Origin of the sequence: Pseudoalteromonas lipolytica (assembly GCF_003515105.1) — a bacterium.
GTDB lineage: Bacteria > Pseudomonadota > Gammaproteobacteria > Enterobacterales > Alteromonadaceae > Pseudoalteromonas > Pseudoalteromonas lipolytica.
In genome coordinates, this window is record NZ_CP032090.1 from 3253015 (window position 1) to 3310685 (window position 57671).

The following is a 57671-nucleotide window of genomic DNA, read 5'->3' on the forward strand; positions in this document are numbered from 1 at the left end:
AGGCGCAATCGGTGATGACCGCACTTGCCAGCCACATCGGTGAGGCATCTAAAGTTGTTGCTGGGCTTGAGCAAGAAAGCGGCAATATTGGCGCTGTTGTCGATGTAATCAACTCAATTGCAGAACAAACCAATTTACTGGCACTCAATGCAGCCATTGAAGCGGCGCGTGCAGGTGAGCAAGGGCGAGGCTTTGCGGTGGTTGCTGATGAGGTACGCTCACTGGCAAGTCGTACACAAGAGTCGACCGATGATATTCGTAATATGATCACGCGTTTACAGCAAATAGCTCAAAAAGCATCCACCATGATGCAGCAGGGTCAAGAGCGTGCAGAAGGCTCTGTAGAGCAAACTCAAATTGTACTGCAAGCTCTGCAAGATATTGCAGGCTCAGTGACGAATGTACAAGACCAGAGTCATCAAATTGCGACCTCAACTGAGCAACAAACGGTGGTTGCTGAGGACATTAACAATAGCCTCGCGGCAATTAACCATTTAGTAAATAGTACAGCAGATCATGCACATGAGTTAGCAGACGAAGCACGCGATCTCAATGAGCTAGCTATTTCACTTAATAAAACGGTTAATCAATTTAAGTTGTGATTAGTCATTGAATTGTTCTAGGTGTGTGTTCTTGCTACTTATTATAAGTAACAAATCAGGCACCATGCAGTCGTCAATAAGAAATTTTTAACGCTGCAAACGACAGGTCTAAATCATTCACACTGATTTGAATTGGTATTGAGATAGATTGCAGATGTAATTAAAAACCCGATGTCACCTGAAGATGACATCGGGTTTTTATCGTCAGCCTTCCTTGTTACCTGTGGCGTAACCGCTTTAGTAAGTTCCATAAATAGTTGCCACTGTTGCTCATTCCATGTAGCAACTCCCTTGTTGTTCAGTCCGTGTAATAATTGCGCTTGTACTTGTTCCATTTTGTCACCTCCTTACGCTAGCTTCATCCATATTTGGCTCCTAGCCTAAACCAAAATCCTTGGTGTTTATCCTTTCACTTTATCCATAAAGCGTTGCCATTGTGCGCTTGTCCATAACGCCTTGTTACTTCCTTGCTGTCCTTTGTGCTGTGTTACATTTTCCATACTGTAAATCTCCTTGCAGTGTTGTCATCCATTATTACGTGTGCATTTCCTTGCCGTACACCCATTCCTTTGAACCGTGATTATTATCGCTTACCGATAATATACACAGCATGAATCAAACCTGGAATGTACCCTAATAAGGTTAAAATAATATTAATCCAGAATTGTGCCCCCAAACCTACCTGTAAAAATACGCCAAGAGGCGGAATTAAAACCGAGAAAATAATGCGTATTAAATCCATAACTCACTCCTTGAAAAAGATAAGCCCAGCCAAAGCTGGGCTATAGGGCGTGCTATTATTCAGCAACAATCTTAAGTTCATCGATGACTTTACGCACATCTTCAGCATTTTCAGCAATGCTCACTGCTAATTGCTTTTCTGCATCTGACTTAACCGTACCTTTTAGTGTAACAACGCCTTTATCTGTATCGACATCAATATCAGTGCCGCCTACTTCAGAGTTAAATAAATAACGTGTGGTGATCACTGTACTGATCTTCGCATCAGTTAAGTCACTTTCTACTGAGTCACCTTTATCTGCACTCGCTGCCTTAGACTTCATGTTTTTCACAACCGTTAATTTGTTATCAACAGCAGTTACACCGTCTAGACTAAGTACAAGCTCTTCGGCTAACTCTTTGTCTAATTCACTATCAACTTTACCGGTTAATACAACTTTGCCGTTTTTTACGTCTGTGTTGATATCAAAATTATTTAGGTTAGTGTTCATAAGAAGCACTGTTTCTGCCTTACCATCAATCCAAGCATCTTTACTTTCATTTTCCCAGTTGCTTGCCTGAGCACTCATACTTGTTGCACCAATTACTAACGCAGCAATCATAGTCTTGTTGAATGTATTCATAATCTTTCTCCTTTTGATTAAAGACGAGATAACTAATGCGACTACGATGCCAACTTTTTATTTTTATATTATTCAATAAGTTAAATTGATATTCAGCCATGATTTATATTCGTTTCGGTAATTATTTACAGACAATTCGGTAAGAAGTTCACTCTGTTATAAAAATGACTAATTAATTGTCAATCTTATTAATCTATGGTTAATTTAACGAATGAAAGCCCACATCAAAAAACATAAACCAATGAATATTAATAAAATAATTTTTGGCCTACACTTTGCTTTGTGATTAACATAACTTTAAAACTCAACAGGGAATTATCATGGCCGTCAAACTCGAAGATCGCCCCATCGAGCAAGTAAGAGAAGAAGTAATCGATCAACTTATCTATAACTACAGTCATGCAGTTATTTCAGCAGAAGCATTTGAACGAAGACTAGACCAAGCAATGGAAGCCACCAGCAATGAAGTGTTAATTGAGCTGGTTTCTGACTTAGAGTTAACAGCAGATATTGACTACAAGTCACATAAACACGCGCAGTTTAAACCTCACTATGCACATGGTAGCGATGCAGAAAGCCTGCAACTACGCAGTATTTTAGGTTCCAACGAGCGCAGCGGCCAATGGCTAGTCCCGAAAGAAATTCACCTAACGAACTGTTTAGGCTCAATTGAATTAGACTTTAGTGAAGCCGTTTTTCAGCACCAGCATGTCACCATCTACGTAAACTGTATTTTAGGCAGCGACGAAATCTACGTGCCAGAGCATGTAAATGTAGTGTCAAAATTGTTTAGTGTGGTAGGTAGCGTTGAAAATAAATCGGTTGCACTCAATAAAGGGCAAGGCCCCACAATTACGATTGAAGGTAATGTTTGGCTAGGCTCAGTAGAGATTAAAGTCAAACGCACCATGAAAGAAAAGTTCATCAGCTTTGCCAACAGCCTAAAAGCCAGTTGGAAAGAAATGAATAGAGTGCAATGACGAAATACGAGTTGCGAAACCCCCTCGCGCACAATCAATTTCACGCCTACATTAAACCGTAGGCGTTATGCTTGCATGGCGCGTTTGCGCAGCAACGTCTTTTATAAGATTCGCGGCTAAAGCCACTCCTACAAGTGATATACACTACATGTGGGAGGCGTTTTAACTATACAAGCTCGCATCTCGCTTTTCGTAACTCGTTGCCTATAACCTTTCACGGCTAAAGCCCTTCCTACAAGTGATGCACACTTCACTCGTGGGAGGCGTTTTAACGCCGAAAAAGCAGACCTGTTCAGCGACATTAAACAACCAACTCGGTATAGCCGTACTAGCTCGCATCTCGCTTTTCGTAACTCGTTGCTTATAACCTTTTCACGGCTAAAGCCCCTCCTACAAGTGACACACATCACACACGAGGGAGGTGTTTTAACGCCGAAAAAGCAGACCTGTTCAGCGACATTTAACAACCTTTACGGTTTAGCTCGTATCTCGTAATTCGTCACTCGTTGCTTACACCCTTTCACGGCTAAAGCCCCTCCTACAAGTGATATACACCTCACACGTGGGAGGCGTTTTAACGCCGAAAAGCAAACATTTTCAACGACATTAAACACCCTTCACCGTATAGCTCGTATCTCGTAATTCGTCACTCGTTGCTTACACCCTTTCACGGCTAAAGCCCCTCCTACAAGTGACACACATCACACTCGTGGGAGGCGTTTTAACGCCGAAAAAGCAAACCTTTTAAGCGGTATTAACAACCATCTCGATTTAGCTCGCATCTCGCTTTTCGCAGCTCGTTACCTATAACCCTTTCACGGCTAAAGCCTCCTACAAAAGATACACACTACACTCGTGGGAGGCGTTTTAACGCCGAAAAAGCGAACCTTTTCAGCGACATTAAACACCCTTCACGGTTTAGCTCGCATCTCGCTTTTCGTAACTCGTTACTTATTTCGCTCGTACTTCGCTGCTCGTTTTTTTCATCACTAAAGATCGTTATTTCTTTCACTTGGGATGTCACTGAAATATTCGACAAACTCGACTTCAAAGCCTGCGGGGTCAATAAAATACACGTTTTTTCGGTAAGGGTTTTCAGGGCCTAATTTATCCACTTCGTAGCCTGCATCTACAAGGCGTTCAATCACGGCATTAATATCGTGTGTCACATAAGCAAAGTGAGCAAGGCCCACTTGATGGCCCGATAAATCGCGATTTTCATCTTCACCATTATCGCTGAATGCGATGTACTGGTAATCATCACCAAAGTGCAGCCATTTACGCGGCTTTCCAGACCAGGTGCTGTCGCCTTGGCTTCTTACTCGCCAATGAGGGAACGCGGCTTTATAAAAATGCAGCATGGCGTCAACATTACTTACGACTAGGTTTATGTGTTCTAAATGCATAGCGAATTTCCTTTTAAATTATGAAACTGCCAGTACGATAAAACCTAAAGTTTAGTTGAGGTAAAGCATTTTTTAATAAAAAAGCCCCACTTTATTAAGTGAGGCTTTATGCTGCTTCGTTGCGTGTTAGCTTCCTGCTATCTGCATTTGTTCAATTAGCACTGAGCCCGTTTGAATCCCGCCACGACGCTCAATATCGCCACCCAGCCCGACAACCGCTTTAAACATATCTTTAAGGTTGCCTGCGATTGTTATCTCGCTGACAGGGTATTGAATCTCGCCGTTTTCTACCCAAAAGCCCGCTGCGCCACGCGAGTAATCACCTGTTACCGTGTTGACCCCCTGTCCCATGAGTTCTGTGACTAATAAGCCGGTGCCCATGGTGTTTAACAGCGCTTTTAAATCAGCGTGCGTTTGCTCAACTAACCAGTTGTGGATCCCGCCCGCATGACCGGTTGGTGCCATTGATAATTTACGAGCCGCATAGCTTGCTAATAGGTAAGTTTGCAGCTCACCGCCTTGAATAATTTCATGGTCGACTGTTTTTAAGCCTTCCGCATCAAACGGTGATGAAGCAAGGCCTTTTAATAAATGCGGACGCTCAGAAATATTCACACAATCGCTGAACACTTTGGTGCCTAAACTATCGAGTAAAAAGCTCGATTTACGATAAAGTGCACCACCGCCAATCGCCGACACTAAATGGCCAAATAACGAGTTGGCAATATCTGCTCTAAAAATAACAGGCACTTTCATGGTACCGAGTTTTTGACTATTGAGTTTAGCGAGTGTTTCTGTAGCCGCTTCAAGACCCACTTTTGCAGCATCGTTTAAATCGTCTTTATGGCGAGCAACAGTGTATGCAGAATCACGCTGCATTTGCTCACCTTCTTTGCCAATCACCATGGTGCTTATACTGTGGCGAGTACGCGGGTAACCAGCAATCATGCCATGGCTGTTACCATATACGCGAAGCCCTTGGTGAGACGAAAAGCTCGCACCATCAGAATTTACAATGCGCTCATCAGCATTTAATGCGGCCTGCTCTGCTTGATGACACAACTCAATACCTTGCTCTGGGCTGACATCCCACGGGTGATATAAATCTAAATCTTGTGGTGCAAATTCAAGTAGTTCTTTATCGGCAATACCGTTGAATGGATCGTCAGATGTAAACTTAGCAATATCAATTGCTTTTTCGACCACAGTACGTAACGTTTTTGGGTTTAAGTCGGCGGTTGATGCCGAGCCTTTATTATTACCCACATACACACTGATACCTAAGCCACCATCTTGGTTAAACTCTATTGTTTCAACTTCTCCCATTCGCGTGCTAACAGACAAACCTGACGTGCTCGACATTGCAGCTTCTGCAGCGGTTGCTCCGAGCTTTTTAGCATGCTCAAGAACTTCGCTTACGGCATCTTTCACTTGTGAAATATGTTGATAAATAGGATCTTTCATCTTCGGTGTCCTAGGCTATGATATTTTTTATAGTGTAGCGAATGCTAACACACTGCGAGACGTGCATCAGCTAATATTAATCATTAACTAAATGGCGTATAATAGTGAATAGTTAAGTTTACCGGATGAGCATCCTTATGGCGAAGAAGAAAAAGCCTGCAATTGAAGAAGAAATTATTTACGTATCAAAAAGCGAATTAAAGCGTGAGGCAATGCAATATCACGATCTTGGCGCTGAAATCGCAGGGATGGCTAAAAAGCAACGCGACCGCTTACCATTAAACGACGAGCTTAAAGAAGCCCTCGTCGTTGCAGATAAAGTTAGCGATAAAAGCGATGCTTACCGTCGTAACTTAAACTATATTGCAAAAGTACTACGTACCACTGAAAACGTTGATGAAATTCAAGCCATGATTGACATCATGCTGAACAAGAATAACCAAGCTGACGTATTAATGAATAAAATAGAAAAGCTTCGTGATGACTTGATCAAGCAAGGTGATGACTTAATCAACCCGACTATTGAGCAGTATCCATCGCTTGAGCGTCAAAAAATGCGTCAACTAGTGCGTAATGCAACCAAGGAAGTTAAAGCCGAAAAACCGGCAAAGAGTTACAAAGAGTTATTCCAGTATCTAAAAGATGCGATTATGGTTTAAGTCTCTTTTAATATAAAAAGCCGCTTAATGTAAATTATGCGGCTTTTTTTATAGCCATTTCGGCGTTAAAACGCCTCCTACAATTCCTGTAGGAACGGCTTTAGCCGTGTATGGTAAAATTTAACTATAAATAGATACAATCCCAATAAGGATAATCACGCACATTTTTAACAATTCCAGCCCTCAACGGGTTTGCAATAATGTACCGCGATACGTCTCGTAAATGCTCTTCACTCCGGATCAAAGAATCATAATATCCTGGCTGCCAAATTTTTCTTTTTGGGCTTGCTGACTTGTTTATCAAATATGAACTTTTCCCTTTAACTTCTCTCATTAATGTCGCTAAAGGTACTTTATCTTGTAACTGAAATAACCAATGTAGATGATCAGGCATTACAACGAAGCAAATTGTTCTGGTTTTAATATCTTCTATAGCCTTTAAGGTATTAATTAAGACTCGAGCATTATTAAAGTCAGAAAAATAACAGTTTCTATCAAGAGTTGAAGTTGTAACACTGTAGTAATGAAAGGGAATTGATACCCTATGTTTTCTTAGATTTTGATAATGTGCGGTCATCCATAACCCTCCATTCACTGTATTAAACCTAGCCAAAGATATAACAGAATCAAGATAAATATACATAGAAACGGCTTTAACCGTGAACATTAAATACAATAACCATAAATACTTCGGCGTTAAAACACCTCCTACAATGATATACATACAAAAAAGGCTCTGAGCAAACACTCAGAGCCTTCTTTTCAAACCGTGGTTTATTACCAGATCTTCACACGATCTTCTGGTTTGATATACATTTTGTCGCCTTCTTTCACGTCAAATGCCTCATAGAACTCAGGCATGTTTGAAAGAATACCGATTACACGGTAGTGGCTTGGTGAATGAGGGTCTGTCATTAGACGGTTACGTAACTCTTCATCACGATATTTACGACGCCAGATTTGTGACCAGCCCATAAAGAAACGTTGATCGCCGGTATAGCCGTCAATCACTGGCGCTTTTTCATCTCCAAGTGATAATTGATAGGCCGTATAAGCAACTGTTAAGCCACCTAAGTCACCAATGTTTTCACCAAGTGTCAGCTCACCATTTACGTTTGCATCTTCAAACGGCTTGTACTCATTGTACTGAGCAACAAGTTGACCTGTGCGCTCTTCAAACTGTTTAAGATCTGATTCGCTCCACCAGTTACGTAAGTTACCGTCACCATCATATTTTGCGCCTTGGTCGTCGAAACCATGGCCCAGTTCGTGGCCAATTACCGCACCAATAGCACCATAGTTTACTGCGTCATCGGCTTCTAGGTTAAAGAATGGCGGTTGTAAAATAGCTGCAGGGAATACAATTTCGTTATTCACTGGATTGTAGTAAGCGTTAACCGTTTGTGGTGTCATGTGCCACTCAGAGCGGTCTACCGGCTTACCTATTTTTGCAGTCATGTCTGCAAATTCCCACTCGCTGTAGCGAATGTAGTTACCAACGAGGTCATCACCTTTAATTTCAAGCGATGAGTAGTCTTTCCACTTGTCTGGATAACCAATTTTAGGCGTGAACTTATCAAGCTTCTCTTTCGCAGCAAGTTTCGTTTCAGGGCTCATCCATTCAAGACCTTCAATCGCAACTGCGTAGCCCTTAATTACGTTATCAACCAGCTCTTCCATACGTGCTTTTGCTTCAGGCGGGAAGTTATCTTTAACGTATACTTTACCTAGAATTTCGCCTAACACACCGTTAGACGCATCAACTGCTTTTTTCCACAGAGGTGATTGCTCTGTCACACCACGAAGTGTTGTGCTGTAAAAATCAAAGTTAAGGTCTACTAGCTCTTTATTTAAAAGACCTGCGTAATTGCTCACAAAATGGAATTTAAGGTAGTTCTGCCATGTTGCTAAATCAGTATCGTTATAAATACCTGCAAATTTTTCTAGGTAGCTAGGCTGGCGAACGATTACGTCGTCGGTTTTAACGCCCGATGCATCAAAATACGCAGCTAAATCGAACTCACCCGTCAATTTATTCGCATCAGCAATGCTCATCTTGTTATAAGATTTGGTTGCATCACGGCTTTCAACGCGGCTCCACTGTGCATCTGCAATACTTGTTTCAAGTGCGATGATATTTTTTGCAGCAGCTTCTGCATCAGCAACACCCGCTTTGCTCAAGATAGCAGTAATGTATGCTTCATAGGCTGCGCGAATATTGGTGAATTTTTCATCATCTTTTAAGTAGTAATCACGGTCAGGTAAACCTAGGCCTGATTGGTAAACATACATCGCGTTTTCGCTTGAGTTTTTCGCGTCGTTATTTACGTACCAACCAAATGGTAAGCTTCCGCCTTTAATACGTAACTCAGCCATTAATGTAACGAGGTCTGATTTATTCTTAACTGCGTCAACACTTTCAAGAATTGGCGTTAATGGTTTGATACCCGCAGCTTCGCGGCCCGCTTCGTCCATATAGCTGTTATAGAAAGCAGCTAATTTAGCTTCGTCAGAGCCTGGCTTAACATTTTTATTTGCTGCGGCTTTTTCGAGTACTTCTTTCATCGCTTTTTGCGAATCATCATAAAGCTGAGTGAATGAACCGTAGTTTGATTTATCACCTGGAATTTCTGTTTTTTCTAGCCATTCACCGTTAACGTGATAGTAAAAGTCGTCTTGTGCACGAACAGACTTGTCCATGTTCGCCAGTTCAATACCTGAATCTAAAGGTGCTTTTGCTTCAGTGACGGTTGCCGTTGCAGGTGTTTTAATTTCTTGTTCTTTTTCACCACAACCAACAAGACCAAGTGCAAGCGCAATACTTGCAGCGGTAAGTGTTACTTTTTTCATGGGAGTCCTGTACTTAATTGTTTTTGAAGTATCTATTGAAAAACCATAATAGCAGGTAGTTTTTCGCTACCCCCATAATAAACCTCATATGCAAAACAATAAAATCGAATATGTAACAATTTTTATCAAAAAGGGATGAGCTGCATATTTGAACGATGAAACAAAAAATTAGAGGTTAAAAGATAGAAAATAGAGGTTAGAGGTTAGAGGTTAGAGGTTAGCCACCTTCGCGCGAAATAAATTTCACGCCTACATTAGCTCGCATCTCGCTTTTCGCAGCTCGTTGCTTATAACCCTTTCACGGCTAAAGCCCTTCCTACAAGTGACACACATCTCACACGTGGGAGGCGTTTTAACGCCGAGAAAGCAAACCTTTTCAGCGGTATTAAACAACCTTCACGGCTTAGCTCACATCCAACATCTCGCTTCTCGCAGCTCGTTGCTTACAACCCTTTCACGGCTAAAGCCCTTCCTACAAGTGATACGCATTGCACTCGTGGGAGGTGTTTTAACGCCGAAAAAGCAAACCTGTTCAGCAATATCAAACAACCTTCACGGCTTAGCTCGCATCTCGCTTTTCGCAGCTCGTTGCTTACAACCTCTTCGCGCGAAATAAATTTCACGCCTACATTAAACCGTAGGCGTTATGCTTGCATGGCGCGTTTGCGCAGCAACACCTTTTATAAGATTCACGGCTAAAGCCCTTCCTACAAGTGATACACACTTCAAACGTGGGAGGCGTTTTAACGCCGAGAAAGTAAACCTTTTCAGCAGTATTAAATAACCTTCTCGGTTTAGCTCACATCCAACATCTCGCTTCTCGAAACTCGTTGCTTATAACCCTTTCACGGCTAAAGCCCTTCCTACAAGTGACACACATCACACTAGTGGGAGGTGTTTTAACGCCGAAAAAGCAAACCTGTTCAGCAATATCAAACAACCTTCACGGCTTAGCTCACATCTCGCTTTTCGCAGCTCGTTGCTTATAACCCCTTCGCGCGAAATAAATTTCACGCCTACATTAGCTCGCATCTCGTACTTCGTAACTCGTTGCTTACAACCCTTTCACGGCTAAAGCCCTTCCTACAAGTGACACACACTACACACGTGGGAGGCGTTTTAACTATACAAGCTCGCATCTCGCTTCTCGTAACTCGTAACTCGTTACTTATAACCCTTTCACGGCTAAAGCCCTTCCTACAAGTGATACGCATTGCACTCGTGGGAGGTGTTTTAACGCCGAAAAAGCAAACCTGTTCAGCAATATCAAACAACCTTCACGGCTTAGCTCGCATCTCGCTTTTCGCAGCTCGTTGCTTACAACCTCTTCGCGCGAAATAAATTTCACGCCTACATTAAACCGTAGGCGTTATGCTTGCATGGCGCGTTTGCGCAGCAACATCTTTTATAAAATTCACGGCTAAAGCCCTTCCTACAAGTGATACACATCACACTCGTGGGAGGTGTTTTAACGCCGAAAAAGCAAACCTGTTCAGCAATATCAAACAACCTTCACGGCTTAGCTCGCATCTCGCTTTTCGCAGCTCGTTGCTTATAACCCTTTCACGGCTAAAGCCCTTCCTACAAGTGATACACATCTCTCACGTGGGAGGCGTTTTAACGCCGAAAAAGCAAACCTGTTCAGCAATATCAAACAACCTTCACGGTTTAGCTCGTATCTCGTAATTCGCAGCTCGTTGCTTATAACCCCTTCGCGCGAAATAAATTTCACGCCTACATTAGCTCGTATCTCGCTTTTCGCAGCTCGTTGCTTATTTATCTCGTTGCTTATTTAAAACGTTGCTTTATCTTTTCAACTATTTCGACGTTGGCGGCTGGGAACACGTAGTAATCAAGCTCATTAATGGGTACCCACTTACCTTGCTGACCTTCTGCGCCATGGGCTTCGCCTGTAAAGTTATCAACTATATGAACATCTAAACGCACACATTTATCGCCGTAATCGTGTTCGATAACCATTAATTCATCACTGCCATTAACCGTCAGGTTTACTTCTTCTAATAGCTCACGTTGTAACGCTGCAAACACGCTTTCGCCCTGCTCGACCTTGCCACCAGGGAACTCCCATAAGCCACCTTGGTGTTTATCGTCTGGGCGCTTACAAATAAATAATTGTTGGTCTTTATAAATTACACCGACTGCGACATGCACTATTTTCTTAGTCATTTTATATTTCCTCAATCATAAAAAAAGCGACGCAAGCGTCGCTTTTTATCCCAGTGTTTTGGTTACTTTAATTTACCACAACACTGTTTAAACTTTTGACCTGAACCACATGGGCACGGCTCATTACGGCCTACCTTAGGCTCTGCACGGTGGCTAACTACAGCACCTTGTGGCGTTTCGCCGCCAATGTGCTCAGCTTCTTCGTGTTGGTATTCACGTGGTGCATTTTCGCTACGACGATGTTGCTCTTCTACCTTTTCAACATCTTCTTCTGCACGTACTTGAACTTTACTTAAAATACTCACTACGTCGATTTTTAAGTTTTCAAGCATTTCAGAGAATAGCTCGAATGATTCACGCTTGTACTCTTGCTTCGGATTCTTCTGTGCATAACCACGTAAGTGGATACCTTGACGAAGATGATCCATTGCAGCCAAGTGATCTTTCCAGTGTTGGTCTAGGCTTTGTAGCATAATCGCTTTTTCGAATTGACGTAGTACTGAATCGCCCACCATCTCTTCTTTTTGCTTGTATGCTTGCTCAACGGCTTCTTCGATACGCTCACGCAGTTTTTCTTCGTAAAGTTTACTGTCTTCAGCTAGCCATTGTGAAATTGGCAGTTCAATTAAGAAATCTTGCTTTAAGCGTTCTTCTAGGCCTGGAATATCCCACATTTCCGCTAAGCTTTGCGGTGCAATGTATTGGTCAATCATGCCATTAAGAACATCGCTGCGGATTGCAGTGATAGTTTCTGAAATATCGCCTTCTTCAAGTAGTTCGTTACGCTGCGAGTAAACTACGCGACGTTGGTCGTTTGCAACATCATCGTACTCAAGAAGTTGTTTACGTACGTCGAAGTTACGCGCTTCAACTTTACGTTGTGCGTTTTCGATTGCACGGTTAACCCAAGGGTGCTCAATTGCTTCGCCACGTTGCATGCCCAGTTTACGCATCATGTTAGTCATGCGCTCACCCGCAAAGATACGCATTAACGCATCATCCATTGATAAGTAGAAACGGCTCGAACCTGCGTCACCTTGACGACCAGAACGACCACGTAACTGGTTATCGATACGGCGCGACTCGTGACGCTCAGTACCAATGATGTGTAAACCACCAGCTTCGATTACTGCATCATGGCGCTTTTGCCACTCTTCTTTAATCGTTTTGATTTGCTCATCAGTTGGGTTTTCTAGCTTTTCAATTTCGCTGTGCCAGTTACCACCTAACACGATATCGGTACCACGACCGGCCATGTTAGTGGCAATCGTTACTGTGCCAGGTAAGCCCGCGTCAGCAACAATGTCGGCTTCTTGCGCGTGGAATTTAGCATTAAGTACATTGTGCTTAATTTTTTCTTTACGTAAGAATTGCGATAAGTACTCAGAACTTTCGATAGAAATAGTACCCACAAGTACTGGCTGACCACGTTCTTGACAGTCTTTAATATCGGCAAGGATGGCTTCGTACTTTTCTTCTTGTGTTAAATACACAAGATCGGCACGGTCATCACGGATCATCGGTTTATTAGTTGGCATTACAACCGTGTCTAAACCATAAATAGACTGGAACTCAAACGCTTCTGTGTCTGCTGTACCCGTCATACCCGCTAACGTGTCGTATAAACGGAAGTAGTTTTGGAATGTGATTGATGCCAATGTTTGGTTTTCGTTTTGAATGCGTACACCTTCTTTTGCTTCAACAGCTTGGTGTAAGCCTTCTGACCAACGACGGCCTTCCATTGTACGGCCTGTGTGCTCATCAACGATAATTACTTCGTTTTCTTTAACAACGTAATCAACATCTTTTTGATAAAGCTTATGCGCACGCAGTGCTGCGTAAACATGGCTTAATAATGTGATACTTGAAGCTGAATAAAGTGAATCACCTTCTTCGATTAAGCCACGCTCAATCAGTAGTTCTTCAACCTTAATTTGGCCACGCTCAGTTAAATGAACCTGCTTAGACTTTTCATCGATAGTAAAGTCGCCGTCGCCTTCAACGCCTTCTTCGTCTTCTTTTTCTTGCAGCTCAAGTTCTGGCACAATCTTGTTGATTTCGATGTAAAGCTCAGAGCTGTCTTCAGCTGGGCCTGAGATAATAAGCGGCGTACGCGCTTCATCGATTAGGATTGAATCCACCTCATCCACTACAGCGTAGTAAAGTGGGCGTTGAACACGCTCGTCAATGCTAAATGCCATGTTATCGCGAAGATAATCAAAGCCAAATTCGTTATTTGTACCGTAAGTAATGTCGGCACTGTAAGCCACTTTCTTTTGCTGTGGCATCATACCTGGCACATTACAGCCTACGGTTAGGCCAAGGAATTCAAATAATGGACGGTTGGTTTCTGCGTCACGCTTTGCAAGGTAGTCGTTCACGGTAATAACATGAACACCTTTACCCGTTAAACCACGCAGGTATGCAGGCAATGTTGCCGTTAGTGTTTTACCTTCACCGGTACGCATTTCTGCGATACGGCCTTGGTGTAATACCATACCACCTAGTAGCTGTACGTCGAAATGACGCATGCCATTTACACGCTTAGATGCTTCACGTACCACAGCAAATGCTTCTGGTAGAATATCATCTAGGCTTTGTCCGTTATCGTAACGCTCTCTAAATTCTGCTGTTTTTGCTTTTAGATCTTCATCAGAAAGCGCTTCTAATTGCGTTTCAAGCGCATTGATCAGTGCGACCGTCTTTCTTAGGTTTTTAATAGTGCGGTCATTGCGACTACCAAAAATCTTGGTAAATAAATTAGATATCATGATAAAACCGTTACAATATATTCTTTGTTAGCTACTCGTTAGCTAACCCACTTTCTACAATTGATAATTAATATGCGCTTATGCTTATGATGTAGAGCATATTAATTAACAATTTATCTGTACGCTGTTCAAAACACCGCTTATTTCGTGCGCTATCATACCAGAGTCTGCGCAACATCAAACCATCTCAGCGTGAAGATATGGAATTTCAGCAAGAAAATTTAAAAATCAGCCGTAAACTTTAGTTTAACCCCGCAAAAAAACACGAAAATTAAACCACCCGATAGATATGGCGACATTCGAAATAAAATCAAGATGTGGGGTGAAAAAAGGCGATTTGGTTAGTGGTTAGTGGTTAGTGGTTAGTGGTTAGTGGTTAGTGGTTAGTGGTTAGTGGTTAGTGGTTAGTGGTTAGTGGTTAGAACAAAATAAATCCACTTTAATCTCAAGCAAGCTGCGTGATCTAACTTCTAATATCTAACTTCTAATATCTAACTTCTAATATCTAACTTCTAATATCTAATATCTAACTTCTAATTTCTAACTTCTAATATCTAACTTCTAATTTCTAACTTCTATTATAAACCTTCGCGCGAAATAAATTTCACGCCTACAAGTTACTTCTTTCGCCCGTGCAATGCCAAGCGCTCAAGTTTTTCTTTCAGCGATGGCGGTGCATCAGCGGCGATAGCCGTTAAGTAATCAGCTGTTTGCTCGCTCATTTTGCGCTTAGAAACGGGTTTATTGTCGTGTTTTGGTGAGGCTGATAAACGTTGGGTTGCTTGCGGATTCGCTGTTATTTTAATTTGCCCGAGCTCTGCCATACCCGCAGCACGAAAGTGCGAAAGCATATCCATTTTTAAATAATTTAAACGCAGCGCAATAGGCGCAGAAACAGCTTCGATCATTAACGTACCATCACGATAGTTACTTACGCGGCATTTTTTAGACAGTATTTCCCCTAAAAACTCATCAAGAATAGCTTGTTGGCTCGAAAGACCTTGCGTTTTTCCAGCATACGACGCAAGACGGCCACTCAAGCCAGCCATAATATCGCCAAGCGCTTTTGGCGCGTATCTATCTTTTGCCATAATTATCTACCTAAACGGTTTTATTACCTACCAAAGAGAATATACCACCGACCGCCAAGGTAAAGCGAGAATAACAAGATGTAGAACCGAGATACGAGCTAAGAGTACCTTCGCGCGAAATAAATTTCACGCCTACATTAAACCGTAGGCGTTATGCTTGCATGGCGCGTTTGCGCAGCAACATCTTTTATAAGATTCACGGCTAAAGCCCTTCCTACAAGTGATACATATTACACACGTAGGAGGCGTTTTAACGCCGAAAAAGCAAACCTGTTCAGCGACATTAAACAACCAGCTCAATTTAGCTCGCATCTCGCTTTTCGATGCTCGTTACTTATAAACCCTTCGCGCGAAATAAATTTCACGCCTACATTAAACCGTAGGCGTTATGCTTGCATGGCGCGTTTGCGCAGCAACGTCTCTTTTAAAATTCACGGCTAAAGCCCTTCCTACAAGTGACACTCATCTCACACGTGGGAGGCGTTTTAACGCAGAAAAAGCGAACCTTTTCAGGGACATAAAAAACCTTCACGGTTTAGCTGTACTAGCTCGCATCTCGTACTTCGTAACTCGTTGCTTATAACCCTTTCACGGCTAAAGCCCTTCCTACAAGTGATACACACTACACACGTAGGAGGCGTTTTAACGCCGAAAAAGCAAACCTGTTCAGTGACATTAAACAACCGGCTCAATTTAGCTCGCATCTCGCTTTTCGTAACTCGCTGCTTATTTATCTCGTTACTTATAATTTCAAGGTTCAAGCCCCTCCTACGCCGTAAATATTTCTGGTAAACTTTTCCTTTGTTTTTTCACTCTGAATGCGCAATGACACAACACTCTCTAACTTTAATCGTATTGGCGGGCGGACTTGGTAGCCGTTTTGGTGGAAATAAGCAAATTGCTGAGATCCCTGGCCTTAGTTGTACCATTATGGAACTCAGTATTGCCGATGCAGTAAACGCGGGGGTAAGCCAAGTTGTCATCGTGATTAATAAAAAAATACGTGCAGAGTTCGAGGCTACCATTTTACCTCGCTTACCTAAATCACTCGATATTGTGCTCGTAGAACAAGAAATCACAGCGATACCCGCTAAATTTAGCTCTCTAGCCACAACGCGCACTAAACCTTGGGGTACAGGTCACGCACTTTTATGTGCAAAACCGTTTGTTCATAACCCTGCCATTGTGATCACCGCCGATGATTATTACGGTGCTTCATCATTCGAGATTATCGCAGAACATTTTAAACACAACTCGCAGTGGGCAATGGTTGGCTACCCAATTAAAGACACGCTTTCAAAGCAAGGTGGCGTTAACCGAGGGGTATGTAAAGTAGATCAGCAAGGTTATCTTATCGATGTGGTCGAGTATTTAGATATAAAACGTGAGAACAACACGCTTTATGGTAATAACCCACACGGTGAACAGTGCGAAATAGCGAATGATGCACTAGGCTCAATGAGCTTTTGGGGAATTACACCGCGTATTTTTGAGTATTTAGAGAGTGGTTTTTCTGAGTTTCTAGAAGATAATGACAACGGTGTCACAAAAGAGTATTATTTGCCTGACCAAATCCAAAAAGCAATCAAAAACACATTTCAATCAGTGGCTGTCTACCAGGCTCAATCTGCTTGGTATGGTGTTACTTACAGATCAGAGCTAGAAAAGGTTTCAAAAAAGCTTTATGAATTACATCACGGACGAACTAACAACAAGCACACCTGTTCAAATGCAAATTAAAAGTGAATTTCCTATGAAGTCTAACCCAGTTGCAGCGCATTTATCTGAATGTTTTGGCCTAAACAAAGTGGATGTAAGTCTAAAACCAATTGGCAACGGCCACATCAACACCACAATGCTTTTAAAAACAGATGAACATGCGCTAGTTGTGCAAAAGCTCAATACCGATGTGTTTCCACACCCAGAGCAACTGGTCGAAAACGCACGTTTGATTGAACAGCATTTAACAGAAAAACACCAAAAAGGTGAGTATGATTTAGACATTATTCGCCATGTACCCACAATAAAAAATGACTTTTTGGTTGAGTACGATCACGGTGTGTGGCGTGCACTCGAATTTATTGGCGGCAGTTACAGCGAAGATGTTGTTGCAACTATTTCGCAGGCACAAACTGCAGCCAATGCATTTGGACAATTCGCTCTAGCATTGCAAGACTTTGAAGCTGACCAGCTGCATCATGTCATTCCTAATTTTCATAATTTAGCGATGCGTTTTGATGCTTTCAAAAAGGTCATCGAACATGACCCTGCAAGCAGAGTTGCGCTTTGCCAAAGCGATATTGATTTTTGCTTAAACCAATATACGCTAGTCGATGAGCTAAAAGAGCTTGAAGGTAAAATTCCACTTAGACCTTGCCATAACGACACGAAAATAAACAACATGCTTTTTTGTAAGCAGTCAGATGATGCCAAAGCCGTTATCGACCTAGATACCTGCATGCCAGGCTACTGGTTGTTTGATTTTGGTGACATGGTGCGTACATTCTGTTCACCAGAACAAGAAGACTCTACGAATTTAAGCAACGTGCGCGTTCGCGAAGAGATCTTCGCCGCTATCGTAAAAGGTTATGTAGAACCGTTAAAAGAGGTTATTACCGACGCCGAAAAAGAAAGCTTTTGGCTTGGTACAAAAGTCATGACCTTTATGATAGGCCTGCGCTTTTTAACCGACTTTATCGATGGTGATAACTACTTTGCCACCAAGCACGCACACCATAACCTTGAACGTGCCCGCAACCAGTTTGCCCTATACCGCGATATTCTCGCCAAAGAACATACCCTTAAAGCGATTTTAGAGATAAATAAGGGATGAACTGAAGTAGAGGTTAGAGGTTAGAGGTTAGAGGTTAGAGGTTAGAGGTTAGAGGTTAGAGGTTAGCCATCTTCGCGCGAAATAAATTTCACGCCTACATTAGCTCGCATCTCGCTTTTCGTAACTCGCTGCTTATAACCCTTTCACGCGAAATAAATTTCACGCCTACAAAAGATACACATCTCTCACGTAGGAGGCGTTTTAACGCCGAAAAAGCAAACCTTTTCAGCGGTATTAAACATCCTTCACGGTTTAGCTCGCATCTCGCTTCTCGTAACTCGTTGCTTACACCCCTTTCACGGCTAAAGCCCCTCCTACAAGTGATACACATTACACATGTGGGAGGTGTTTTAATGCCGAAAAAGCAAACCTGTTCAGCGGTATTAAACAACCTTCACGGTTTAGCTGTATTAGCTCGCATCTCGCTTCTCGTAACTCGTTGCTTACAACCCTTTCACGGCTAAAGCCCCTCCTACAAGTGACACACATCTCACACGTGGGAGGCGTTTTAACGCCGAAAAAGCAAACCCATTCAGCAATATCAAACAACCTTCTCGATTTAGCTGTACTAGCTCGCATCTCGTACTTCGTAACTCGTAACTCGTTACTATAACCCTTTCACGGCTAAAGCCCCTCCTACAAGTGATACACATCACACATGTGGGAGGCGTTTTAACGCCGAAAAAGCAAACCTGTTCAGTGGTATAAAACATCCTTCACGGTTTAGCTCGCATCTCGTTACTCGTTGCTCGTTATGGTTACCTATGCCTTATCATCCGTTGCTCTAACAACCAATAACCTCTATGCTGAAAACTACCCCATTAATACCGAAGGTATATTATGCATATAAAACACCATGGAGCGGTGAACGGCGTAACTGGCTCATGCCACCAGCTATTCATAAACGACTCGGCTTCTTTACTTGTTGATTGTGGTTTGTTTCAGGGAGAAGAAAGCAAACACGATCTTAATATCGAATTTGATATTTCAACATTAAAAGGGCTTCTTGTTACCCATTGCCACATTGATCATGTTGGTCGTATTCCATATCTACTCGCAGCAGGTTTCAGAGGGCCTATTTATACCTCTTTAGCAAGTGCTAAACTCCTGCCCATGGTGATTGAAGATGCTTTAAAAGTAGGCGTCACCCGCGATGAAAGCATGATCCGCACTTGCCTTAAATTACTTAAACGACAAATTATTGCGATTGATTTTAATCAGTGGCATGTTCTCGATGACTTACAACTAAAAACAAAGTTTCGTTTGCAGCGTGCTGGGCATATTTTAGGCTCAGCTTATATTGAAATTGAACTTGGCAGTAAACCAAATACACATCGCGTCGTTTTTTCTGGTGATTTAGGCGCTCCCTATACACCACTGTTACCTACTCCTAAGCCACCTTATAAAGCTGATACTCTCGTTATTGAGTCAACCTACGGCGATAAAAACCATCAAGGCAGAAAAGAACGAGTAACAATGCTTAAAAAGGTTATTGAGCGAGCTGTAAGCGACAACGGAGTGGTGCTTATACCTGCCTTTAGTATTGGCCGAACGCAAGAGCTGCTATACGAGCTTGAACAAATTATTCATGCCGCGAGTAAACGCTCCATGTGGCATACACTAAAAATTATTGTAGACTCACCCATGGCGGCAAATTTCACTACTGAGTACCTGCACTTTAAAGAACTGTGGGACGACGAAGCTAAAAAAAGAATAAACCAAGGCCGCCATCCGCTCGATTTTAGCCAGTTACATACCATCGACACTCACCAAGAGCATCAAGCACTTATTAACTTTTTAGATTCTAAACAACAGCCTGCCATTATTATTGCAGCAAGTGGCATGTGCAGCGGTGGCAGAATTGTGAATTATCTAGCTCGCTTTTTACCAGACAAAACAACCGACGTCATTTTTGTAGGCTATCAAGGAGAAGGAACACTTGGGCGCGATATTCAAACCTATGGCCCACGCGGTGGTTATGTATTTATAAATAACGAAAAAGTAACCATAAACGCACAAATACACACAATTAGCGGCTACAGCGCCCACGCAGATCAAACCGGATTAATTAAGTTTGTAACCGGTATGCGTAAAAAACCCCGTTTAATTAAAATCGTTCATGGCGATGAACAAGCAAAACAGACATTAGCAAAAAAACTCGAACAGGTTTTAGGAAAAGAAATAGGAATAGGAATAGAAATAGTGGTTAGAGGTTAGAAGTTAGAGGTTAGAGGTTAGAGGTTAGAGGTTAGAGGTTAGAGGTTAGAGGTTAGAAACTAGATTAAAATAGCACAAGGAATTTGTTATGAATTTTGAAAACTTAGATGTATGGAAACGTTCGGCACGGTTAAGTGCAGATATTTATAAATCAACAACTAAGATTAAAGATTTTAGCTTTCGAGACCAGTTAACGCGTTCAGGTTTGTCTGTACCTAGCAACATTGCAGAGGGGGTTAGTCGCGAAAGTTTTAAAGAAAAAAGTCGATTTATCGATATTGCGAGAGCTTCTCTTGCTGAAGCAAGAACACAAATTTATATTGGTATAGAAATAGGCTATATAAACCGAGATGAAGCACAACTTTGGATCAAAGAAACAAAAGAGTTAGGTGCAATGCTAACGGGCCTAAAACAACGCTTTGATAAAAGACTAGAAGCTAGTGGCTCTAACCACTAACTTCTAATATCTAACTTCTAAAGGTCGTTATTTATAACTCTCATACGCTTCTTTCATGCGCGCTAGGTTGTTGTAAATGTAGCTTGCATTTAAGCGGCCTTTATTAAACACCGTATTATCGAGTGTGATTGATGATGTAGGCGCATAAGCTTCATTAAATACCAGGGTATTTACATCATTACCGATACGTGTGCCAACAGAAGTACGCCACGCAGCTTGGCCTTTTAACTGACCATAGCGCGTAACATTCATGTCTTTACGTGGAGTAAGCGGAATGCTAATTGCGACACCTATTTTTTGCGATTCAGTATCTTGATAATATACACCTACGTAGCTGTCACCAAACCAAAAGCGGCTTTCTAGCTTATAGCCACTGTCTTCGTAAAAATAATTACCGCCGGTGGCGTGTAAAGTAATATCGTGTTCTACCCAGTTGTATTGATAAGAAAGCGTTTGATACTCGCGAGTCGCTCTGTAATCAGCAAAATCAAAATAGCCTAATTTTGCACTTACTTTATGGCGACCTTCAGGGCTGAGCCATGCTGTTTCATTAATAATCGCTTTGTAATCAAAGTAATCTTTATAAAAACCTATTTGCGTTTGGTTATAAAAACCAAACGGTAACGCAAAGGTTTGATACAAACTTGCATTTACAATGCCTTCGTCAAGGCTGTAATTATCAAATACTTTACGATCTTCAAAGTCGTCACTTTCTTCAATGATAGTTTGCGCAGCCACATTAATACCCGCTCCTTTCCAAAGCGGTATATCAAGTGTTGCACGTGCACCTACCGAGTAATCAAAAACACCAAACTCAGTAGCGTATGTTGATGAAAGCACTGGGCTTACTGTTAAACGAGGCTTAAAGTATGGGCTTGCTTGTGCTTTACCTGCCCACACAACACCCTCGGGGATACTCGCTCGACCATGTTGAATATTTAAGTCAGGGCTTATACCACGCTCTATAAAGGCACGGTAGTTATCAATATTTCCCTCAATGGCGATTAGTGGTAAATCCGACTTAGATAATTGAACACTAAAGTGCTTGTTTGCAATGCTAACATTTTCTGTAATGCGACCAAGTACAACACCTATCGCGTCTACATTGTTACGGTTAAATACCGAGTTCTCAAAATTAATAAAAATTGTACTGGTGTTAAAACCAACTACCACATTTTCAAAGCCGTCATTTAATAAAGCATCTTTTAATTGCTGAACTTGGTCACCTAAATTTGCATTAGACAGCTCTTTAGGTGCTTTATTAATTTTAGCAAGCGTTAATGCCTTAGGTTGCTCTGCAAGTTCTGGAGCCATGGCAGTATGAATAAACCCTACACCATGGTCATTCACTTTAGCCATTGGCTTAGTGCTAACCGGTGCAACATATGGCGCTGGTTCAACAGGTTTATAATTACTTTTAGCTTCATCAGACAATGGTAGGCTAAAGTTAACACCCCAATAGGTGTCTTTTTCTTCAGAAAAATCGGTACTGCTGTAAAAGCGGCTGGTAAAAGTAAGCTCACCAATATCGTAAAGCCACTTTTTAGGTACTGTAATACGTGCAGCTGCATTTACTGCCTCAGCATCGTACTCGGTTAATACACTAAACCACTCGAGTGGTTGCCACTCAACACCCGCAAAGGCACCGTCCATTTCACCTGTGCGGCGGTCACTGCGGCCAACACCTGCACTGAATCTAAAATCCCATAACTCTTTTGATGCCACTACATAATAGGTTTCGTAGTTATTGGCTGCACCACCAATATCTTTAGCACCGACAGCAACACTAAACCAGTTTTTTGGAATATAAGGTAATTGATACTTAGCGTTAAATGATAAATCACGAATTTGCCCACGCCCCTCGCTAGCAAATAAATTATCGTGCATCGTACTTGATGCTATTTGACCACTGACTTCTAAGCCATCAAATAGCCCTGCTGAAAATATAAAGTTATGGCCATCTACATATTCCCGCCCACGTAAATCTAACTGATTGTTAAAACCAATATCGGCGGTACCTTTTAATTGTGCCTCTGCATTAGGAGTATTTATTAAACCTGTGTAACCAGAGAATGATTGATACGCTTTAATGTCTTCTGCAGCAGCCGGCAAGCTTAATGCAGCAGCACAGCTTAAAAACAAGGTATTAAATTTAGGCATAGGTGAGTCCGAGTTAAAATTATAAAATCCTTAATTAAAGTAAATATAACATTAGAATCAAAAAACAAGAAGATAGTACGAATTAAATAGTGGCGAGTTGCGAGTTGCGAGTTGCGAGTTGCGAGTTGCGAGTTGCGAGTGGCGAGTTGCGAGTGGCGAGTGGCGAGTGGCGAGTGGCGAGTGGCGAGTGGCGAGTTGCGAGTGGCGAGTGGCGAGTGGCGAGTTGCGAGTTGCGAGTTGCGAGTTGCGAGTTGCGAGTTGAACAAGATTTTATTTGGGGAGAGGATAAAACAAGTGGTTAAAAGCTATTAACTAACTTCTAACCACTAAATGTATGTGTGATCTGACTTGTGAAATCTAATATCTAACTTCTTATATTTGAAATCTTTTTGTTAAACCGCTTTAAGGTGTCTTTCTGTAGGGTTAACCATTTGCGTCACAAAATCAGTGAATTCAGCGCCTAGTTTTTCATCGCGCATGCTGTATTCAACAATGGCTTTTAAATAACCCAGCTTATCGCCACAATCATGTGAACGACCACTCATGTGAAAAGCTTCAACTATTTCATGCTTCATTAGCTCGTCGATTGCATCGGTTAATTGAACTTCGCCGCCAGCGCCTGCTGGTGTTTTAGCAAGTATTGGCCAAATAGCTTTCGACAATACATAACGACCAACAACAGCAAGGTTAGATGGTGCATCTTCTGCGCTTGGTTTTTCAACCATGGTTTTAATAGGGGCGCTTTCGCCCGCTTTAATTTTTACACCATTTATGTCGGCAATACCGTATTTGCTCACATCATCAAAGGCGACAGGTTCAAGCATAATTTGGCTTGCTTTAACCGCTTTAAAGCGCGTGATCATAGCTGCAATATTCTCAGTTTTTTGATCTGCCGTATACGCATCTAAAATAACATCGGGCAATACAACCACAAAGTCGTTATCGCCAACAATCGGTTTAGCACACATTACTGCATGGCCCAATCCTTTAGCTTCGCCTTGGCGTACATGCATAATGGTTACATCTTCAGGGCAAATAGAGCGTACTTCATCAAGTAATGTACGCTTAACACGTTTTTCGAGTGTTGCTTCAAGCTCAAAGCTCGTGTCAAAGTGGTTTTCAATAGCATTTTTAGAACTATGCGTTACGAGTACAATGTCTTTAATACCCGCAGCCACACATTCATTCACAATGTACTGAATAAGTGGTTTATCTACTAATGGCAGCATTTCCTTTGGAATAGCCTTAGTCATTGGCAGCATGCGAGTGCCCAGCCCTGCAACAGGAATAACGGCTTTCATAGTAAGTCCTTGTTTGAATTTAATTCTATTTAAATTGAAATTAACAGTTTTAAGCTTGATATAAAATGAATGATTGTTAGGGTACGAGATGCGAACAATATTATTTTGGAATAATAATATTCAAAGAGCAAACCACAAAAACCTTGGGTATTATGTTTGCATGGCACGTTTGCACCAGAAGTTATTTTTTTAATTCGCGGCTAAAGCCCCTCCTACAAGTGATACTTATCACACATTGTAGGAGGCGTTTTAACGCCGAAAAAGCAAACCTTTACAGCGGCATAAAACAACCTTATCTACTTAGTTGTACTAGCTCGTATCTTGCTTTTCGTAAATCGTTGCCTACACCCCCTTCGCGCGAAATAAATTTCACGCCTACATTAAGCCGTAGGCGTTATGCTTACATGGCGCGTTTGCATCGGAAGTTATTTTTAAAATTCGCGGCTAAAGCCCCTCCTACAAGTGATACACATCACACATTGCAGGAGGCGTTTTAACGCAGAAAAAGTAAACTTTTTCAAGGCATTAACAACCTTCTCTACACAAGCTCGAATCTCGCTTTTCGTAACTCGTTGCTTATAACCCCTTCGCGCGAGATAAATTTCACGCCTACATTAAACCGTAGGCGTTATGCTTGCATGGCGCGTTGCGTAGCAATCTTTATTATAAAAAATTATCAAATAAACCTTGTTAATTTTTTAAATTAACTACCTTGCCTTGCTCTGCAAAGTCATTGATATTATGGCTTGATTTTTGTTTAGCATTCCAAACCAGGTCACAAATACCATCGGTTGGGTTAAAGCCAGTTGGTGCATCTAACAATAATTGTCTTATGGTTTCGTGGTCAAAGTTATGACAAGCGATATCAAGCGCCTCTAAAAATACATTTAGCTCTGCTAGAGGCAGCATAACTTCATTTGCTGTCATAATGCGCTCATGCGAGGTTTCGCCTACATTGTCACCAATTAATAGCTCTTCGAACAGTTTTTCACCAGGGCGAAGGCCTGTACACACTATTTCTATATCACCATGCGGGTTGTTTTTATCTTTTACTTCGAAACCAGATAAACGAATCATTTTTGTGGCTAAATCGATAATTTTTACCGACTCGCCCATATCAAGTACAAATACATCGCCCCCTTTGCCCATTGCACCAGCCTGAATTACTAGCTGTGCGGCCTCAGGGATGGTCATAAAAAAGCGAGTAATATCCTGATGAGTTAACGTTATTGGGCCGCCTTCACGTATTTGCCTACGGAACAATGGCACTACCGAGCCACTAGAGCCTAAAACATTACCAAACCTTACCATACAAAACCGCGTGTTATGGTTTTTACCTTTATTTTGGGCCAAGCCTTGCAAACATAGCTCTGCCATACGCTTTGTAGCCCCCATAACATTAGTAGGGCGCACTGCTTTGTCGGTAGATATAAGTACAAAAGTTTCAACTTTGGCATTTACAGCGGCTTTAGCAGTGTAATAAGTGCCAAAAACATTATTGCGTACACCTTCAACAACATTGTGTTCAACTAAAGGTACATGCTTGTAGGCTGCAGCGTGATAAACAGTTTGTACACCAAACGCTATCATTACTGTTTCAATACGGTTAATGCGCTGTACAGAGCCCATAATTGGGATTAGCTCAACATTAAGTTGATTATTAGCTATATACTCTGCTAATTCTTTTTCTATTGAATATAAACCAAACTCACTTAACTCAAACAACACAAGCTTAGTTGGTTTTTGCTTAACAATTTGGCGGCATAACTCAGACCCTATTGAGCCACCGGCCCCGGTTACCATAACCACTTTATTTTTAATATTAGCGGCCAATAAATGTGCTTTAGGTGCCACACAATCGCGACCTAATAAGTCTTCTATTTCAACATCTCTAAACTCAGAAAGCTTAGCTTTACCCTCTATTACATCGGCCATACCTGGAATAGAAAGCACTTTAATAGAAAGCGGCTCAAGCTGCGCTAAAATTTGTTTACGACGCGCTCTACTCTCACTAGGCATTGCCAGTAAAACCTTACTTACTTTACCTCTGTTAATTAGGTCGTAAATATCTTTAAAGGCAATAACAGGAATACCTTGAATAATAGAGCCCTGCTTTGTTTCGTCGTCGTCTATAAAAGCGCGAACAAAGTACTCAGGCCCAGCGCCTAACGCTGTGGCTAATTGGCGACCCGACGAACCCGCACCGTAAATAATAACCGACTCTTTATTTGCTATTGTTAATTTACCAATCATCGCACGTACAACAATACGTGCCCCCCCCACTGTAAGTAAGCACAGCCAAGCAAAAATAAACGGCATAGTACGCGGTATTTCTACACCAATAAAAAAAGCAAAAAGTACCAAAGCAATCGTGCTAATAAGGGTGCCAATTACAATTGCCCATAAAGCTTGCGAGTTCATATAACGCAGCACTGCACGATACAAACCTAAATTAATAAAAATAAACAGTGCTGTTGGCACAAGTAGTAAAAGCAACATCCAGTTGTCTGCTTTGCTAAGCGGTGCAATGCTATCGAGCCTAACTATTAACGCAAGCCAAAACGCTGATATTATAAATAGCGAATCGATAAAAAGAGTAATAATGCGCTTAGTTGCACGCGAAGAGTTTAAAATAGAGCGAATAATATTATCCACAACAAGTTCCCTGTCTTGTTTTTGCCGATTAACATACCAACCTAAGCTGACTGGCTGCTTAACAGTTGTTAAATTTTCATGAATTATAGCTGAACCAAATGAATCTAGCCACCAAACTAATACAATATCATTAGCTATTGATTTTTATAAAAATTTGATTTAAATCTTGGGCGCGAGTCCTCTTGCACCTCAGTGGCCACCTAAACTTTGGTTACTATTTAACACGATCACCGCTCCCACTCCCCGTTACCGTCATTAAAATATATTTAAAATAACTCGATAGAGTAAGGGTGTCGATCATTTCACGATCCGTTTTTGCGAGGAGTTCTGGGGTAGACATATCGATCTCGTTTACTTGAGCCAAACCAGTAATACCTGGGCGGACAGAGTAAACATTTTTAGCTTCGCGTGCTAGTGTTAGCTCTTCTTGGTTAAATAAACCTGGGCGCGGGCCAACCAAACTCATTTCACCTTTCAGTACATTCCAAAGTTGTGGTAACTCATCTAACTTTGTTTTACGCAAAAAACCACCAAAAGGTGTAATTGAGGCTGTACTTGCTAAGTGGCTGGCAACAGAAGCTGTATCAACCTTCATTGTTCTAAATTTAACAAGAGTAAATGGTTTTTTATGTCGCCCTACACGCTCTTGTGTAAAAATTGGAGAACCTGTATCAAACAGGCCTATAACGTATAAAATAACTAAAAATGGTAAAGCTATAAGCAAACCAAATAAAGCAAATAAAAAGTCGAGTAAACGTATCATTTATATATCCATTATTTTCTTGTTAAGAGCGTTTAGCAGCAAGTCTGAAGCCATGTTCAACTGAATGAGGTGGCTCCCAACCTAAAGTGTTTTTTGTATGCGTTATATCTAGCTGCAGGGAGCCAGTTAATCTATCAATCACCGCATACTTACCCAGTAGTTTACCAGCTAATTTAAAGCACCAAACTGGCACAGGTAATGCTAAATTAGGTTTATTTTGTACTTTAGCCATTAATGCAACCATTTCAGCTGTTGATAAATCGTGATCATCGCTTGCTAAAAATACTTGATTAGCGGCACTCGGATGGCGTATGCACACTTGTATTAAATCGACTAAATTATAAACTGATATTAAGCTTCGTTTATTATTGTTAATTAGCCTAAATGGTAACGGAAGTCCTTTGCTAACTAACTTCATTAATGAAGCAAAATTAGCCTTAACACCTTCGCCATACACAAGCGGAGGACGTATAATTACTATTTCCATACCTGATTGCTTGCCAAGCTCTAACAATTGCTGTTCAGCCTCTGCCTTTGATATACCATAAGGATCTTCAGGTGCAGGGCTATCACCTGCACAGAATGGTGATCTATTTGTTGTACTTTCACCATTAACTTTTATTGAACTCACAAAAACAAAGCGCTTGACCCCTGCTTCTACAGCTTGTTTAGCTAAGTTGAGTGTACCAATACTATTTACAGCTCTAAAATCAGTTAAAGGATCCGCTGAAGTATCATTCATTATATGCACACGAGCAGCTATATGAATTACGCAGCTTACACCTTGCAGTGCTTCTTTATAATTCGAATTCGCGTCTATGTTATGTTTATGAACATTGCCTAAATCAGACTCTTTTCGGCCAAGAAGCTTGATTTTATATGACTTTTTTAACTCTTTACAAAGCAAACCACCAACAAAACCTGAGTAGCCAGTTACTAATAAACTATGCATTTTGGCCTCGGTAAGACATGATTGATTCAGCCATTTCATTCATAATATTTGTACGAGTATATTTCTTTATAAATAACTCTCTATTTGATTGCTCAAAGTTCAATTTATTTAGTGAATTAAATGCAGCTTTATGATCGCTAGGAAAAAAAACTCCAGCATTAACTACTTCTTCACCTACAAACTTAGCCGCATAACCATTGACTCCTGCAAGTATTGGCTTACCAGTAGCTGCATATTCAAACACTTTAGATGGCAGAACTTTTTCAAATGCTGGGTAATCATTTAAATGTAAAAACAAAACATCTGCTTGTGCATATTCTTTAAGTAATTGCTCTCGGTTTACAGGAGGGTGAAACGTTACATTTTTAATGCCTTCGCAGCTATCAACAAGCGCTGGTTTACGCCCACCATCTCCAATAATCTTAAAGTGATATTTTGGGCCAGTTAACATTGCAAGCTTTGGAACAATTGTATTTAAACCTTGCCCTTCGCCTATATTACCGGCATATAACACTGTTTTTACGCTATTTGAGTTCTCAGAATTTTGTTTTGTGTGTTTAAAGTTTAAAAATTCGTTATCAATACCATTCGTAAAAAATGAGTATTTGGGGGTTTTGTAACGGCTTAAAAAATAGTCTTCGAACCCTTTTGATACAAGGTTTATATGCTCTGCATTTGAAAAAGTATATTTTTCTACCACAGTTAACAAAGGTTTCATTATAAATGCCAATTTAGGGTTCAATACATCCTTAATCGTATCTACAAAAATGTCGCGTATATCTAAATAAAGCGGTAACTCCTTATTTTTCGCGATTCTTGCTCCTAAAAAAGCTGTAAATAAACGTGAGCTAGTAGCAAAAACTAAATCATATTTTTTATTCTTTGTAAGCTTTTTAGCTTGTTTGTAATAAGAAATAAATGATTTTATTTGGTCGAACATCCCACTTTTATGAGACGGTAAATAAACTCGTTTAATGCAGACATTATCACTTTGTTCATGCTCCAAAGCGCTGGCTTCAAAACTAGCATACCGATTAGGCATAGTTGTAATTACATCAATTTCAACATTACTCTTTTGCTTTAGTTGTTCGACTAATGCTGTAGTCCTAAATGAGCCTGCACATAGGTCTGGGGCATAGTAAAATGAGAGTACTAATACTTTCAATGTATTTCCTTTCTAAACTCTATTTTTGTAATTAAATGGCCATCGACAAATGGTATACGTATTTTTTTATTTGCAATTGTTTTACCGAATTCAGGGTGCCAAGTACTCTCTTCCAATACTACATCATGTGAGCTCGTAAAGAACAAACTTTCACCATTAGTCAATTGAAGCTTAATTATTTTTTTACCTTCCTGTATCACTTCAACATTCGGATGAATATGCAGATTAAACTCCGCCGGTGTTTTATGAGATAATTCATCAGTTACTATACAAATAGTTTCAGAAGCATTTATGGTGCGAGTATGAGTAACTTTTGGTTTTAATCGCTCATATCCATCGTGACAAGCTGATAGGGTCACACCAGAAAAGTCACAATCTGATTTTAATAACTTTGTATATGCTCTACGGGCTACACGAAACCCAGACCAAACCTCTGATGAACTAACATCGCTAACAACAACAGTATTGTGTGCGGCGGTTTCTCTTTGCCGTAAACGTTCACGACTTACACCATATAAAGAAGTACCCGAGTTAACAAAAACTCGTTGTAAACCTACTGAAAATTCGAAACTTAAACTATCGGCATGTGCATGCCCTGGAAGGTAGTCAGGTCCAACATTAGCGTGATCGAATATAAGAGTGTAATTGTCATACTTAACACGACTATAACCACTTGTAGAATTGGTTATTAAAGTCTTTCCCGAACTAGAATAATTAATGCCAAGCTTATTGGCATAGTTAAAGATATCTTTTGGTGCCGGAGCAATGCCTATAGCAGCGTCATTAAAAAAGCTAATTTCTCCATCGGGGTGGATCATCGAAACTAACCAGTCAAGTGCAACTTCTGCAAGACTGGACCAGCTTTCTAAGCGCATTATTAATTTACTGTTTTGGCTAACATTAGCTAAGTCTATAAGCTCAAGCAGATCCCATAGCAAAATTTCATGGTACATAGGAGATAGCTCGAAATGAGCTCCATCGACTAAAAACTGCTCTTTAAGCTCTTTATCAAGTACCTTTAAGCCTAAATCTAAAAAGTGATCAGCCTCTTGACCTTGCAAATAAGTTCCAACAAAAGTTAAAGCTTTAGCATTGGCAAATAAATGATTACCGAGAATATGGTATTCTAGCTGCTGAGATAAAGCGCTTGCTTGTTGTGCAATACTATTAAGATATTTTTGTTCTACGTTATCTTTTTTACTAAACCATTTTACCCAATTAACTAACCTTAAAGACAAAGGATATGGCTCCCAACCATTACCTAAACAAGGAGGATTCTCACTAATCCATTTATTGATAAATGCGTAATGTAACTCCTCTCGTTCTTTATATGTATTTGAGCTTAAGTCATCAAAATAATGCAGGTTATATAACCATAGCTTTTCACGTAAAGGGTTATTCCAATCCGCCTTTTCAGCTATAACAGCTTCTTCATTTAAAAAGAGGACTTTATTATTGGCAAAGATACATTGCTTCATGAGAGATAGCCCCCCCCAATGCCAATTATTGCAACTTTCAACAGTATGATACGTTACTTTTGGCTTCTTTAATTTATAAAGAGCCCTAAAATAAAACTGTTCATATCTAAGATATTTAATAGTGTAATAAAAATTAGAAAACTTATTTATCAAGCTCATGAACTTTCAAATTCACCTTTCCAGAGACGGTTTTTATAGCTGAAGGAATTTGTTTGAACTCAAACTGAATTCCAACATTAGTAGAGTCAAAATATTTTTCTGCTTGCTTAGGATCTAAATGACCGTCAGCAACGTATAAAATTGTCGCAAAACCTCTATGCTCTTGAAATACTTGTATTGTCTTAGAGAAGTTAAAGAGTTCATGATGTCGACCAAAAATCAATCCTGTCAAAGGTATTTTCTTGCCCGTAATATCTTCAATAAATTCACCACTTCGGCCTTTCTTCATGCAGAATGAATCAAGAACCCCATCAATAATTATTGGGTCAGAAATTTCATCCTCTGTATTGTACCGAATAAAAGGAGTTGCAAACGAATTATAAGAAGTACCTATAAGCTTAGAATCACAAGTCTCTGCAAAACCATAAGTTTGCATTGTTTTATAAAGAAAAGGAGTATCATCTTCATATGCCATTATGCACCTTTCAGAGTGACCATAAAATGCTTGAGATTTAACTGAAAAAGTACTTTCAATAAATTCTCTCCAATGAGGATGCGGATGCTCCGAGCTGAAAAAAACACCACGGAGTTTACTTTTAATAAGCTTTAAAAGCTGTGATTCGCCCGAACAAAAAACTGCAAACTCATAAATAGCACTTGGATAGCCGTGTAGGTACTGTATATTATTATTCTTAAAAACCTTATAAATCTTATTAGTGCACTTATTGTAATCACTATATATATCCACACTAAAAGAATTTCTTAACGGGTCATACTCTATAAAGTCAGAAATATTACTTCTTCCATGAAAATTCATTTTAAAAGTGCTTTGCTTAAAACCAAGCAGTGACCACATTTTATGGATATGAGCCCACTCATGCCCAATTGCCTGCGGAGATGTAAAAAAGTAAAAAGGCTCTCCTGTACTTCCACCTGTATTTGCTAAAGCTCTTCCAGGTTCCTCATAGCTAAGCTCATCCAAACTAAAACGCTTTAATATTGATTTTGATATAACTGGCACATCTTTTATATCTTCAAAACTTCTAAGGCTGTTGATATCATAGCCTTGCTCACTATAATATTTTTGGTAAAAGGAAACATTCTCATAAGCATGCATAGCTATCTTTTTGAACCTTTCAAAAATAAACTTTTTACGCTCATTATAATTAAGTTTTTCATATAACTTTATATCAGCTTGCCCCACATTATAAGAGGAGGAAATCCCCGGCCTAATTGAATATGGAATAGTCGAAATTATCTTCCCAAGAGAGGGGCCTATTGGGAGTTTATTGAAATTATTCTTTAATAAAAAAGTCAACTTGCTCATTTCAACCCCACTCTTACTAGCCAATTTATACCTAGAGTCCTAAAATAATTGAATGCATTCTTAAAAAGTATGCTGTATTTATTATTATTTGAGAAGTATACAGGTATTAGCTTTTTGTGGTGCCTTTCACGTTTAAAAAAATTATCATAGTCAGAAAAAGACATTCCTTTAAAAGGAGACAGTTCATTCAATGTAACGGAACTATCTAAAGGTTCTGAAAATAAGTACTTAACTTCGGAAGTTTCTGTATCGTTCTCAAAAAAATGGCACATATGATCTCCAGATAAACTGTATTCAAACGCCAATTGTAAGTTACAAAAATCAGGAAACTTCAATTTTCCATTAACAAAAACATTTTGCTCAAAAAGCCAGTTTCCAATACTATAAATTATTGGTTTTCCTTTATATATTTCATAACCCTGAACTCTATGAGGGTGAGCACCTACGATTAAATCGCAACCAAGATCAATTAATTCAAATGCTAACCTACGCTGCGATGGCATTGGATATTTTTCTAATTCATAATCCCAATGAAATAATATGACAACCTTTTTATTCGGGAATTGTTGTTTATATTTCAAAAGCTCACTTTTAACATGAGTTTCCTTTAATGGGTTAACACCTGGTTTTCTTTTTGAAGCACTAGGACACTCAATAACAGACCAACCAAACGTCAAAACAATTAACTCATTCATTATTAATGGCTTAGAGGCATCTTCAAGACATTCCCCAGCACCAAAATATGGTTTTCGAAGTTTCTTTAAGTTGTTTAAAGTTTCACTAATATCTTTGTTATCAAGAATGTGGTTGTTTGCTAAATTAAATGAAACATCCAAATTTTTATAATATGAATCAATGCATTTGAACGAATTTACAACTAACTTATCTGATAAGTATTTACGAGTATCCGTAACTAAAGCACCTTCTAAGTTAACAATAATAGGCATATCTAAAAACCAGCTTGGAGCAGTGAGTCTGATACCTTTTTGACCCGATAAAGAAACATCTCCTACAAAAATTAAGGAATCCTTGCTAATTTGCACGTTGTAAATCCCCAACTTGGTCTATGAATTGCTTTGTTAATTGTGTAGAAATGTAATTTTCATTAAAAAGTGAATAGCAACACTCAGACATTTCAGAATACTCACTAAAACTAACGGATTTAACACGGTTTAGTAGCTGATGAAAACTATTTACATCATTGGGTTTGCAAAGAAAACCAGTTTCACCCTCGATCACTATTTCAGGAATGTACTGCCAGCATGTTGACAAAACAGGCACACCAATTGAGTAAGCCTCTAATATAACACCGGGGTATCCCTCACCAAAATGAAAAGTAGGCAGCGCTAAATAGTCAGCATTTTTGATTAATGTATATATTTTTTCAGATGGGACTGCACCTAGATAATTACAGTTACTCAACTTACCCATAGCATCTAGGAGGCAATCATCAACACTAGGACCTACAAATTCAAAAGAGATATCAGGAAAAAGTTTAGCTGCTTCAAGAATTACGCCAACTCCTTTGTCCTTCTTAAGTACACCTACAAATACTATCTTATTAGAAAACTTCGATTTGACGATTCTATTACCAATAGCCTTCCTAGAATTCGCATAGTGCTTAATGTTTGAATCCGGAAATTTCTTTGCGAAAAAATCAACAAGTCCATGGGTCTCAAAATATATCAAATCTGCATTTTTTAAAACGAAACTAACTAACATTTTTTTTACAATATTTGAGTTAGTATAATATTTATCAAACTGTCCACCAAACATTCTGAAAACTGATTTTTTAAAAAAAAGCTTACATAGAATAATAATAATTGGTGCTATGAACGTAGCTCCACCTTTACTTACATGAATTGAATTAATTGAGCATTTAAAAAAATTAATAATAAAATTAAAAAAAGAGGATATCGAAGCGTTACTTAATGACAAATCAGACTTATACACATCATAACCACTATCTAACTCCTTTATTTCATTATATAACTGCTTCACTAAAATTGTAGTCCCTCCTTCAGGAGGTGGGAATGAAGCAATAATATTTAGCTTTACTTTTTTATCATTCAAAAAAATGACTCCTAAACGTAATCTTTCTTTTCTATTCCAGTTTTAATAACTCTTCCTGGAATACCTACAACCAATGAATTGGGTGGAATGCTTTTAACAACGACAGAATTAGCACCAATTACTACATTATCTCCGATTGTTATATCCCCTAAAATCTTTGCACCTGCCCCGACATAAACATCATTCCCCAAAGTTGGAACGTTTAATTTTTTACTTGTGCCACCAATGGTTACATGCTGGGAGATATGACAATTATTACCAATTGAGACTTGACTATGTAATACAATACCCATGCCTCCATACCCCAAGACAATACCTTGTCCGATTCGACAGGAACTAGGAATATATGCTGTGAAAACAAACCGACTTACAAGCGTAACCAGCTTTGACAGTAAGTACATTTTATTTTTATAGAGATAATTACCAAAGCGATAAAGTCTAATTGGATTCATATATTTAACTCCTTAAAAAAATCACTCAAAATCTTAAACTCTTCCTCTTTGGAAAACTTATAAGAAAGTAAACGTGCTTCATTAGACATATTATTATAAGATGATTTTTTCCTTAATATAGATAAATGAAGTTCTTCCGGATTTTCATCATATAATATACCGGCATCAGACTTTGCAATAAGTTGCGAATAATCGCCTATATGACTTGTGTAAATCACTGGTATACCGCAAGCAAGATACTCTGCAATTTTTATAGGAGACGCAACAAAATTCAACAAATTCTTACTTCTCAAAACTAAAGAATAATCAGCTACATTTAACCATTTTGGAATTTCTTTATGTGGAACCTTTTTTATCAGATAACTACTTTTTAAAATCTCATATTTATTAAATAAAGCTTCAGCGGCATTAATATCATTAGTAAGAAATAACATTTTATAATTACAATCTAGTTTACATAAAGAAGAAAAGAGGTTTATTATATCTTCACTTCTCTGCCAATGACTTAGACCACCACTATAAACTAATACCGTGTCAACTTGATTCCATCCAACACTCTCACGGAGTGTGTATTTAACTTCTGAGGAGGGTTTAAAAATATCTGTATTGCATGTGCAAGGAATTACTAAGTCAGGCTTACGACTCATATTTTCCTCAATCCATGAAGACATACTATTTGAAACAGCAAATAAAAAATCAGCTTTTTTGATTGAGTAACCTTCTATTAATTTAATAAAAAATGACTTAAAAGAACTACTAATACCTGCTTTAGAACTCACTTCTGAAAATAAAATAGAACGGGAGTCATAAATAATTTTCACCCCTTTAGCTCTCGCTACAGGACTCAGAATAAAAAAGTCAATACAGTTTCTAAAATATACAAAGTCAACCTCATCATTTTCCAAATACTTTTTGAACTCCTTACGTAAACCAAATGTTGCTCTAAATAAAGATAGAAAGCCACCTGCAGGCAAATTAAAGAAAACAATATAATTCTTGAAATTATAAAATGATTTCAAAAAAGAGTAATCGCTTCTTTTGTAAGCTAATGCATCCACACCAAAATAAAAACAACTTAACCCTATATCACTTAAAACAAGTGATTTAGGGAAAAGTTGTGATCTTAAAATATTAGCATCTTTTGTAGACAATTGTGTATTTACAAATAAAACTTTCAATTTAATTCTTCTTAAAAATAAAACTTAAATAAAATGCAATCTTTACTGCCTTAACTCTTAATTAACTCAGCAGGAAAGCCATACTAATATTGCAACTTCCGCAGCTCTATAATTAACCATACTATTTAACAGCTTTTACTTACAAAAATAGATTATAGAAACCAAATAAATTCAATAATAAAAAACTTACAAACACAACAAAAGCGATAAAAGCTTTTATTTTTTACATTTTAAACTTCTTCCACATACATATAAAAATACATAAACAGTAAGTAGCATCAATAAATCCACCTCACATTACGTATAGCTATAATAAAACTAAGCACAAATGAAATACATAAAACATATTTAAAACGCCTATCCGAAAACAAATCTTTATATACCATATTAAAAAGCAAAGCCAAGAGAAAGGTAAAAGACAACTTTATTCTATCTTGCATACCTTCCAACATAAATGTATAAATAAACATTGAAATTAAAAAAAAGTGAACTATAAAATTAACAATAAATTTATCCTTATAGTTAACAGAGTTAAATCCATACATAAGATAATAAATAAAAACAGTCTTCAAAACAAATAAAGGAAAGGATATTATAACCCCCAACATAAACACCAAGAAGAAATCTTGATAATAATGTAAACCTTCAAAAAACAAGAAAATTTCCTGAAATATGGAAACACCATTAAAAGACAATGGTAACAAAACATAATTAGAAACATTAAAGCTTTCTTTATTATTAAAAAGAATCAAAACAACCAAAACAGCCAACAAAAAAGAAGCATTTAACAAAGCATTTCTTTTAAAAAAAGATATAAACAGACTTGAAAAGGTAGAAATCAACATAATAAATATAAATTCCACCCTCAAAAAATATAAAAAAGTTAGATAAACAAAAAAAGTTAAGAACTTCTTATTTATTAATGATAGCAACATAAAAAAGCAAACAATAGAGATTAAACCATCTCGATAGTTAAGTAGTGATAGATAGAGCATAATTGGAATAACAACCAACCTTAAAGACACTCTATCGAAATAACCCTTTAATATACAAAGCCTAATAGCTATTAAATATAAAGACGACAACACTATTGTAATTGATATCTTATGCGCTTCAGGTGTATTGGCAGCACCGATTATTGATAAACCATCAAAAACAATAAAGCCATAATACTTATAGTTCCATGTGTAATTTACTAAAGCTTCGTTTAGAGATGCGCCACCTTCAACCAAATCAATGACATATAAAGCACTTTTATAAAAATACTCTTCATCACTCTGGTGAAATGCAGGCCAAACATTATTATATACGCAGAAAGAATTAATTAAGCATATCGAGAAAAATAAAAACAAATACATCAGCCATTCTGTTTTATTCTTATTTTTAAAATCTAACACCCCTAAGAAAATTAGAATGCAAATAGATAAAACAGCTAAATAGGATATATAAAACAAAACCACCTCATAATTGTTATACAAATCAAGCTCGAATATACGAAAGAACTGAACATCATTGAGCTAGAAAGTTACAAGTATCAAATCATACAAATTCTTTTTCTAGTTGAAAGCCTTGCATTACTCACCCTCATAAAACCCATGTTAATTCAAATACAATTCAAACCCACCTACATTTAGGGTTGCTTGTAAAGCCATAAAATCAACTAAAACAGGTTAAAAAAGAAAAGTTTATAAATTTTTATCGCACAAAAGCTTAATAAAAAATAGGTTTCATCTCACGTATAATGAATAAGCAAATTGAAATTATAAATTCATACAATAACACCCGCGAATAAACTACGAGCCCAGTTATATAATTCACTAAGTTCTTCTCTAAAAAAGATAAAAACACTAAAAAATAGTAAAGACCAAAATATAATTAGAGAAGACTGATAACTTTTTCCATATATGCAACTAACTATTGCACCAAAAATTAAAATAATAGTGTAACTATACAAAGCTAACCGAGGAAAAGGTCTCCAAACGTAAATTGATAGCTCTGTTTTTATTACAAGAAAAAAACCAAATGCAACGCAAGTACTAATAGCCGCACCAGCAGCACCAATAGATGGGATCAAAAACCAGTTACCGAGTAAGTTAATTAAAAATGCTATCGTCGTAGCTATCATTGACATGCTTGAACGTTTAGAAATTCCTATACCTACAGATGTCGCCTCGGAAAGAGTATAAAACAAAGGAAACCCTATACACGGAATTAAAATCCATTGGACAGAGGTATAGCTACTCGGTAAAACTAAAGTTATTACCCAAGAAAATAATCCAGCGAAACAAAATAGTACAATAACGGCTAATAATACATAGCGACTTACTTTATGTAGCTTGTCAAGACAGTCTCCATTTGAAGCCCACTTATAAACAGTTGGTGCCCATATTGTAGAAAAAACACTTTGAAAAATAGTTGCTACTGCAGCAAAACTAATAGATACAGAATATAGTCCTAATTGTTCAAAATCTGAAAATTCTTTTAGCAAAATTTTATCTGTTGCGGTTAATCCCCAAAAAGCTAAACCTCCAAATATAAGTGGCACACCGAAGTTTAACAGGCTCTTTAAGTATGTAAAATCGATTCTTTCTCTCATCCCTGATAGCCACTCATTTCGGGTATTCCATCCAAAAATGAGACATACGAATAACGTAGCAAGCACATTTGCGAATAAAAGGTTAGTAAGATTTTTTTTCACTGAAAAGAGTACATAACTTCCTATTATTACGATTAAAAGCAACTTAGGAAGTAATTGGCTCATAGAATAAGCTATTCCCTGCTCATTCATCCTTAATATTAGAGAAAAAAAGCGCGCTAAAAAAGCAGATAAAACAGCTACTGCAACTGATATACTTAGTATTTGACTTTTTAATTCGAATAACCAATTTGAAATAATATTATCTAAAGAAAGCAAAACACCAAGCGTGACAAGCAAAAGTAATAAGCCAGGCAAAATAGTTACTTTCAGTAAAGAGGATTTACATTCTGTTTGATGATACTCCCTAACATAAGCCTGATCTAAACCCAAACTAAAGAATAACGTGCTAAAACTAATAACTACATTTAACATAGCTAACCGCCCGATGTCCTCTTGGGAAAAGTACCATGTAATTATAGGTAGGGTTATTAAACCTAAAGCGGAGCCTAAAATTGGGCCTAATGCAAATGCTGCAATTTTCCTTGGATTCATAACCCCTCTTTTTCAACCATTAATTTTCTTTCCATAAATTTATCACAATGAATAAAGCAACTAAGAAATACAAAAACTTAATAGGAAAAAATATTACTTAGTTGTTGTTTAAAATTTTCTTTAGAAAAATATTCTTTTGTATTCACAGCATTAGCTAGCACTTCTTCCCTTTCTAATTTAGTAAGTTTCTCTATATCGCGTACATGTATATTTTTCTCTTTAAAGAAATCCCATTGCGTAGTGTCTCTACGTAGGTAAACTACTTTACCAAGACCTAATAAAGTTATAGTGTTCCCCATTGCTTGCTGACGTTTATGGTTAAAAATAGCAATATCTATTGAAGCTAAAAATGATAAGTATTCCTCAAAAGGCATAAATTCAAGTAATGGCTTAAACTTGTCTCCAAACCACTCTTTCCCCTTTTTTATAACTTCTTGAGCATATTCTTGCTGTCCATATGCTAAAGGTACGAAAATATATATATTTTCCTTTTTAAATGGTAACAACCTTTCTAAAGCATCAATATGGTTATTACTCGGATCAGCTGAGTTACCTATTTGAATATTTAATGTAGCTTTTTTCCTTTCAGGTAAGTGAAATTCCTTGTACAAATTACTTGTATACATTAAGCACTCGTGATGTTTACCCTTTGCGCCATACCACCGTCGAGCCAGCTCAACATCTCCCTTTAAATATGTGACCAAATGACCCATATTGCTGATTACATAATGTCTAAAAAACTCTTTAACCTTCCATTTAAAAGTCTTATCACGTTGATTATAAGCATATAAATCAGCTCCCCAGATAACCCAATAACATTTCTTCAGCAACCATGGGGTAAAAAATAAAATTTGAACAATTTTTATATCTATTAAGCTATGAAGAATAACTTTATCTGCAAAATGCATTTTTATAATAAGTTTAAAATAATACTTAAACTTTGATACTTTTGATTTCTTCTCTAGCAATATATTGTCATATTTTCTAAGTGTACTATCAGCCATTCCACTTTTAAGTAAGAATTCATGCTCTTCATTAGACGTTAAATATTGTTTAATAAAGTCAATATAAGGCGGAATAAACTTATCACATTCTGCTACATGCAATATTTTTTTATTCCTCAAAAAAAAACTCCTTCACAGCTTTAATCACCACGCCTTGTTGAACTTTACTCATTTCAAGATACAGAGGTAAACGCACTAACTTTGAACTTTCAGTTGACGTGTGACAGTCTTTACCAATAAACTTTCCAAACTGTTCACCTGCTGGACTAGAGTGCAAAGGTATATAATGGAAAGGGGTAATAATATTTTGTGCTTTCATAAAAGATATGAACTTAGCCCTTACTTCACTAGACGCTAATTTTATATAAAACATATGTGCATTGTGTTTTAAGTGATTGGGAATATGTGGAAGTTGCTCTGGTTGTAATATCTTACTAAGCTCATTATAATAGTTATGCCATAATGACAGCCGAGAATCATTAATCATATTTGCCGACTCTAGTTGTGCATACAAATAGGCAGCTTGCAACTCACTCGGTAAAAAACTAGAGCCTACATCTTGCCAAGTATATTTATCAACTATACCGTGAAGAAACTGGCTACGGTTAGTTCCTTTTTCGCGTATAATTTCAGCTCGAGTAACCAGTTTAGGGTCATTTATTAATATTGCTCCCCCTTCACCACCCGATGAATAATTTTTAGTTTCGTGAAAGCTATAGCAACCAATGTGACCTATAGTTCCTAATGCTTGCCCTTTATATGTAGACATTACTCCCTGCGCAGCATCTTCGATTACCCAAAGGCCGTATTTTTCTGCAATAGATAATATAGTATCCATTTCACATGCCACACCAGCGTAATGAACGGGAACAATAGCTCTGGTTTTAGAAGTTATAGCTGCTTCAATTAATGATTCATCCATATTCATGGTATCTGAGCGAACATCAATGAAAATTATTTTTGCACCACGTAAGACGAATGCATTAGCTGTTGATACAAATGTGTATGATGGCATAATAACCTCATCACCTTCTTTTATATCAATTAATATTGCAGCCAACTCCAGTGATGCTGTACATGAGGGCGTAAGCAATGCTTTGGCTGTGTTAAAGTTTTCCTCAATCCATGCCTCGCATTTTTTTGAAAACTGGCCATCGCCGCATAGTCTATCAGATTGAATAGCTTGCTCTATATAATTTAACTCATTACCTATTTTAGGGGGAATATTAAAAGGGATCATCTTTAAACCTGTTTATAAAACCAATATGAAATATCTGTGATAGTAAAACCATTTTTTCCATATAAATTTGCAGCTGAAATATTACTTGTTTGTGTAGCTACTTTAATTATTTTCGCTTTTTTTGCCGTACTATAGTTTTGAACTAGTTCAAGTAACTTTTTACCAACCCCTTTACCTTGAAAAGGCGTAGCAACACCAATAAGCCCAATAGTTGCTTCAGAACATCGAATACGAACAGTTACAAAACCAGAAATAGTGTTTTCTTCTTTTAAAACTAAGCAGCAATCATCAAATTTTGCTAAGACTGCATTTTCGATCCATTTTTGATAGAAACGATCTCTTTCTAATAAGGTAAACCACGGCTCTCTAAATCGGCTATTTACATATAAATCACTTACAATAAGTTTAAGTTCATCAAGAGAGCTTTCTGTTGCTAAGTACGAATCAAAATCTGTTAAAGAAGTTGAGTTTAAATTTACAGGCACTGCCTTTTTAAAAACAAGCTCACCTTCAACAAAACTAAAATCATATTTATTTATATGTTCTAAACTTTGATATTTATTAGCGTCAACCTTAACTGTAATAAGTGAATTTTTAGGCCAACTTTCAACTTTATTCCCAAGGGAATCTAGATCAATTGTCAAAATAGTACGTTTAAAAAAATCACTGTCCCACACTTTATTTGTAAATAGTTTAGTCATTATTATGATATTAAGTCCATTAAATACTGTCCGTAGCTATTTTTTAACATAGGTGTTGCAAGCTCTTTCAGTTGAAATTTCGTTAACCACCCATTATTAAATCCTATTTCTTCTAAACAAGCTATTTTATAACCTTGACGCTTTTCAATTGTTTCTACAAATTGTGCAGCTTCTAATAAGCTTTCATGTGTTCCAGTGTCTAACCACGCAAAACCACGACCAAGAATTTCTACATTCAACTTGTTTTGTTTTAAATAAATTTCGTTTAGACACGTTATCTCAAGCTCGCCGCGATGTGAAGGTTCGACTTGTTTTGCCAGTTTAACAACTGAATTATCGTAAAAATAAAGCCCTGTGACAGCAAGGTTTGACTTTGGCTTTACTGGTTTTTCTTCAATTGAAATTGCTTTTTGGTTTTCATCAAACTCAACTACGCCAAAACGTTCAGGGTCTTTTACTTGATAACCGAATACAGTTGCGCCATGGCCATTTTTGGCATTTTGTACTGCATGCTTTAATTTAGGAGTAAAACCTTGACCATAAAAAATGTTATCACCTAATACAAGGCATACATCATCGTTACCAATGAACTCTTCACCTAATATAAACGCCTGCGCTAGCCCATCTGGGCTTGGCTGTACAGTGTAACTAATCTCAATACCAAACTGTGAACCGTCGCCTAGTAAGCGTTTAAATGAGGCACTATCCTCTGGGGTTGTAATAATGAGTACCTCACGAATACCCGCTAGCATTAAAACTGATAGTGGATAATAAATCATTGGTTTATCGTAAATTGGCAATAACTGTTTTGATACCCCCATAGTTATAGGGTAAAGACGAGTGCCAGAGCCACCAGCGAGGATAATTCCCTTCATTTTATTTACCTTGATTTACCGTGCTTATTTCGCCAAGACGTTCTCGTTGATATGAGCCATCTTGCACATTTTGACACCAGCTTTGGTTATCTAAATACCATTTTACTGTTTTACTTAAACCTGATTCAAAAGTTTCGATCGGTGTCCAGTTTAGTTCTTTACTCATTTTTGAAGAGTCTATTGCATAGCGACGGTCATGCCCTGGTCGATCATTCACAAATTTAATTTGCTCTGCATATTTAGTTCCTTTAGGCACTAACTCATCTAAAATGCTGCAAATTGTTTGAACAACTTCAATATTTTGCTTTTCGTTATGACCACCTATGTTATATGTTTCACCTACTTCGCCTTCTGTCACTACTTTATACAAAGCTCTGGCATGGTCTTCTACATACAACCAATCACGAATTTGATCACCTTTACCATAAATAGGCAAATCTTTACCATCAAGCGCATTTAAAATAACAAGCGGAATAAGTTTTTCAGGAAAGTGATATGGTCCATAATTGTTTGAGCAGTTGGTTATAATTGTAGGAAGTCCATATGTTCTTAACCATGCTCTTACCAAGTGATCACTCGATGCCTTACTCGCTGAATAGGGGCTACTTGGTGCATATGCAGTTTGTTCAGTAAATAGAGGTAATTCGCCTTCATGTTCAGATGGGTGAGGTAAATCACCATAAACTTCATCGGTTGATATGTGATGAAAGCGGAAAGCTTTTTGACTATTTATGTCTAATGTATTCCAATATTCACGAGCAGCCTCTAATAATGTATAAGTACCAACAATATTTGTTTGAATAAATTCTGCGGGGCCTGTTATTGAACGGTCTACATGGCTTTCTGCGGCTAAATGCATTATAGCATCTGGTTTATATACTTTAAAAACACGACCAAGCTCAGCACGATTGCAAATATCAACTTTTTCGAAGGTATAACGTTCATTTGTGTCCACTGTCTTCAGCGATTCTAAATTGCCAGCATAAGTAAGCTTATCCAAATTAACAACTGAGTCTTCTGTGTGGTTGATAATATAGCGTACAACCGCTGAGCCTATAAAGCCAGCACCACCGGTCAGTAGAATTTTCATTTACCAAATACCTTTTGTATCAATTAAATTTTCAATGCATATTTTTGTACTTTTAAATTGTTTATGATCGACTAACAATAAATGAATATCAGCATTTGAGATTGCGATATCAAAACTTGTCAGCTCAAATAAACCAGCAAGTTTCGTCGGCAACTTTTCGATATTCGGCTCAACTGTTAGTACTTTACCTACATGCATTGTAGCCACCTGTTTAGTAATATTTAACGCAGGACTTTCACGCAAGTCGTCAATATCTGGCTTGAATGCTAAGCCATAACACGCAATAGTCACGTCTTTAGCTGTTTTATCTGGGTTTGCCTGTAAAAAGTCAGCTATTGCTAATTTTACTTTGTTAATTACCCACTGCGGTTTTGCGTCATTCACCTTACGTGCTGTATGTATAATTTGGGCTTCTTCAGGTGTTTTGCTCACAATAAACCAAGGATCTACGGCAATGCAATGACCACCAACGCCAGGACCTGGTTGTAGAATATTGATACGAGGATGACGATTAGCTAACGAAATAAGCTCCCACACATCAATATTTAGCTTGTCACAAATGATCGATAGCTCATTGGCAAAGGCTATTTGTACATCGCGACATGAGTTTTCTGTTAACTTTGCCATTTCGGCCGTTCGCGCATTGGTAATTACGCACTCGCCTTGCACAAAGGTTTTATATAACTCAACTGCACGCGCAGAGCAATTTGCTGTCATACCACCAATTACGCGGTCGTTCTCCACAAGCTCTCTTACTACATGCCCTGGTAATACACGCTCTGGGCAATGTGCTACATTTACATCAACTAACTGACTTGCAGACTCGTCGTGTGGATTTGGAAATGTTAAATCTGGGCGCGCAGCTGCTAACCATTCAGCCATTTGCTCTGTTGCACCTACTGGTGATGTAGACTCTAAAATAACTAAATCGCCTTTTTTAAGTACAGGTGCAATTGCCTTACTTGCTTTTTGTATATAGCTTAAATCTGGCTCAGGGATTGTAGAATCGTTATTTTTGAACGGTGTAGGTACCGCAATTAAAAATGCATCGGCTGGCTCTGGCGTTAGCGTTGCTTTTAAATAACCTTCACTTACCGCTGCATGAACTATCATATCTAAATCTGGCTCTACAATATGAATTTTACCACGGTTTATTGTGTCTACCGCATGTTGATTTACATCGACACCAATTACCTTTTTTTTGCGCGATGCAAACATTGCAGCTGTAGGTAAACCTATGTAACCAAGGCCAATAACTGAAATAGTATTAAATGACATGATAATCCTTTGACTTAAATTTGAGCTACGAGCTACGCTACGAGCTACGTTATTCTAAACTTGATAAAGAGAAAATTTTTACACCTTCCCTTTATTTTTATACTTTTTAGTAAAAGTTTTTGCGATATAAATTACAGCTACAAATTAGCTTTCCGCTAAAATATCGCAAATTCGTTTACACGCTTTACCATCGCCATATGGGTTATGGGCGCGGCTCATTTCTTTATATGCTTTCGCATCGGTTAGTAATTCACTTAATGCTGAGGTAATTTTTGTTACATTAGTACCAACTAGTTTAACAGTGCCAGCTTCAACAGCCTCTGGCCGCTCAGTGGTATCACGCATTACAAGTACTGGTTTACCTAAACTTGGTGCTTCTTCTTGAATACCCCCCGAGTCAGTTAAAATAATGTGAGCTTGGTTCATTAAATACACAAAAGGTAAATACTGCTGTGGCTCAATTAAGTGAACGTTAGCAACATTACTTAATATACGATTGACTGGCTCTTGTACATTTGGGTTTAAATGTACCGGGTAAAGTATTTGGCAATCTGGGTGTGCGTTTGCTGTTTGTGCTAATGCTTCACAAATACGCTCAAACCCACCACCAAAACTTTCGCGGCGGTGTCCTGTTACTAAAATAAGTTTTTTACTAGCGTCAAGCATTGGAAACTGTGCAGCAAGCGTGTTATTTAGGTCGCTATCGCTTTCTATTTGATCTTTAACCATCAATAATGCGTCAATCACTGTATTACCAGTAACACTGATATTTTCAGCTGCATAATTTTCGTTTAACAGATTTTGCTTAGATGTTTCGGTAGGTGCAAAGTGATACTTAGTGAGCGCCCCCGTAAGTTTACGGTTTGCTTCTTCTGGCCAGGGCGAGTAAATGTTACCGGTACGTAAGCCCGCTTCTACGTGGCCAACAGCTATTTGCTCGTAATACGCCGCTAAACTTGTTGCAAACGTTGTTGCGGTATCACCATGCACTAAAACAACATCTGGTTTAAACTCTTTAAGAACCGGCGTTAACTCAAGCAAAATACGGCTTGTTACTTCTGGTAGCGTTTGCCCTGCTTTCATTAAGTTTAAATCATACTCAGGGGTAATTTTAAATAGCTCGAGTACTTGGTCTAGCATTTCGCGGTGTTGTGCTGTTACGCACACTTTAGCCTCAAAACGGCTGTCGTCTGCTAAAGCGTGTACAAGCGGAGCCATTTTTATTGCTTCGGGGCGGGTACCAAATACTGTTAAAACTTTCACGTAAAAATCCTTGATGAATATAAAATTAATATTATTTAAACTCTTTTGTATTACATTGTTGTATCAACTTGTATACATTTTAAAACTTTAACTATTTATTAGTTTATTAAACCGTTTAGCTTAGTGCAGTTGTATAACTGCATTTAGCTTGATACTCATTTATTTTTAAGGCGTGCAATTTATTGCACGCCTTAACGTTGATAAAACTAATAATTGCGATAACAAAGAGTCACTACTTAGTTACTGCCCGATTTATACTCGTAATTGTAATACCCGTAGTAGCCATAGGCATTACTAGCTTTTTTAACTACACCGTTAAATACCACGCCTTTTACATCAATGCCATTTTGTTCAAAACGATTACGAGTAAGCTCTATTTCGCGAGCATGGTTTTGACCAAAACGTGTTACGAGCAATGTTGTACCTGTGTGGGCACTGACTATAGCTGGGTCCGTTACCGCTAAAATAGGCGGTGTATCAATTATTACAATGTCGTACTTGCTTTTTATTTCTTCGACTAGCTTACTAAAGTTGCTGTGCATTAGTAACTCTGACGGATTAGGCGGTATTTGGCCCCGTGTAATTACGTCGAGGTCTTGCACTTGCGAGTGCTTTGTTACTTGCTCAAGGTTTAAACGGCCCGATAGATAATCACTTAAGCCATCGTCCCATTGCATGCCAAATTGGGTTTGCAAATAACCTTTACGCATATCGGCATCGATAATCAGTACTTTTTTACCACTTTGCGCCAGTACCGTTGCAAGGTTAACCGATATAAACGACTTACCTACCCCCGGGCTTGGGCCCGAAATAGCAATCAGGTTATTTTTAGACTCCATCATCGCAAAGTGCAAACTAGTACGTAGGCTACGTAATGCCTCGATTGATAAGTCAGCTGGGTTATCAACCGCCAGTATGGTTTTAGGCTTGTTACGGCCTTTTTTAGCTTTGCTAAAACCGGTAAGTTTATCTTGATAGTCTGAGTACGGCACACTTGCGTAAACCGGCAGACCAAGCGCCTCAATTTCGTTAGGGTCTTCGACACCTTTATGTATCGCTTTTTGTATTAATACAATCGCTACAGCTAGCATCCCCCCCAGCATTGTTGCCATAACTACGATCAGTGCTTTTTTAGGTTTAACTGGTTTTGAGGTATTAACCTCGGCGTAGTCAATTATACGCACATTACCTACTGTGCCTGCACGCACAATGTCAAGCTCTTGTGTTTTACTTAGCAGTAGCGTGTAAATTTGGTTACTTACTTCTACATCACGCTTTAAACGCAGTAACTCTTGCTGTGTTTCGGGTAGGTTGCCTACCTCGCCAACTAGGTTTTGCTTTTGTTTTTCGACCGCTTCTATTTGTTCAAGCACCCCTTGGTACGTTGGGTGGCTGTCTTTAAATTTACGGCTTAGCTCTAAGCGCTTTAGCTCTAGCTCTTGTAATTTAGTTTCAAGCTCTACCACTTGCTCTAGCACGCCTTGCGTCTCTAAAGTAATGTTGATTGATTGACGTTTTATTTGGTAGTCGTTAAAGCGTTGCTCGGCATATTCAAGCTGCTTTTTAACCTCGGGTAACTGTACCTCTAAAAACTCGAGCGATTTTTGTGCCTCGGCGCTATTGCGCTCAACATTACGGCGTACATAAATAGCGGCCACTTTATCGAGCACTTTTTCGGCGTATGCTGCGCTTTCGCTCTGTAAGCTTAAATTAATAATGCCTGAGTCTTTTGCTTTCTCGCCTGCGCTAATTGCTGCTTGCAAGTCTAAAATTGTATTTAAACGATCTTTGCGCACAAGCGTAAACTCTGTGCCAGGGCGGGCAATTAAACTGCGAATTGTTAGGTTAAATTTGCCATTTGTTAGCTCTTCGCCCACTTTACCTTTTAAAATAACGTCGCCGTCACCATTTAAAAGCGTAAATTGTTTATTATTGCCAGTGCCTTCACCAGCAGCTAAGGTAAAACCAGTACCAATAGCTGAACGCGGTACGTCAAACCTAAATACATTTATGCTCTCGCCACCCCAGGCATAGCTGCTTGCCCCAAAACTAGGCTCTGCTAGGTCACCATTTTCTACAGGAGTAAACTTACGGAACGCTCTGTTACCAATTACAGGAAACAGCTTTGGTTCAGCAATAATATCGAGCTTTAATGTGTCGACGGCTTCGCCAATGACAGAGCGCGATTTTAGTAACTCTATTTCGGTTACCGCAGCCGAGGTACTTTCGAACATGCCGGCCATGTCATCAAAGCCTGGTACCGATGCACCACCGTCTTCAACTTGTATCATGGCCGTTGCCTGGTAAACCGGAGTCGAGAAAACCGCGTAAAACACACCTACAGCCATAAAGACTGCCGTAATTGCCGCTATAAAGTATTTGCGGTCAATTAGCGCGCCTAATAATGCCATTAAATCGATTTCTTGGCTTGCTTGTTCTTGTTGGGTTCTATTTTGTTTATTTGCTGCTAATGCAGTGGGCTGAGCATTCATGTACTAGCCTTTCCTTATAAATACTTTTGCCAAGCGCTACATGCGCTATCGATTAATTCGTAAACATGCTTAAAAGCCTCTTGGCTTTGACGGTAAGGATCGGGTATTTCTTTATCGCCTACCCACTTACCAAGCAAAAATGTTTTACCGCGAGCCTGTGGGTAACGCGCGCACAAGTCATTTATGTGGCGCTGCTCCATCACGAGTATTACGCTATTATTTGCAACAAGGTTTGAGTTAATTTGCCTGCCTTGATGCGCGCTCATATCAATATTATGCTCGTTTGCAATTAGCTGAGCTTGGGCATCGGCTGGTTTTCCTTCAAGGGCGGTTAACCCCGCCGACGATACAGTTACATTTTTGCCTTGCAGTTTGCTTTTTAATACATATTCGGCGGTTGGGCTGCGGCATATATTACCGGCACACACAACTAATACTGAATCAAACATACCATTTAACCCTTAGTTTGTGTTTGCTACGTCGTTTATTGCATCTACTGTGCTAACAGAAGGCAGTAGTAAGCTTATTACACGGTTCCAACGCGCAAGCGGTGCACTTGTTACATACACAATGTCGTGAGGTTGTAACTTAAACTGCTCGGCCAACACTAAAGCCGCCACATTTTTAGCATGTAGCTGATATACATCGGCAATTACACCATCGGTTTCTAAATTGCGTTTACGTAGTACAAAAACACCGTTAGCATCTGCCGTGTTTTCGTTTAAACCACCGGCATCACTTAATGCTTGCGCTAAATTTAAACCATAACGATTAACACCCACTGTACCAGCGCGCTTAACATCGCCTAATACAAACACTTTTTGCATATCGTTACGGTTTACGTGGACAATATCGCCATGTTTTAATAAACGATTTTGTGAAATATCACCTTTAGCGTAAAAGTCATCTAATTTAATAACTTCGGTTTTATCACCGCGTGTAAAAGTCACTGTTCGCCAATCGGCAGATTCAGTTAAACCACCGGCTTGGTTTAATGCATCAATTAATGTAAGTGGAATTTCGGTTACTGGTAGTACGCCTGGTTTATTTACTTCACCCGTGACATAGGCTTTTTGGCTTCTAAAACCAACTATTTTAATATCGACCTGTGGGTCTTCGATAACGCGGCTTAAGCGCTTAACAAGTTCTGCGTGTACTTCTTGTACTGTTCTGCCAGCCGCTTGAATATTTGGTGCATATGCATACGTAATTGTGCCATCGGCTTGAACACGAAAGCCATCAAATTCGGCAGTACGCTGAACAGCCGCTGGTATTGTAAGCTCTGGGTGATCCCATACACCTATCGTTAGTACATCACCAATACCTAATCTGTATTGGTAGTCAGAAGTATCAACACCGTCTAAGCTTGTTGGTTTAGTATGTGTAACTTGAGATTGTTTTTGCTGATTAATTAAAGAAGAGTCGATGATTTGAATATTGACTTTATCGAGCTCCTTCTCAAGGTTATCTACTTTTTCACCCGATTCGATTCCTTCAAAATGGCTACCGGGGATGATTGTACAGCCAGTCATTGCTAGTAACGCAAATGACGTCACAATTGTTTTACAGCTAAGCGCCATTGTTATTTCCCAAATAATTTTTTAAAACGTCCAGTTTAAATAAACCCACAACTGTTTATTTTTTTGCTGCCTAATTAAAGCATGGCAACCATTGGTTCGCAAGACTGAGTGTTTAGTAAACGCTCACTTGTGACAGTTTTTTGCAAAATAGTTAACGAATGCATCGAGGTTCTTTTGTACCGATTGCTTTTTTCTTTATTTTTGATGTTTTCGCGCGAAATAAATTTCACGCTTACAAAAGACACGCACTACACACGTGGGAGGTGTTTTAACACCGAAAGAGCGAACCTTTTCAGCGACATTAAACAACCAGCTCAATTTAGCTCGTATCTCGCTTCTCGTAACTCGTTACTTATAATCCCTTCACAGCTAAAGCAGTTCCTACACGCGATATTCATACACCGTAGGGGGGGGATTAACGCCGAACCACATTTGATACTTTCGCGCGAAATAAATTTCACGCCTACAAAAGACACGCACTACACACGTGGGAGGTGTTTTAACACCGAAAGAGCAAACCTTTTCAGCGACATTAAACAACCAGCTCAATTTAGCTCGTATCTCGCTTCTCGTAACTCGTTACTTATAACCCCTTTCACAGCTAAAGCAGTTCCTACATGCGATATTCAAACACCGTAGGGGCGTTTTAACGCCGAACCACATTTGGCGTTTTCGCGCGAAATAAATTTCACGCCTACATAAACAAGCTCGCATCTCGCTTCTCGTAACTCGTTACTTATAATCCCTTTCACGACTAAAGCCCTCCTACAAGTGATACAAATCTCACGTGGGAGGTGTTTTAACACCGAAAGAGCAAACCTTTTCAGCGACATTAAACAACCAGCTCAATTTAGCTCGCATATCGTACTTCGTGGCTCGAAGCTGTATAAGTCCTTCGGACACGCTTCCGTTCCAGTTCGTCGCAGAGCTCCTCTCGCTCACGCTTGAAAGCAAAACTTTTTGCTTGTCTAGTCCTTCGGACACGCTTCCGCCCCTAGGTTGCAGTTCCTACGTACTGATTTTATTGCTAGTTTTTGTTTTTACGCGTTGTAGCATAATGCCTACACCGTAGGAGGCGTTTTAACGCCGAACATTTTTACCTTATTCACGGCTAAAGCCGTTCCTACGTTAATGTCGTGTTGAATCACGACTTATAAATTTTCCGCGCCACGCAAGCATGGTCCCTGCGGCCATTCCTACAAGATTACTCGTAGAACTTATAAACTAATTTCTTTGTTATCTACACTTACGGTGACTTGTTTGTTCAATAAATTAACTAACAAAATACTGCGCATGTCGCCATCGGGTTCTTGGTATATGGCTTGAACATTTTTAAACGACTCGGTATTTAAATAAACCACATCACCCGTTTTAGGTAAGTCTGATTTTACTTCGCACGCTGTTTCAAAAGAGCGGAGTTGAGAAATAAGCTGTTCAGGAACAATTTGAAACTTGCTGCCATAAGCTACAAAACCGCTTACGCCCCGCGTATTTTTTACCGCAGAAAAATTACAATTTTGTGTGTTTAACTTAATAAATAAATAGTTCGGAAAAAGAGGAGATGTTTTAATAGAACGGCGTCCCTTTATAATTCGCTCTATTTTATGTTCGGGAAAGAATACCTCAAAACCTTGGTTTTGTAGGTTTGTTTGAGCTCTTAGCTCTTGTTTTGCTTTGCAAAAAAGTAAGTACCAACTTTCCATAGTCACACCCAGAATGCTCATTTTCCTTAAATCCAATCCAAAAGGATTGCTTTTTATGAGTCGGCGATTATACGCATAGAGTTCTGGCGTGTCTATTATAATATTTCATGCTTTTTCTGTCATTAACCTAATCGTTTCCGAACAGATCTCGTGTATATATTTTTTCTGCAACATCTTGCAACTCTTTAACCATACGATTTGCAATAATTACATCTGCACTTATTTTTAGTTCATTGAGATCTTGTGTAACTTTAGAGTTAAAAAAAGTACTTTCTTGTAGCTCAGGCTCAAATACAATGACTTGAATCCCTTTAGCCTTAATACGCTTCATTACACCCTGAATAGCAGATGCCCTGAAGTTGTCTGAACCGGTTTTCATAATAAGACGATAAATACCCACAACTTTAGGGTTTTTAGCAATAATTGACTCTGCTATGAAGTCTTTACGTGTTGAGTTTGCATCAACAATCGCACGAATCATGTTATTAGGTACGTTTTGGTAATTAGCTAATAATTGCTTGGTGTCTTTGGGTAAACAATAGCCACCATAGCCAAAAGAGGGGTTGTTATAATGACTACCAATGCGTGAATCTAAGCATACACCTTCAATTATTTGTTTAGAATTTAATCCATGACTTTCAGCATAACTGTCAAGCTCATTAAAATAAGCCACACGCATAGCAAGGTAGGTATTCGAAAATAGCTTAATCGCTTCGGCTTCGGTTGAATCGGTAAATAAAATATCAATATTTTCTTTAATGGCCCCTTGAGCTAACAAGTTGGCAAATACCTCGGCACGCTCTGAGCGCTCACCCACAATAATACGCGATGGGTGCAAATTATCGTAAAGCGCTTTGCCTTCACGTAAAAATTCTGGCGAGAAAATAATGTTATCTGTTTTAAACTTTTGTTTTATGCTTTCGGTAAAGCCAACTGGTACTGTCGACTTTATCACAATAACAGCATGTGGTTTTATAGCTTGCACATCAGCTATAACTGCTTCAACTGACTTTGTATTAAAATAATTAGTATCGGGGTCGTAATCTGTCGGTGTTGCTATCACTACAAAATCAGCTGCTTCGTAAGCCAAAAACTTATCTGTTGTTGCCGTAAAGTTTAATTTTTTATTCGCAAGGAAATTTTCTATTTCGGTGTCTAATATGGGTGATTTACTCGCATTCAGTAATGCTACTTTTTCTTCAACAATATCCAAAGCGACTACATTGTTGTGCTGAGCCAACAACATCGCATTAGACAAACCAACGTAACCAGTACCCACAATTGTTATGTTCATAATTGCTCGTAAGTAAAAAACAACGCGCTGCTGTATTTACTTACTACGCTAATTTATTTTTGTGACGATTTAATTATCAAGCTACTTTTTTAAAACAACCAGTAAACGTTATTAATTTTAATCGGTAAGTCTATGATCTTGAAATTGCTGAATGAAACCAGTTTAGAAAAGGTAAAAAGAAAGAAGGTAGATTAAACATTGCGGATTGAGAAGAATGTATTTTACACGCGAGACTCAACTGCGTTCACAACATAACATAGGAAATAATACCAAACACTCAAAGGGCCAACCTTATTACTACTCTTAAGTATCTTAAAGTGCCACATTGCGGCCTTAAACTTGTTACTTGATAAGCTATTCGTAGCAACTAAGTAATTTGCAACGGGCTCCTCAATACCTATAGAGTCTGTTTTTTCTATTATATTTAACCACATAGCATAGTCTTCATGCCCTATGTGCTGTTGGTAAAATTTACCAAGCAATTTAGCGTTGTATATGCCTGTTAAGTTACCTATACAGTTTTGTTTTAGCATATCCTTAAGAGTTACACGTGACTTTATTTTTTTTATATTAAGAACATCGCCAGACTCGTTTACGCGATAGTATGCACTGTGTGAAGCGTTTACATTATGTATGTTCATCGCTTCAATTTGAGCTTTTAACTTATTAGGTAACCATGTGTCATCACTATCTAAAAAAGCAATGTATTCACCTTGAGCCACTTTTATACTGTTATTTCTAGCTGACCAAGCCCCTGATGCTCCCTTATTCAAGGTATACTTTATACGTTTATCATTGGAGGCAAGCTCTTGTACAATTTTAGCAGTTGAGTCTGTTGAGCTATCATCTGTAACAAGCAACTCCCAATTTGTATAGGATTGGTTTTGGATTGAGCGAATGCTGTTTTCTATCGTTTTTTCAGCATTAAACGCAGGCATAATAATGGAAACCAACGACATTATTATTTTGCCCCGAAGCCTGTCAGCATAGTTTTTAAAGTCTTGAACACAATATTTACGTCAAGCCAAAAAGACAAATGTTTAATATAATAAAGATCGTAAGCAAGTTTTTCTTTTGTAGAGTCAGTATCATCTGCATAGCCATGGACTGTTTGTGCCCACCCAGTAATGCCTGGTTTAACCATATGACGATAACCATAAAATGGAATATCTTGCTCAAATAACCTCACGAAAGACTCTTGCTCGGGTCTTGGACCAATAAGCGCCATATCTCCCTTTAGTACATTAAAAAACTGAGGTAACTCGTCAATTCGAACTTTTCGAATAAATTTTCCAACTTTAGTAATTCGAGCTTGCTCATCCGTTGCAAACTTATCTTTATCACACAACTTTTCAACGGTCATGCTTCGGAACTTATAAATTTTAAAAACTCGACCAGCTTGGCCAACTCGCTCTTGCGTAAATATAATTGGGCCGGGACTTTCTAACCTGATCAATATCGCCGTTACTATCATTACAAAAAGTGAAAAAGGCAACGTTAAAATAATAATAGCTGATTCCCATACACGCTTAAAAAGCTGATAAATAGGGTTTGGTTGCAGAGTTCCTATTGAGTTTTCAGAAAGATGATGAACTTGTACTTTACCCTTGATCATTTCTTTTATACTTTCGGCATGAAAAACTGAGATTTCGTTCAAGCTACAATCTGCAATAAACTTTTCTTGATAAGGCGTTAAGTTCTGGTGTAAATCAACAACTAAACCATGCTTAATAGCAGTTTGATCATAAGGTTCAGATAGTAAGATCGTTTCAATGTTACTATGAGATTCCAAGTCAGAATAATCAAAATTATCAATCACATGCAACATTAACTTTTTATGATTTGTTCTTAAAATCGTTGTTGTAAATAACCAAGCAAAGCTTGATGCAGCACCGACAAAAATTAGAAATAAAGAGTAATCAAAACGCAAAATCAATACTAACGAAAGTGCTATGCTAAACACTGAAAAAATTAACGGGATTATGTAGTATTTTCGATCAACTAAAAGATACTTCGCCACTAAAGGCAAAGTGAAGGCTGTCGCTAGGTAACTTCCCTCAACAAGCATTAAAGAGTTTTTTACAGATTCCGTAGAGTAAGGGAATGCAGAAAAAGCTAACACCAAGCATGCCGTAAACAACAATCCCAGTGTGTGACATACAAATGAATTTGATAATAGTTTATACACGTTACAATCTTTTAGCTTAACTCTGATTACAACCCTCTGAATTAGAGGGACGAAAAGGATGATATTATACTTAGAACCTATATTGAGGGCAATACTGACTCGTAACAATATTGCACGACCAGCAATACCTTTATGCTTTATACATTACTTTTACTTACCTTAACACCATACTTATTGAAAATATCAGATAAAAAAACAGCCATTAATATACAGTTAAAACTAATTACATTTTCAAACATCATTACAAATAAAATTACAAATAACATGTACAATTCTTTTTCTGTAGCTTTTTTAAATGTATTTAATACCAGCATCATAAAAAGCATATACCCCAAAATTCCAAATGAGAAAATGAGATTAAAAAACGCCATATCGACCTTCTCAAAAGTGACTCCTCCAAAAAGTAAGCCTATGAAACTTGTTGCATTAATGTACTCTGTTATCAGAGTCAGCCTACCACTTAAAGCATAATTTAAAAGATCTGTAACTAACTTAAATGATTGAGAGTAAAGCAAACCATACAGAATTAAAGGTATGAGAAGGTACAAGAAAATTAAAAATTTAAATCGGTGCAGCATACCGACAAAGGGAATCAAAACTATAGAAAGAACAGAGGCAAGCATATATGTTCTTGAACCTAACCAAACTGAAAACGCTAAGAAAATTAAAGTTGAAATAAAAAATAATGCTTTTTGATCATACACATAGATTAAAACGGTAATTGAAAGTATGAGCATTGATATAATATTAGGATTTAAGAAACCAAGTGAGTGTTTTATCGAAAAACCATAACTACTAGCCATCATGAAACTTTTAGATTCAATTAACCCATTTAGTGCAAGTAATGAAACTAATACAAACAAAGTTAATAGTATGCATGAAAGAAAAAACAGATTCAGTTTCTTAGACTTCCAGTCGAAAAAGCTTAAAAATAAAGCAAATATAACGACACTCATAACGTCAAAATAAAATAAATTTTTTGTTATTAGTAAATATAAGAGACAAATAAATAAAAAAAGTAAAATTTTTGATATAAACTTTTTCTTTATCAATACATTTGACTTCAATAAAATAAGGAAAGATAAAGCAAAGCAGATAAACCGAATTGCTATAAGAAGGTTTTTGTTATCTTGAAATAAAAGCATGTAACTAAAAAAGTTACTGACGTACATGAAAATGAAAATAAAATATAGCAACATGCTTTCATAGTATTTATTCATTGATTATTT

The 57671-nt window shown here is 38.4% G+C and carries 48 protein-coding genes (2 of these 48 only partly in view); 8 read left to right on the plus strand and 40 right to left on the minus strand.

What is annotated here, in order from left to right:
* On the plus strand, positions 1 to 602 hold the 3' end of the coding sequence (locus D0907_RS14630; RefSeq protein ID WP_074989330.1) for a methyl-accepting chemotaxis protein. 1426 nt of this gene lie to the left of the window's left edge; only the last 602 of its 2028 coding nucleotides appear in the window; the start codon falls outside the window, past its left edge; it ends in the stop codon at positions 600 to 602.
* A 113-nt stretch (positions 603 to 715) separates the two neighbouring features.
* Here the strand turns inward: D0907_RS14630 and D0907_RS14635 are convergent, their stop codons facing one another.
* The 3 genes from D0907_RS14635 to D0907_RS14645 all read right to left on the minus strand — a co-directional run bounded on the left by D0907_RS14635 (position 716) and on the right by D0907_RS14645 (position 1966).
* Entirely contained in the window at positions 716 to 937 is a 222-nt protein-coding gene (locus D0907_RS14635) for a hypothetical protein (RefSeq protein WP_036973229.1), read from the minus strand.
* Positions 938 to 1185: 248 nt separating this feature from the next.
* Positions 1186 to 1344 (minus strand): YqaE/Pmp3 family membrane protein, encoded by a 159-nt coding sequence (locus D0907_RS14640; RefSeq protein ID WP_036973230.1) that lies wholly within the window; start codon positions 1342 to 1344, stop codon positions 1186 to 1188.
* 55 nt (positions 1345 to 1399) lie between these two features.
* Positions 1400 to 1966, minus strand: coding sequence for a BON domain-containing protein (locus D0907_RS14645; RefSeq protein ID WP_036973231.1), 567 nt, complete (start codon positions 1964 to 1966; stop codon positions 1400 to 1402).
* A gap of 320 nt (positions 1967 to 2286) precedes the next feature.
* Here D0907_RS14645 and D0907_RS14650 point away from each other — a divergent pair, with 320 nt between their 5' ends.
* The gene (locus D0907_RS14650; RefSeq protein WP_074989329.1) at positions 2287 to 2946 is read left to right on the plus strand and encodes a LiaF domain-containing protein; all 660 of its coding nucleotides are present in this window, start codon (positions 2287 to 2289) and stop codon (positions 2944 to 2946) included.
* A gap of 989 nt (positions 2947 to 3935) precedes the next feature.
* Here the strand turns inward: D0907_RS14650 and D0907_RS14655 are convergent.
* The gene (locus D0907_RS14655) at positions 3936 to 4352 is read right to left on the minus strand and encodes a VOC family protein (RefSeq protein ID WP_118844667.1); all 417 of its coding nucleotides are present in this window, start codon (positions 4350 to 4352) and stop codon (positions 3936 to 3938) included.
* A gap of 126 nt (positions 4353 to 4478) precedes the next feature.
* Positions 4479 to 5816 carry a metalloprotease PmbA gene (gene pmbA / locus D0907_RS14660; protein ID WP_118844668.1) on the minus strand — a complete coding sequence of 446 codons (1338 nt, stop codon included), beginning with the start codon at positions 5814 to 5816 and terminating at the stop codon, positions 4479 to 4481.
* A gap of 137 nt (positions 5817 to 5953) precedes the next feature.
* On the opposite strand from pmbA, the gene yjgA reads away from it, so the two are divergent.
* A complete protein-coding gene (gene yjgA / locus D0907_RS14665; RefSeq protein WP_036973236.1) occupies positions 5954 to 6475 on the plus strand; it encodes a ribosome biogenesis factor YjgA in 522 nt (173 codons plus the stop codon).
* A gap of 124 nt (positions 6476 to 6599) precedes the next feature.
* Here the strand turns inward: yjgA and D0907_RS14670 are convergent, their stop codons facing one another.
* The 5 genes from D0907_RS14670 to D0907_RS14690 all read right to left on the minus strand — a co-directional run bounded on the left by D0907_RS14670 (position 6600) and on the right by D0907_RS14690 (position 15374).
* Positions 6600 to 7199, minus strand: a complete 600-nt coding sequence (locus D0907_RS14670) for an REP-associated tyrosine transposase (RefSeq protein ID WP_083633657.1) — start codon at positions 7197 to 7199, stop codon at positions 6600 to 6602.
* Positions 7200 to 7252: 53 nt separating this feature from the next.
* On the minus strand, positions 7253 to 9325 hold the full coding sequence (locus D0907_RS14675) for a M13 family metallopeptidase (protein ID WP_075593943.1): 2073 nt from the start codon (positions 9323 to 9325) through the stop codon (positions 7253 to 7255).
* Positions 9326 to 11113: 1788 nt separating this feature from the next.
* Positions 11114 to 11512 carry an 8-oxo-dGTP diphosphatase MutT gene (gene mutT / locus D0907_RS14680; RefSeq protein WP_065979523.1) on the minus strand — a complete coding sequence of 133 codons (399 nt, stop codon included), beginning with the start codon at positions 11510 to 11512 and terminating at the stop codon, positions 11114 to 11116.
* Between the two features lie 62 nt (positions 11513 to 11574).
* A complete protein-coding gene (secA, locus tag D0907_RS14685; protein ID WP_036973239.1) occupies positions 11575 to 14283 on the minus strand; it encodes a preprotein translocase subunit SecA in 2709 nt (902 codons plus the stop codon).
* A gap of 617 nt (positions 14284 to 14900) precedes the next feature.
* Entirely contained in the window at positions 14901 to 15374 is a 474-nt protein-coding gene (locus D0907_RS14690; RefSeq protein WP_075593942.1) for a DUF721 domain-containing protein, read from the minus strand.
* Positions 15375 to 16199: 825 nt separating this feature from the next.
* Here D0907_RS14690 and D0907_RS14695 point away from each other — a divergent pair.
* The 4 genes from D0907_RS14695 to D0907_RS14710 all read left to right on the plus strand — a co-directional run bounded on the left by D0907_RS14695 (position 16200) and on the right by D0907_RS14710 (position 20881).
* Positions 16200 to 17114 (plus strand): NTP transferase domain-containing protein, encoded by a 915-nt coding sequence (locus tag D0907_RS14695; protein ID WP_118844670.1) that lies wholly within the window; start codon positions 16200 to 16202, stop codon positions 17112 to 17114.
* A gap of 13 nt (positions 17115 to 17127) precedes the next feature.
* The gene (locus tag D0907_RS14700) at positions 17128 to 18207 is read left to right on the plus strand and encodes a phosphotransferase enzyme family protein (RefSeq protein ID WP_118844825.1); all 1080 of its coding nucleotides are present in this window, start codon (positions 17128 to 17130) and stop codon (positions 18205 to 18207) included.
* Positions 18208 to 19047: 840 nt separating this feature from the next.
* Positions 19048 to 20424 carry an MBL fold metallo-hydrolase RNA specificity domain-containing protein gene (locus D0907_RS14705; protein ID WP_118844671.1) on the plus strand — a complete coding sequence of 459 codons (1377 nt, stop codon included), beginning with the start codon at positions 19048 to 19050 and terminating at the stop codon, positions 20422 to 20424.
* An 88-nt stretch (positions 20425 to 20512) separates the two neighbouring features.
* A complete protein-coding gene (locus D0907_RS14710) occupies positions 20513 to 20881 on the plus strand; it encodes a four helix bundle protein (protein ID WP_118844672.1) in 369 nt (122 codons plus the stop codon).
* A gap of 27 nt (positions 20882 to 20908) precedes the next feature.
* Here D0907_RS14710 and D0907_RS14715 read toward each other — a convergent pair whose 3' ends face one another.
* A complete protein-coding gene (locus D0907_RS14715) occupies positions 20909 to 23041 on the minus strand; it encodes a YjbH domain-containing protein (protein WP_118844673.1) in 2133 nt (710 codons plus the stop codon).
* Positions 23042 to 23130: 89 nt separating this feature from the next.
* Between D0907_RS14715 and D0907_RS21065 the strand changes: the two genes are divergently transcribed.
* The gene (locus tag D0907_RS21065) at positions 23131 to 23343 is read left to right on the plus strand and encodes a hypothetical protein (RefSeq protein WP_162898058.1); all 213 of its coding nucleotides are present in this window, start codon (positions 23131 to 23133) and stop codon (positions 23341 to 23343) included.
* A 90-nt stretch (positions 23344 to 23433) separates the two neighbouring features.
* On the opposite strand, the gene galU is transcribed toward D0907_RS21065, so the two are convergent.
* From galU to D0907_RS14860, 29 genes are all read right to left on the minus strand, one after another.
* Entirely contained in the window at positions 23434 to 24342 is a 909-nt protein-coding gene (gene galU, locus D0907_RS14720) for a UTP--glucose-1-phosphate uridylyltransferase GalU (RefSeq protein ID WP_118844674.1), read from the minus strand.
* Between the two features lie 690 nt (positions 24343 to 25032).
* Positions 25033 to 26997, minus strand: a complete 1965-nt coding sequence (locus D0907_RS14725) for a nucleoside-diphosphate sugar epimerase/dehydratase (protein ID WP_118844675.1) — start codon at positions 26995 to 26997, stop codon at positions 25033 to 25035.
* Between the two features lie 214 nt (positions 26998 to 27211).
* Positions 27212 to 27760: a sugar transferase gene (locus tag D0907_RS14730; RefSeq protein WP_118844676.1), complete on the minus strand. Its 549-nt coding sequence runs from the start codon at positions 27758 to 27760 to the stop codon at positions 27212 to 27214.
* 22 nt (positions 27761 to 27782) lie between these two features.
* On the minus strand, positions 27783 to 28712 hold the full coding sequence (locus D0907_RS14735; RefSeq protein ID WP_118844677.1) for a UDP-glucose 4-epimerase family protein: 930 nt from the start codon (positions 28710 to 28712) through the stop codon (positions 27783 to 27785).
* Positions 28705 to 29877 carry a glycosyltransferase family 4 protein gene (locus tag D0907_RS14740; RefSeq protein ID WP_118844678.1) on the minus strand — a complete coding sequence of 391 codons (1173 nt, stop codon included), beginning with the start codon at positions 29875 to 29877 and terminating at the stop codon, positions 28705 to 28707. Before D0907_RS14740 ends, D0907_RS14735 begins: the two co-directional genes overlap by 8 nt.
* Positions 29874 to 31514, minus strand: coding sequence for a heparinase II/III family protein (locus D0907_RS14745; protein ID WP_118844679.1), 1641 nt, complete (start codon positions 31512 to 31514; stop codon positions 29874 to 29876). The genes D0907_RS14740 and D0907_RS14745 overlap by 4 nt, the downstream gene beginning before the upstream one ends.
* On the minus strand, positions 31498 to 32841 hold the full coding sequence (locus tag D0907_RS14750; protein ID WP_118844680.1) for a phenylacetate--CoA ligase family protein: 1344 nt from the start codon (positions 32839 to 32841) through the stop codon (positions 31498 to 31500). Before D0907_RS14750 ends, D0907_RS14745 begins: the two co-directional genes overlap by 17 nt.
* Positions 32838 to 33884, minus strand: a complete 1047-nt coding sequence (locus tag D0907_RS14755; protein ID WP_118844681.1) for a CapA family protein — start codon at positions 33882 to 33884, stop codon at positions 32838 to 32840. Before D0907_RS14755 ends, D0907_RS14750 begins: the two co-directional genes overlap by 4 nt.
* The gene (locus tag D0907_RS14760) at positions 33874 to 34914 is read right to left on the minus strand and encodes a glycosyltransferase family 4 protein (protein WP_118844682.1); all 1041 of its coding nucleotides are present in this window, start codon (positions 34912 to 34914) and stop codon (positions 33874 to 33876) included. The genes D0907_RS14755 and D0907_RS14760 overlap by 11 nt, the downstream gene beginning before the upstream one ends.
* 11 nt (positions 34915 to 34925) lie before the next feature.
* Positions 34926 to 35366 carry a serine O-acetyltransferase gene (locus D0907_RS14765; protein ID WP_118844683.1) on the minus strand — a complete coding sequence of 147 codons (441 nt, stop codon included), beginning with the start codon at positions 35364 to 35366 and terminating at the stop codon, positions 34926 to 34928.
* A complete protein-coding gene (locus tag D0907_RS14770) occupies positions 35363 to 36544 on the minus strand; it encodes a glycosyltransferase (protein ID WP_118844684.1) in 1182 nt (393 codons plus the stop codon). The genes D0907_RS14765 and D0907_RS14770 overlap by 4 nt, the downstream gene beginning before the upstream one ends.
* Positions 36545 to 36822: 278 nt before the next feature.
* Positions 36823 to 37998, minus strand: coding sequence for a hypothetical protein (locus D0907_RS14775; protein WP_118844685.1), 1176 nt, complete (start codon positions 37996 to 37998; stop codon positions 36823 to 36825).
* Positions 37999 to 38312: 314 nt separating this feature from the next.
* Positions 38313 to 39734, minus strand: a complete 1422-nt coding sequence (locus D0907_RS14780) for an oligosaccharide flippase family protein (RefSeq protein ID WP_118844686.1) — start codon at positions 39732 to 39734, stop codon at positions 38313 to 38315.
* 77 nt (positions 39735 to 39811) lie between these two features.
* Positions 39812 to 40858: a TDP-N-acetylfucosamine:lipid II N-acetylfucosaminyltransferase family protein gene (locus D0907_RS14785; RefSeq protein ID WP_118844687.1), complete on the minus strand. Its 1047-nt coding sequence runs from the start codon at positions 40856 to 40858 to the stop codon at positions 39812 to 39814.
* Entirely contained in the window at positions 40848 to 41978 is a 1131-nt protein-coding gene (rffA, locus tag D0907_RS14790; protein WP_118844688.1) for a dTDP-4-amino-4,6-dideoxygalactose transaminase, read from the minus strand. Before rffA ends, D0907_RS14785 begins: the two co-directional genes overlap by 11 nt.
* Before the next feature lie 2 nt (positions 41979 to 41980).
* Positions 41981 to 42679, minus strand: coding sequence for a GNAT family N-acetyltransferase (locus D0907_RS14795; RefSeq protein WP_118844689.1), 699 nt, complete (start codon positions 42677 to 42679; stop codon positions 41981 to 41983).
* A 2-nt stretch (positions 42680 to 42681) separates the two neighbouring features.
* On the minus strand, positions 42682 to 43554 hold the full coding sequence (rfbA, locus tag D0907_RS14800; protein ID WP_118844690.1) for a glucose-1-phosphate thymidylyltransferase RfbA: 873 nt from the start codon (positions 43552 to 43554) through the stop codon (positions 42682 to 42684).
* A gap of 1 nt (position 43555) precedes the next feature.
* Entirely contained in the window at positions 43556 to 44644 is a 1089-nt protein-coding gene (gene rfbB / locus D0907_RS14805; protein WP_118844691.1) for a dTDP-glucose 4,6-dehydratase, read from the minus strand.
* Positions 44645 to 45922: a UDP-N-acetyl-D-mannosamine dehydrogenase gene (wecC, locus tag D0907_RS14810; protein ID WP_118844692.1), complete on the minus strand. Its 1278-nt coding sequence runs from the start codon at positions 45920 to 45922 to the stop codon at positions 44645 to 44647.
* 144 nt (positions 45923 to 46066) lie between these two features.
* Positions 46067 to 47185, minus strand: coding sequence for a non-hydrolyzing UDP-N-acetylglucosamine 2-epimerase (gene wecB / locus D0907_RS14815; RefSeq protein WP_118844693.1), 1119 nt, complete (start codon positions 47183 to 47185; stop codon positions 46067 to 46069).
* A 236-nt stretch (positions 47186 to 47421) separates the two neighbouring features.
* On the minus strand, positions 47422 to 49677 hold the full coding sequence (locus D0907_RS14820) for a polysaccharide biosynthesis tyrosine autokinase (protein WP_118844694.1): 2256 nt from the start codon (positions 49675 to 49677) through the stop codon (positions 47422 to 47424).
* Positions 49678 to 49691: 14 nt separating this feature from the next.
* On the minus strand, positions 49692 to 50126 hold the full coding sequence (locus D0907_RS14825; RefSeq protein WP_118844695.1) for a low molecular weight protein-tyrosine-phosphatase: 435 nt from the start codon (positions 50124 to 50126) through the stop codon (positions 49692 to 49694).
* Between the two features lie 12 nt (positions 50127 to 50138).
* The gene (locus tag D0907_RS14830) at positions 50139 to 51257 is read right to left on the minus strand and encodes a polysaccharide export protein (RefSeq protein WP_118844696.1); all 1119 of its coding nucleotides are present in this window, start codon (positions 51255 to 51257) and stop codon (positions 50139 to 50141) included.
* A gap of 1217 nt (positions 51258 to 52474) precedes the next feature.
* On the minus strand, positions 52475 to 52960 hold the full coding sequence (rfaH, locus tag D0907_RS14835) for a transcription/translation regulatory transformer protein RfaH (protein ID WP_075593919.1): 486 nt from the start codon (positions 52958 to 52960) through the stop codon (positions 52475 to 52477).
* A 127-nt stretch (positions 52961 to 53087) separates the two neighbouring features.
* Positions 53088 to 54254, minus strand: a complete 1167-nt coding sequence (locus tag D0907_RS14840; protein ID WP_118844697.1) for a nucleotide sugar dehydrogenase — start codon at positions 54252 to 54254, stop codon at positions 53088 to 53090.
* Positions 54255 to 54475: 221 nt separating this feature from the next.
* Complete coding sequence (locus tag D0907_RS14845; protein ID WP_162898059.1) at positions 54476 to 55192, minus strand: glycosyltransferase family 2 protein; 717 nt, start codon at positions 55190 to 55192, stop codon at positions 54476 to 54478.
* 23 nt (positions 55193 to 55215) lie between these two features.
* Entirely contained in the window at positions 55216 to 56442 is a 1227-nt protein-coding gene (locus D0907_RS14850; RefSeq protein WP_075593916.1) for an exopolysaccharide biosynthesis polyprenyl glycosylphosphotransferase, read from the minus strand.
* Positions 56443 to 56579: 137 nt separating this feature from the next.
* Positions 56580 to 57248: a hypothetical protein gene (locus D0907_RS21070; protein ID WP_143474487.1), complete on the minus strand. Its 669-nt coding sequence runs from the start codon at positions 57246 to 57248 to the stop codon at positions 56580 to 56582.
* Between the two features lie 406 nt (positions 57249 to 57654).
* Positions 57655 to 57671 carry the 3' portion of a glycosyltransferase family 4 protein gene (locus tag D0907_RS14860; protein ID WP_075593914.1) on the minus strand. It continues 1069 nt past the right edge of the window, so the window shows 17 of its 1086 coding nt (coding positions 1070-1086); its start codon lies beyond the right edge, outside the window; it ends in the stop codon at positions 57655 to 57657.

Bases quoted from the DNA above. Each gene is read 5' to 3' on its own strand.
- D0907_RS14635 (WP_036973229.1), bottom strand. From the start codon at position 937: ATGGAACAAGTACAAGCGCAATTATTACACGGACTGAACAACAAGGGA.
- D0907_RS14840 (WP_118844697.1), bottom strand. From the start codon at position 54,254: ATGAACATAACAATTGTGGGTACTGGTTACGTTGGTTTGTCTAATGCG.
- D0907_RS14765 (WP_118844683.1), bottom strand. From the start codon at position 35,366: ATGAATCCAATTAGACTTTATCGCTTTGGTAATTATCTCTATAAAAAT.
- D0907_RS14700 (WP_118844825.1), top strand. From the start codon at position 17,128: ATGAAGTCTAACCCAGTTGCAGCGCATTTATCTGAATGTTTTGGCCTA.
- D0907_RS14645 (WP_036973231.1), bottom strand. From the start codon at position 1,966: ATGAATACATTCAACAAGACTATGATTGCTGCGTTAGTAATTGGTGCA.
- rffA (WP_118844688.1), bottom strand. From the start codon at position 41,978: ATGATCCCTTTTAATATTCCCCCTAAAATAGGTAATGAGTTAAATTAT.
- D0907_RS14750 (WP_118844680.1), bottom strand. From the start codon at position 32,841: ATGAGCAAGTTGACTTTTTTATTAAAGAATAATTTCAATAAACTCCCA.
- D0907_RS14705 (WP_118844671.1), top strand. From the start codon at position 19,048: ATGCATATAAAACACCATGGAGCGGTGAACGGCGTAACTGGCTCATGC.
- D0907_RS14745 (WP_118844679.1), bottom strand. From the start codon at position 31,514: ATGAGCTTGATAAATAAGTTTTCTAATTTTTATTACACTATTAAATAT.
- D0907_RS14640 (WP_036973230.1), bottom strand. From the start codon at position 1,344: ATGGATTTAATACGCATTATTTTCTCGGTTTTAATTCCGCCTCTTGGC.
- D0907_RS14795 (WP_118844689.1), bottom strand. From the start codon at position 42,679: ATGACTAAACTATTTACAAATAAAGTGTGGGACAGTGATTTTTTTAAA.
- D0907_RS14825 (WP_118844695.1), bottom strand. From the start codon at position 50,126: ATGTTTGATTCAGTATTAGTTGTGTGTGCCGGTAATATATGCCGCAGC.
- D0907_RS14650 (WP_074989329.1), top strand. From the start codon at position 2,287: ATGGCCGTCAAACTCGAAGATCGCCCCATCGAGCAAGTAAGAGAAGAA.
- D0907_RS14845 (WP_162898059.1), bottom strand. From the start codon at position 55,192: ATGCCTGCGTTTAATGCTGAAAAAACGATAGAAAACAGCATTCGCTCA.
- D0907_RS14675 (WP_075593943.1), bottom strand. From the start codon at position 9,325: ATGAAAAAAGTAACACTTACCGCTGCAAGTATTGCGCTTGCACTTGGT.
- D0907_RS14690 (WP_075593942.1), bottom strand. From the start codon at position 15,374: ATGGCAAAAGATAGATACGCGCCAAAAGCGCTTGGCGATATTATGGCT.
- D0907_RS14820 (WP_118844694.1), bottom strand. From the start codon at position 49,677: ATGAATGCTCAGCCCACTGCATTAGCAGCAAATAAACAAAATAGAACC.
- rfaH (WP_075593919.1), bottom strand. From the start codon at position 52,960: ATGGAAAGTTGGTACTTACTTTTTTGCAAAGCAAAACAAGAGCTAAGA.
- D0907_RS14710 (WP_118844672.1), top strand. From the start codon at position 20,513: ATGAATTTTGAAAACTTAGATGTATGGAAACGTTCGGCACGGTTAAGT.
- D0907_RS14830 (WP_118844696.1), bottom strand. From the start codon at position 51,257: ATGGCGCTTAGCTGTAAAACAATTGTGACGTCATTTGCGTTACTAGCA.
- secA (WP_036973239.1), bottom strand. From the start codon at position 14,283: ATGATATCTAATTTATTTACCAAGATTTTTGGTAGTCGCAATGACCGC.
- D0907_RS14730 (WP_118844676.1), bottom strand. From the start codon at position 27,760: ATGATACGTTTACTCGACTTTTTATTTGCTTTATTTGGTTTGCTTATA.
- rfbA (WP_118844690.1), bottom strand. From the start codon at position 43,554: ATGAAGGGAATTATCCTCGCTGGTGGCTCTGGCACTCGTCTTTACCCT.
- D0907_RS14695 (WP_118844670.1), top strand. From the start codon at position 16,200: ATGACACAACACTCTCTAACTTTAATCGTATTGGCGGGCGGACTTGGT.
- rfbB (WP_118844691.1), bottom strand. From the start codon at position 44,644: ATGAAAATTCTACTGACCGGTGGTGCTGGCTTTATAGGCTCAGCGGTT.
- pmbA (WP_118844668.1), bottom strand. From the start codon at position 5,816: ATGAAAGATCCTATTTATCAACATATTTCACAAGTGAAAGATGCCGTA.
- D0907_RS14735 (WP_118844677.1), bottom strand. From the start codon at position 28,712: ATGCATAGTTTATTAGTAACTGGCTACTCAGGTTTTGTTGGTGGTTTG.
- D0907_RS14655 (WP_118844667.1), bottom strand. From the start codon at position 4,352: ATGCATTTAGAACACATAAACCTAGTCGTAAGTAATGTTGACGCCATG.
- yjgA (WP_036973236.1), top strand. From the start codon at position 5,954: ATGGCGAAGAAGAAAAAGCCTGCAATTGAAGAAGAAATTATTTACGTA.
- wecC (WP_118844692.1), bottom strand. From the start codon at position 45,922: ATGTCATTTAATACTATTTCAGTTATTGGCCTTGGTTACATAGGTTTA.
- D0907_RS14670 (WP_083633657.1), bottom strand. From the start codon at position 7,199: ATGTATATCATTGTAGGAGGTGTTTTAACGCCGAAGTATTTATGGTTA.
- D0907_RS14780 (WP_118844686.1), bottom strand. From the start codon at position 39,734: ATGAATCCAAGGAAAATTGCAGCATTTGCATTAGGCCCAATTTTAGGC.
- D0907_RS21070 (WP_143474487.1), bottom strand. From the start codon at position 57,248: ATGATGGCTAGTAGTTATGGTTTTTCGATAAAACACTCACTTGGTTTC.
- galU (WP_118844674.1), bottom strand. From the start codon at position 24,342: ATGAAAGCCGTTATTCCTGTTGCAGGGCTGGGCACTCGCATGCTGCCA.
- D0907_RS14715 (WP_118844673.1), bottom strand. From the start codon at position 23,041: ATGCCTAAATTTAATACCTTGTTTTTAAGCTGTGCTGCTGCATTAAGC.
- mutT (WP_065979523.1), bottom strand. From the start codon at position 11,512: ATGACTAAGAAAATAGTGCATGTCGCAGTCGGTGTAATTTATAAAGAC.